Origin of the sequence: Paenibacillus sp. Marseille-Q4541, from assembly GCF_018310695.1 — a bacterium.
Classification (GTDB): domain Bacteria; phylum Bacillota; class Bacilli; order Paenibacillales; family Paenibacillaceae; genus Paenibacillus.
On record NZ_JAGXCY010000015.1, the window covers coordinates 1 to 57671 of the forward strand.

A 57671-nucleotide genomic window follows, 5' to 3' on the forward strand; every position below is an offset into this window, starting at 1 on the left:
TGTTCGCTCTACAGAATACAGAAAAAATTCCATATTTATATTCCTAAAACTCTTAGTATCTTCATCAATAATATTCATACCGTTTCGAACAGCTACTTTTTGAGAGGTCGGTAATCGGAATATGTTCTTGTCCACCGACATCGGCTCATGCACTTCTTCTTGCTATAACTCTAAAACATGCAAAAAAAGGATTGCTGATAATGAGCTATCCTTTCTTCACTATCATTTTCTATCATTAATATATGATTCAGTTTCTTTCATTAGTGTGGAACGAAAAGATCCGATTTGATCTCTCTCATTTTCCAAAACTTCAGCTACTCTTTTCGTTATATCTGAAAGAAACAACCGATCTTCTTTAGTGTTATAATTCTCTTCAGCGAATTTTCTTAAACTAAACTGTAATTCTAATAACAATCCAGCGTCCTTATCCACTTTATTTGCAAATCCCTTATTATTTGAATAATTCAGTGCTGTGTATATGCCTGTTATATGTTGTAAAGTACCGTATATCTCAGTTAATGTGGTAGATGATCCACTTATGGTTTTTTCTAACACCTTTAAATTATGAATCTGAATATCATACAAAGATTCCAGTTCTTCATTAAAACGATTTACTTTACCTTTTTCAACAGTGAACAGAGTAATAAATATCAATAATACAACCATGGAAATTGTTAATAGTTTTTTCATATTCCCTCACTATTTAGATGAAATTTTGTTTGTAGACGTAGAGTAAGCAGTTATAATATGTGTTCCATAATCCCGATAATAGGATAACTTAGTCACCATATCGATGTAGTGACCTGATTTATTTAAATATTGATTTTTTGTTGTCTTTTGAATCGAAGCTACACCAGCTTTATTTTGTATATAGCCTGGAAGTTCCATACGGTTGATTTCGTTTTTTGATACCCTCTTGTGGTGGATAACTGATCATATTCTTCCTCGTCAACAGTTTCATCATCAGGCTTAAAAGTCTCGACAACCCATAATTCTAATTTCCCATCTGATTCGGGCATTGTATTGGTTTCCATTACATTAACAATAGTCTTTGAGTCTAAATGCATGGTAGTTATTGAACTTTCTATTAATAACAATTCATTGGAATTAGTTGTTTTTGGGGTAAGATACAATGCAAAAGACGGTCCTTCTAAATCTTTGTTAACTCTGTTACACGGGGAGGTTTACTAGTACTACTAGATCTATATTTACTTGTACCGATTACATAAAAAAGCCGCTAAATAGCGACTTCAAAGGGACTATGTTCTTGTTTCCCAACAATTTATTACAGTCTTTATTTAGCCACTGCTTTCATCGGTCAATAACATATGTTGTCTAGAATAATCCAATCTTTCCGTAAATTAGTCATGATTTTTGACAATTATCCGATACGTCTAGCATATCGGATAATTCTTTAATAACCTATATTGTATTCGTACTCTGAATTAGCCAAATAAACAAAGGCATATAGTGCATAATCAGTACTTTTCGCAAATTGGATCCTTTCGACCCCATTTACTCCTTTTTTACAATAACTAATAAAACTAGTTGTTAAGTTTGAATTAACAACTAGTTCAATACCATTTTATTCATTTTTTTGTGCAACAATTATATAAACTGGTTGATTAGCTACTTTAGTTTGAGGATAAAAAATATCGACTATATCAAAGCCAGCATTAAGAACTTCTTCTTTCATATTTTTTGATGAAACTCTCGGACCAGTTGAGAACTCTGACTTCTCTATTTCAATACAAAGAAACACTCCTTTATTTTTTAAGACCCTATATATTTCACCTAATGCATGCGGAAGTGGTTTAACTTCGTGAAGTGATATTGAAGCAACAGCCTTATCAACTTTTTCGTTACCCAGTTGTATATCTTTGAAATCTGATACAAGAGTTTTAATGTTGGTAATTCCATTTTCCCCAGCTTTTGTTTCCAAGTACTTTAAAATATCTTCATCATAATCAAGTGCAATTACTTCATCTACATACTTAGAAATTGGAAGACTTATATAGCCACCTCCTGCTCCAAGATCTAATAATTTATCCTCTTTGTTAAGGGATACGAACCGAAATAGCTCATCGGCAGGAAATCGATTTATATTTTCTAAATTATTTATTTTTCTAATTAATTTTTGATTCATTTCAATGCCCTTCTTATTATAGATATTTAGACTCTATTTTAACTATAATTGAATTATTATTATTTGTAAACATTTTGATCCAAAGGTATTAAGATAGCATCCTTTTTTTAAATTATTGGGAATTAATTGGAACTATCATGTTATTTCATTAACAGGGGCGTTAGGGAAACTATAGTCAGCTTCAGTAAATTCATAATTTTCTACTTGACCTTCACTAGCGCAATATTACATTACAATAATTGTATCAAAATACGATTAATAGATTATTTTTCTGATATAAACAACTTTCTATCTCTTTTATGTAATAATATTCTGTTTATTACTAGTTTTAATCTACTTTTATTAGAAGTGATTTGTTAATATATATTAATTGATTTTAGATAATGGAGGATTTTTCTTGAAGAGAATAATATTGATTGGTGGCGGAGTCTTTCTAGGGTTGGTAATTCTTGTAATTGGTTTCATATTTTTTACGGTGTACTCTCTTAACATCCCAGCGAAAAGTGATCCAGAGCTTGTCACTTATAATGAGGAAAGAGTTAAAGAGTTTTTAATTGAGGAAAGAGGATATTTGGAGAGCGACATAGCTAGTATTGAAGTTGTCAAGATAAAAAAAACAACTGATAAAACAGCTTCAGGATATCTAACCTATGTTGAATTCTCGGATGAGATTAATAAAATGTATGCTTATCAATTGGGAGATGATGGTAAAGTCGAACAGCACGGAATTACTGGAGGCGCTTATAAGCATAAAGAATAAATAATAAGCTTATAAAAGATGCTACCAGTTAAGGGAACGTAAAATACGTGCATTGTATTTATTTATCATTTGTCTATTACTTTATACTCAAATGGATAATGCGCTTGATACAAAAGCACATTCGGTTATCCTCTCCATCTCTTTTCCAAAGTGCTTACTGACGAGCTTTTCTTATCCATTTTAAAATGGGATTACAGTTCCAGATGATATACTTCCGAGCACTGAAGCTGGTCTTTTGACCATACTTCAGTCTTTAGCGTTTTTGTGTCATTCAGAAGAGACCCACCACTTCCACCTTAGATATCCATCAAATCGGCAATAGGAACATGTTCTTGTCCATTACGGTAATCGGTACAGGTTCTGTCTTTGGCTTGGGACAAGAACCTGTACCGATAAAACAAAAAAATCCGCTAATAGCGACTTTCAAAGGGAACATGTTCTTGTTCCCCGACAACTGTCGGTATCGTGTCACCCGGTCAGTCCCTTTTCCTTCTTAACAGATTTTTTTTGCTTTTGAAATTAACTGGCTAAAATATTCCATGATTTTCAATTCAGTAACTGTCCTGTATTACAAAACAGTTACTACTTATTATCTGTCTCCATTCCCATCGGCATCATCATCCCATTGTCCATCCCCATCATCGTAATGCTACTCGCTTCCTCTTCTCCATCTGCCAAGTATACCTCCGTTGTGAATGTTGGGTCTGCATAAGGAAGGTTTGTGCTTCCACGGGCGAGAATATGCCGGTAATTCCCTGAATTACCTTCGAATCCATCATGGTCCCATGGCACCCAAGAACGTGCATTGCAATAATGGCAAACGTATGAGCGGCGGTACCGGTCCTGGCTGCGATTTGGATACGAGCGATGAAGTAGATGTGAATGGAAAAATAAAACATCACCAGGACTTAGCGGAACGGGTATAGCTGGAGGATAGTCTGCGACAACCTTAGAAAGAGTGTTCACACTGTCGTCCAAATGGCTCACATTCTGCACGCTATTCAAATCCTGGAATGCATCCACCGCATGTACATTTCCTCCGCCGACACCATCAGGAGGATAGATCGGTTCGTGGTTCGAACCGGGTACGACCCACAAGCAGCCATTTTCTTCATCAGCTTCCTCTAAGGCAATCCACGCTCCGATTAGCGTATCTGGATGTGTCTTAATATAGCATGCATCCTGATGCCAACCTTGACCGCCCTTTCCAGGAGGATTTAAGAAAAGCATAGACTGAAGAGCGTATACATCCGGCCCAACCAACGCTTCCGTAACATCGACTATTCGTGGGTTAAGCATCCCCCTCTCCGCGGCTGCATTTAAACGAGACACCATATGAAGTCTTGTAGCCTTTGCAAATTCCTCTTTGAGAGGATCCGCATTATCAGGTTCTGCCTGCTTATCTAATTGAAGACTATTAAGCCTTGATTGCTCTGCAAATTCATAAAGCTCGGCTATGTCTTCTTTTGACAATAGGTTTCGGACAATTAAGTAGCCTTCTTTGTGATAGTGGGAATATTGTTTCACACTTACTAAATAGCGGTTATCCCTTGCACGTGATTTAGGTACATAAAACTTACCCATAGACCCCATCCTCTCCGTAGATTGAAATACTTACCCGCTAATTGTAGCGTGTTAGATCAGATCGCTCCATAGTCTAAAACCGGTAAATCATGTGTTTATTTGACCAAGGAATTCACCAAAATATTTCGATTCATAGGATAGGGCGTATACGGTTCCAATACGGATACCGTGTGACGGAATAATGGATCCTGGCATCTCTTTATGTATTCCGATGCCGTTATTCCACGAAGCTTCTTATACATTTTAGAGAAATGGTGTTCATCACCGAACCCTACCGAATAGGCGATTTGTTTCACCGTGCCGGAGGCACTCATCATCAATTGCTCGGCACGCCTTAACCTTAACTCAAGCAGCATGCGCTTGGGGGAAATACCAGTAGAGGAGACAAACATCCTTGTGAAGTATTCGTGAGACCAGCCCGATATCGCTGCAATTTCTTCAATCTTTACGGGACCTGTCATATGCTCTTCCATATAGGCAATCGCGTGCTGAATAGGGACAGGTAGGGAGAAGGCTTCCCCTTCCGTAACTTGCGGGGAAAAGGATGATAGTTCTTCTAGGGAGGCGGAAACCAAAACGGCTAGCCTTCTCCGCCAATGCGCAGGCTGGTGATTCGCAATCCAAAGTATCTTCTCCATTAATCCGGTTACGAGCAAATGGCGTCTTGCCGGGAACATATGACCATCTCGGAGCAAGGTCCCATATCGCTCGTCCTCCTCCCGTAGGGAGTGATAATCAAAATGCACGAACAAATGTCGTACGTTTTTTTCTGGCGCGAACCGGTAGGTATGCCAGTTACCTGGGCGAGTAAATATGAAGCAAGGCTCGTTAAGAACAAATAGGCATCCATCTATCTCATATTCCGTTTGGGTACCATCGGGAAAGTAGACTAATTCGAAATCGTCAATTTGCCTGGGCCCGAGCACAAACCCAGCTTGAATGACGAAGTCTCCTGCATTATGTACATAAGGCCAGTGGTTAGACTCCTGTTCGCTCATGTTCTTCAACTACCTCTCTACCGAATCTATAATCATCATTCTAACAAAATTTTTATAGGCTCTTATAGCATAAGTGGAATCCTCGTGTTGGCATCAAACCGGGATTCCGTAGAAGGACATATTACTTCACTTTATTGTTCATCAGTTTTAGAACACCCTCATAATCTCCAAGTTTCTTGATTTCTTCTTTATAGGCATCCCATTGGTCGATGCTCTTTTCCCAGGTCATAAACTTGATCAACATTTCGTCAAAAAAAGGTTTTAATGGTGGTCATCGTTTGCGACTTCTGCGACTGTATGGGAATGTTCGGATCTTACATCTCCGGCAATCCATTTTAGTATAAGATCCGATGCGGCGGCTTGAAACTGCAAGGAGGTACCATGAGCGCATTTATCATTGCATCTCAGGCTGTCCGCAAAGGCGGGACCATCCAAGTCACTGGAGTATACGGCGGACGCTATAACGGTTTCCCGCTCGGCGACATCATGCAGCGCAACGTGAATATCCGTTCCGGACAAGCTCCGGTCATTCACTACATGCCGTATATGTACGAGTTGGTTACGTCGGGCAAAGTGGACCCTGGAGACATTGTTACGCACGTCATTCCACTCAGCGAGGCCAAGCCCGGCTATGAAGTGTTTGATACGAAAACGGATGATTGCATAAAAGTCGTTTTAAAGCCTTGAATATGGATGAATACATGGGAGGACAATCCGAATGAATTCCAATTACGCTTTGCATGACCAACTCCAAAACGATGCAAGCTCTGGTAACCGACCCTAAGCTCATGCAAATTTTGCAACAAGAAGTGCAATTATCACGACAGCAGCTTCAAGAACTCAGTGGAGTGCTGTCTAAATTGACCCTATAGGAGATAAAAACATGAACCCAATATTAGAACACATGACAGGGCTTCATATGCTGACTGATGATGTGATCGCAATGGATTTTTTGATGAACGCTAAGAGCGGAGTCAGAAACTACGCCATGGCCGTGACCGAATGTGCTAGTCCCGAAATCAAGCAAATTTTGATGAAACAGCTCGATGAGGCCATAGACTCTTATGAAAAGATAACAACCTACATGATGCAACATGGCCTATACCATCTCTACCATATTCCAGAGCAAATTCAGCTTGATCTGAAAAACATTCAGACTGCTATGAACATTCCATCTTGACATGGTATTTCGTCCCGGCAAAACGCGCAAAATTACAAAATCTTTTTTTGAATTGGCCCCTTTCACAAAACTGTGGAGGGGGCTTTTTGCTTCTCGGAAGCAAAAGTTTCCCGTCAAGTACACCATCGTCATCCGACCTCAAAAAGCCCGTAAAGTATTCCTCCGCAGACGTTTTCGGGGTCAGGTGAACTACCCCAAACCCATTCTGATGAGAGATAGCTGCCTTCGTTTAAGATTGTTATGAAAAGGTAGGAGCAGGGAATTCATCAATTCTCATACGTAATAAACTATATGGTTTTTCCCGCAGGTCTCTTCCATAATGAAATCTCGCCTGCCGATGTAATTGATTCACAATGACATATAAGTATTGATCGGGGCCAATCGAAAAAGTATCCGGCCATAAAATTCTCGGGTCATGTGCAATGGTTTCCATTACGCCATTCGGCAATATCTTCCGGATACTGTTGTTTTCATAGTCTCCCGCATAAACGGTTCCTTTTGCGCCGGTGATCATTCCATCAGACGCACCTTTTTCCCCCCAATACTGCACATATTCGGATAAATTTATGTCCTGTATCCTTCTGTCTCTTAGGGATTCTGTTGAGATTGAGAACAGTTGGCGGCTGGATAGCGGAGCATAAAATAAAACCTTTCCGTCAGGAGAAATTGCTAAACTATCGGAAGCCAATCTAAATGGGAAAGTCGAGCCGTCCGGGTTTCGATTCATCAAAATTCCGCCTTCTACTTTCGGTAAAAAATAGGGATCAGGTGAAGTTGATATTGCTCCATTTAACCGTCTAAACGCGTTCCCATTTTCTAAATCTACGACGATAATAGCCCCTGGCCCTCTGGAAGAAGAATCCGTTATATATGCATACCCTGCTCTTCCAACCCGAAAATCTATACGGACATCATTCAAATAAGTTGTTGGCAAGACCACATCTTCTGTAAAGCTATATACTCTCCTTATTGTATTCGTGCTTAAATCGACAGCAACTAATTTTGCCCCCCCTTGAATAGGCTCAGAAAAATTTGGTGCCCCTGTATCTAATACCCAAAGTGTTCCTCTTCCATCAGCAACGATACTTTGGACACTGACGAATGACATAGTAATATTACCGGCATTAACCAAATTAGTTTCTAAACTGGGATAAGGCTGCAATTCACGCTCAACAATTTCCGCCACAGTAAATTGAACGTCGTCTCCCCATTTCGGAAAGCAAACAAAAATACGACCGTTTTCGGAAACACTGACACCTGTAGGCATAGCCCCATAAAAAGCATGCACCAGTTCAAACTGCCCAAAATATTTTTCCGTAGGTAATATAGGTTGCATGATATCCTCCTCATCCACTTCGAACGGATATCAACTATATATGATGAAAATTTTTTATAAATGACTGGTTCGGTTTTTGTTGAATTTTTCAAATAAAATGAAACAAAACAACCCCAATCAAATCATTTGATTGGGGTTGTTTTGAATATGGTGCTGACTGATGGATACGCCATCTAGAAAACACTAACATTGCTTTTACGTAATTTCTTAAATACCGAGTATTCCTTATTGGACTTAATAAAACTTAATATCTTTTCGGCACATTCTGTTGGATTCATCTCTTCCGTATTTACTTCGAGGTCATATTCATCAAAGCAATATACTTTGCTAAACTGTGACGCTGCTAGTCCAATCAGTCTATCTCCTCTTGCTTGCTCTCTTCTTATGAGTTCTTCTTTCGAGCATATTACACCTATAAATAACGTAGGCTGATCGGAAAATTGAACAAGAAACTCATTAAACCTCTTGTCATTGTCGATTACGGTATCTACTATTACATTAAAACCAAATTCGGATAGCAATGTAATTGTCGAATGGTACACTGAGAATATGGAATCATCAAGTATTTGTGAGACAACTTGATGATCTATTTCTCTTGCAGGTTCATCTGGAAATTTATTATTAATAAAATCATTGTAATTATTAAAAAAATCATCAATCGATAAATGATAAAAAGGAATCTCTTTCTGATTTATCAGTTCAGTCGATATGGAGGTCTTTCCAGAACTTGAAGTTCCATTTAGAAAAACTAATATCCCTTGCCCTTGCTTCAATTGAATCATCCCTTCAAAAATAAAATTAAAAATAAAGGATTACTCTCCAAAGCTTGTTCCTGGAAACACGGTGTAGCGATCTAAATATTGGGTTGATTTCGGTACGATCATCACTGATTTAATTTTGTCATTTCCCTCAAATGTGAATTTCCATTGTTCTACTTTGACATTGTAATCATCTTCTGCGGTGACTCGTTGTACAATACGTACAGTTAAGGTATTTTCACTGCGGTCTACAGGTTCCATTTCGACAATGCTGGCCATATTGTAGGTTCCAGCAGGGAAACTTTCATTGTAAATATCTGTTTTGAATCCCGGTGCGTTTAATGCAAGTACATCTACCTTCCGTCGATCATCGTAGGCCATAATCCAATTAAATGCTAGATCACGCTGATTTACTTACGATACGCTGTGGTACATAGACAGATCCATTAATGATTTTCGGTGTTGCTTTGCTTTGAATGATATTGCCATGAACAAAGACTTAAGGAGCTACTGTTGCGGCATAAGCACCTGCGCTAAATACGGATGTGAGCAGGACTCCAACAAGTCCTATTTTGACAATACGTTTCATTCGTTCTCCTCCAAGCGTGTATTTAGATTTCAGTTCATATTAATAATAGGGCGAAAAGGAAGAATAATCAAAAAAACGATTCCTACAACACGCAGTAGGAATCGTTTTTTTGTCATTATCCAGTTACCGATTAGATACATGCCTAATCGGTAATGGGACTATGTTCTTGTCCTGCGACATGAATGCAGCAGGTTCATAATCTATTAATATGAAGATAAAGAATAATTATGGTTAAACTATCCTGCCCGTTAGCTTAAGTTAGATCAGCTCACGCTAATCCTTCTATATGTCCTCCTTCATGTATTGGTCTCTCCCCCTCCCCAAAAACCTTACCAAGTTTTTTGGTGGAATCTCTGAAAAAAATTGCCGTTACTTGTGACACGGTTCACCATAACGGACATAACGGCGAAATTTTTGTTTACAAAAAAATAAAAGCACTCCAAGTGAACCACTGACCAAAGCAAGAGCTATCAAGAAATCAATGCAGTAAAAAGACACTGATATTCTATTCATCAGTGTCTTTTTTGTTGATACTTTTCCACCAACATGTTGTAATTTATAGCAACTTAATTAGCTCTTCTAGCTCATCAACCAATACTTTTGCCAATTCAAAATTAGTATCTTTCAAAGCCAATTCTATTTTCATTTCAACTGATTTTTTCTTTTGTTCAGTTTCTAAATAGTCTCTATTAAAATGACTCGCATAAATCATCTGTCTAAATTCTTGCATACTCATTTTTCTAATCGTCTTATCGTCAATGATTAAAACATAATCCATACCATTTACAACGGAATAAAAATCATGAGAAATCATGAGAATCGCACCTTTAAAGTCTTGGGTGGCTTTCTCCAGTGCTATTTGTGTATAGGTGTCTAAATGGCTTGTCGGTTCATCAAGAAGCAATACGTTTGCTTTACTGGCAGAAACTTTAGCCAATTGAAGCATATTTTTTTCTCCACCCGATAAAGATTCTATCTTTTGATTAAGAATTTCTCCCTCAAAGCCATAGTTTGAAATATAAGATCTAATCTCATCATAAGTTTTAAACCCAGCATCGATGAATTCTTCTAGTATTGTATTAGAATCCTTTAGAATCTCGCCTTGATTCTGAGATAAATAAGCCACTTTAACATCATCATTTATTTCAATGGAATCATGATTATTGTTAAAGATATCTCGGAGTAAAGTTGTTTTCCCTGTGCCGTTTGGACCAATAATGGCTACTTTATCCGTAGATTTTATCTCAAACCTAACATTCTCTAAAAGCAGTTCATCAAAGGCAACACTATAATTATGGACTGTTACAACAATGCTATCTTCAATTTCATTCTCAATATCGAAACGGATATTCGGTTGCTTAATATCAACAAATGGTGCCTTAATTCTACGCGCTTCCAATCTCTCCTGAAATCTAACTCTAGCTTTTAACGCTCTACCTCTAGATGCTTCTGAATTAATAGTTGCGATCGCTCTAAGATTATCAATGATGTTATCGTATCTCTCAATTTCTTCTTGTTCAGCGACTGCAATTTCTTGCAACTCAATTTTTGTCTGAAGTAATGAGAAATTATACTCAATATATCGACCATCAAACTCTTGGATCTCCGTGTTTTCAAGGTGAATAATTTTGTTGAAACAATGATTCAAAAGATATCGGTTGTGCGTAACAACTAGCAGCATTCCCTTGTGGGAATTAATAAGCTTTTTAAGCGCATTTAGGTTTTCAAAATCCAAAAATACATCTGGTTCATCCATAATCATTAAGTCTGGACTATTAAGCATTTCCTTCATCACTTGAATAAGCTTGAATTCCCCGCCACTTAAGTCGGATACCCTAAGATCTTTTAGCTTCATTAGATTCGCTAGATTTAGTTTTTTATTAATGTTGCTTTCGAAATTATCCCCATCCATTGAATCAAATGCGTCTAAGGCGGATTGATACTTTTCTAGTAACGATTCAATATCCGATGATGTTTCCATTTCAGTACAAATAGAAGTTATTTCATTTTGTATCTTAATAAATTCTTCTCCTATATATTCAAAAACGGTTATTTCTTTCGTTTTGTCTACTTGTGAGAACTGACTTACATACCCAATGCTGCAAGTTGGGTCTATCTCTAACTTGCCATCGAACAAATATCTTTCGGGATCCATCAGTATATCTATCAGTGTACTTTTCCCACTGCCACTTGTTCCTATAAAAGCGCAATGTTGTGCCTCTTCAAACGTAAATGAAATGTTATTATATAGTTCCTTTTGTGGAAATGAGAAGGATAAGTTATCAACTTTTATCATAGTGTTACCTTTCTTTACAACTAAAATGGTGACTATTATTAAATGTATTATCAAACACAGACTTTTAGAGTAACACTGTTTACTACCAAGTTCAATCTATTTGTAGCCCTTACCCTCACTTCGAAATTCTAATACTTTCTTTAGAATGGTGGCTTGTTGGACGATTTTCAGAATCAACCATTGCTTACTATAATGAAGATCCATCAAAAACGACATTTACAGAGGATGACTGGACGTTAATCCAATCCCATGAAAATACATCAAACAAAATCATGACAATTGATCCACCCTACGCATATTATGGGACCAAGCATTGTGCCTTGGCACAATGCTATGATTTATGCCATGCTTCGCGACGATAGAGCTATGGCAGATTGGCAATGAACATTGCGTTGATGGAATCGACTGCAGCAAATGGAAAGCGTTATTTCCCCTCTGCTTTTAAATCAACATACACTGCTCTCTTAAATTTGATTAAAGAACAATTTACAAATGAGCAGATTAAAACCTTGTTAGGTGATGCTGCTCGAGAGTTCTTCAACACTCCCTGCATTAGCCAAACAAAAAATTCGCCCTATTTATGATACGGTTCCCCTCGATTGATCTTATACTACCCTGCCCGTTAGCTTAATGAAAAAGCGGACGATTATTCATTGATACATGCCTAATCGTTAATGGGACCATGTTCAATACAAACAATGCCCTTCCGGCTTCCTATTGGGAAGCGAAAGGGCTGCAAAGTTTACTCTAACGTTTTCTGAAACGTTGTTCACATTTTGGAACCGCCGTGTGCGGACCCGCATGTACGGTGATGTGAGAGGACGGGGATTAGCCGCCCCCTTCAATACCATATACAAGTTCAAGGTCAACTATATTCACGCCATCTCGGGATCGATCACACCTTCAAGCGCGGTTCTTATTTCACTCCCCTTTATAGGTTCATGTTCTTCAGACCGGAGATTTGCCCCCTATTGTGTACGTCCATTCTGGACACATAAAAACAGCTGACGAGAAAATTCTCGTCAGCTGTTTTTAAAGGATTATAAATTTACAAATTAATATTGAAAACAGCGATTTCAGGCGGGACCATAAAGCGAACCGGGATTCTAGATGTTCCAATTCCTGTATTTACGTAAAGCTGCATCCCATTATTTTTATTAATAGTATAAAATCCATCACTATATTTTTCAGCCATAGCTGTAGATATGTTTTTTATAAAAGGAATCTGAACCTGTCCTCCATGACTATGTCCAGCTAAAAGCAAATCAACAGAAGTATCCTTTAAAAGGTATGCTATATCTGGCTCATGCATGAGCACAATTTCGTAATCACAATCGTTCTCCATTTTAGTCAACATAAGATCTATATCTGGATTTCCAAGCAAAGCATCATCCAATCCTCCGATAAATAGCTTCTTTCCATTTGATACAGTTACATTCACACCACTGTTTTTTAATAATGTGAAGCCTGAATTAGTTAATACATCTTCATATATTCTATAAGCTCCACCACCGTAATCACGGTTTCCCCAGATTGCATATTTCCCGAACGTAGCTTTTAGCTTTGATAAACTTTCCGTTACTTCCTGTTTAGGTTGAAACACGGAAAAATTTTCAAATAAATCTCCTGTAAAAACAATAATATCAGGAGTTAATTTATTTACCTTTTCTACCAAACCATTTAGGTCTTCTATTGTATAAGTTTCACTTACTTGAATATCAGATATTTGGACTACTTTGACTGATTCACCTTTGTCTTCATTTAAATCATAGGAATTGATTACAGTCATTCTTGGCTCAATTTTAAAAGCATATCCTATTAGTAGGCAAATTAATACGATCAATAATAAAACTATTTTTACTAGCATTTTAAAACTCTTCATTCGTATTCAACTGCCCCTTTCAAATATATAATCGTTATTATAAAGGAGCTCTGTTACAGTAATGTGTACTGTTTATGATAGCCGAATTTTAAAAACGATTTCACCACACTAAAAAGATACTTAATAAACAAGAAGAACGAACACCATATCGATGCTCGTTCTTCTTGTTTATTAAGCTATCGTGTCCCGTTAGCTTAACTTCCGGAACCTATCAGTTCCTTTTTGATATTAGTTAAAAATTATATAAGAAAAGGTTGATTTTAGAATTTCGCTAAGGTCTTGTCCCTTCATTTCATACATCTCACCTTGGAACAAAGGTTCCATTGTGACCCCCTCAGAGAGTCGATATGCTTCTTCTCCTCCGTTGTACAAATCGAAGTCGCTTATGTTGAAAGGCTTCAGTGCCTCCCCGAGATGACTGCCCCATTCGTTAGGTATCTCAAACTGGATTCCTCTTTTCATTTCTACTCTCCTTTAGATTGTTAAATTATTCTGCCGTTAGCTTAATGAAGAGCATTGGAACTACATTGACAAGCCTCATAGAATCAGCTTTTAAAGTATTCATGTTCTTGTTGTTAGCAGTTTAGTAATTTAGCAATTGTTCTTCTATGCGGACATTAAATGTTAGGTGATTTACTAATTAATAAAAAAAGACGGAAGTAGGGTAGTAAATGATCGGGGGATCACAGTTGAATTTAATCAAGAATTCCGTCAATTATTATAATTGAATATTATGGAATATATGTAGATTTTAATAGAAGAAAATGATAATTGAGACAGTATTATGACCAACTAAAGAATCGGGCATTTAATCATCATTTGATTAGCCAGAGCGGCATCCACGGCCCCTGCAAACTAGAAATTCATCACCATTCAACCTGATCGAAACGCATGTTTTTGTAATAATAAACTTTGTCGTGTTCCGTAATTTCCCGTAGAACTTTACATGGATTTCCAACAGCTATGACATTAGCAGGAATATCCTTGGTGACTACGCTTCCTGCTCCGATCACGCTACCCTTTCCAATCTTAACACCTGGTATAATAATAGCACCACTTCCAATCCATGCTCCATCCTCTATGACCACTGGAAGGGCAAACATGCCACCTTCTTTGCGCTTTTCCGGGTGAACCGGATGATTGGTCACAGCAATCGTTACGTTTGGACCAAACATCACGTCATTACCAATCGTGACCTTATAGTCATCTACGACTGTTAGATTAAAGTTAATATATACATTGTTACCTACTGTAGTATTTGATCCGTAAGCCATACGAATTGGTGGTTCCATCCACACGTTTTCACCCATGCTTCCAAAAAGCTGTTTCATTAGAGCCTTACGACCTTCCAAATCATCAGGATGCAAGTGATTGATCTCATAACACAGTGTCTTACCACGCTGACGTGCGCGAGCTAATGTTGCAGCTTCCTCTGGATAATTAGCATCATGGTCGGTAAATAATTGACAGCTAGCCATTCGTTCTTGAATATTCATATACATTATTCTCCTTTATATTTAATTTTTAATTTTGAACAATTCGACTAAAACCATTATCCAGTTTGTGCAAAGCTCCTTGTAATATTATTTAGCCATTTGTATTGACGATACCGAATAAAAGCGGCTGGGAGCTTTACGATTTCATCTAAGCTGATGACCATGTAAAGCACAATGGGCGACACTTCCCAAACAAAGGCACACAAATAACCAAGAGGCAAAATAATGAACCACATCACAACCGTATCGCACCAAAAACCAAATTGGGAATCTCCGCCGGCAGTAAAAATACCTGCAATATTCGTAGAATTAATGGACTTTGCAATACAATAGAAAGCACTGATGAATAGCATACCTTCCAAGTAACTTTGCGCAGTAACATTCAAATTTACGAAAGAAAAAACCAGAGGTTTAATCAACAAAATTGTGCAACCAGCTATTATTCCAAATATCAGAGCGTATAGATTCATCCTGTTGCCAGTCTGCCTCGCTTTGTCAATCTCCCCCTTTCCTAGATATTTTCCAATCAGCACGGAGCCTCCGCTAGCTATGCCACCACATAGTACTATAGCTAAATTCTTTACTACCGATGCCACAGAATTAGCTGCAACCATATCTGCACTAACATGACCAATAATTGCTGCTGTTGCAGTCAAAGCACCGCCCCAAACAATATAATTGCCCTGAACAGGCATGGTATACTTTAAGAAGTCCTTTAGTAGATTACGTTGAATGGTATCACGCACCGGTAATCTGAAACGGATTGTTCCCTTAGTAACAGAATGAACAATGCAACAAGCCAGCTCAATAAAACGAGCCAATACTGTTGCAAGGGCCACCGCTGCGATCGCAAGTTCTGGCATGGATGGAAAAAAAACAAAGATACAGAGAGCATTAAATACAATGTTCAAAATTAGACAAAGGGAACTGATCCAAGCACTCAGTCGTGCATTTTCCATACTTCTGATAACACTGAGGTACATTTGTGAGATACCCATTGCAAGGTATGAAAACGAATTCATTTGTAAGAACTTAGAACCATATCCTATTAGTTCATCATCATTAGTAAAAAATTGCATAAGCATTGCCGGATACAAAAAGGAAACTAAAAAAAACATAACGGAAATGCATAGTGAGAACATACAGGCGATACTGAGAACGCGCTGTATTGTTTGCAGGTCCTTCTTTCCCCAATACTGGGCAGTCAGAATACCCGCTCCTGTTGACATGCCCATGTAAAACAAGGTCAACGCAAAAGTAATTTGTCCAGCGAGCGATACAGCCGACATTGCTGTTTGGCTAATCGTGCCAAGCATGACTACATCAGCCGATATGACCATTGCGGAAATGAGATTTTGTAATGCAATGGGGATGACCAGAGTCATTAACTCCCGATTAAAATTCCGATCCATAAGAGTCGTTAATTGAATGCGTTCTTTCACCTATATTCTTTCCTCCCCGTTAGTTTTCATATTATCAAGATAAGATAAATCTATTGTTCGCACCATTAAAATTGATTATAATTTTATAAAAATCGTATACATTTTCAGAGGTGTTCTCATTGAATATGAAGTTAGAAGTGTTTTCGGATTTATCAGAGCGGTTGAATTATAATTTTCCTGATTTACCGTTGTATGTCCGAAAAGGAAGCTTACATCAATTTAACAACTATGAAGCTGTAGCCCATTGGCATCCAGATGTGGAGTTCATTTTCGTATTGAAAGGATTCATGGAATATTCTGTTAATGGACATACGATCCACATTAATCAGGGAAATGGAATTTTTGTGAATAGCCACCGCTTACATTTTGGTTTTTCCCAAGATCAAACCGATTGTTTATTTATTGTTGTCGTGATTCACCCGGCTCTTCTTGATAAAAATTCATCTCTGTTACGAACATATTGGGAAGAAAAGTTCAGTGCAGAAATGGAGGATTTTGTTGTAATCACAGAACAAATTACATGGCAAAAGGAAATACTGATATCTCTTCAAGAAATTTATAAAGAGATGCACCACTGCGATCCGCCAAATCCACTACGTCTAGTTTCCCAAGCCTTATCTTTATGCGCGTGTATCGGAGACCATCTGCAGCAGAAATCTGGACATCCTGAAGCCGTACATTCGTGGACAAACGTTCAAAAGATGACTGACTTCATCCATAAGCACTATGATCTTAAAATAACACTTGACGAAATAGCATCGTCTGGAACTGTTTGCAGAAGTCGATGTTGTACATTATTTAACAAGTACATAGGTCAAACTCCCAACGCTTATCTAACCAGATATCGTATTCAAAAAAGTTGTGAAATGTTGAGAGAAACAAAGCGATCCATAGGCGAAATTGCGTTAGCATGTGGTTTCCAAAGCGCAAGTTATTATACATCCATATTCCGCAAGCAGATAGGACTAGTTCCGCTAGATTATCGAAAACAAATTACGAATAATAGCATAACTTAAGCTCTTTCTTTCCGAAAGATTTATAAATTCAAACTCTAGGAAAATAAGGGCTTAAAGTTTCCTATTCTATAATGCGGCAATCTGCCAATACTTCAGGTTTATATCGCATACTGTCTGATTTTGCGATTTTTCGAATTAGTCTGCACGGTACACCGGCAGCAAATGAATTCCAGCGCCAATTACACATCCGTCTCCAATCATAACTCCTCCGCCCCATCTTTCTTGATTCTGGCTGCGCTGTCGCCAAGTATCCAAATTCCTTGGCTACGCTCTCCGAACAATTTTCCCACCCGCTCACATTGTTGCATCGTACTCGGCTTGGCCGGTTACCCTCCTTTTACGAGTATGTACCGTTAATAATCGACAATATCTTTGTGAGTCGCTGTCCCTGAATTGGGTCCTTGGAAGTTCTCCGAATAGTTGCCAAACTGATGACGTTATAATTTTTATCTAATGGTGTGATCCATGCATCATCAGCTTCTGATTCGTAGCCTGCAATTCCAGCAACAAGCATGGCTGTATCAGTTGCAACTCGCCCTGCCTTCACAAGTGCATCCTCAATAGTAGTTAAATACATATCTAATCGGTATTCGAACCATCTTCTTGTCCATTACGGAAAACGGGGTCAGAACTTGTACAGATAAAACAAAAAAAGCCGATTTCCGGATTGGAATCGACCTCTTGAACTTATTAAAGTGTGACAATAATTGGACCATTTTTAGTAAGGATAATCGTATGTTCTATTTGAGCTACATAGCTTTTTTTTGTAGCAAAGGTCCAGCCGTCTTCTTTTTGGATTACTTCTTCTTCAAAGGTTGAGATAAATGGTTCAAATGCGATAACCATCCCTTCCTTTAATAACTCATCATCCGTTGTATCGTTGTAATTATATATGTGGTCGGGTGCTTCATGTATAGCACGCCCAACACCATGTCCTGTAAGGTTTTTGATGACCGTTAATTCATGCTGTTTTGCTGTTTGGAATACTGCTTTTCCAATTCCACTTTTTTTGGAGCCGGGTTTTGCCTTTTTAAGACCAGCTTCAAATGCTTGTTTGGCAACATCGCATATTTTGGTTAACACTTCTTCTCCATCGCCAACTACAAACGAGATGCCTGTATCAGCGAAATAACCGTTCTTTGAACCGGAAACATCTACATTTACGATATCCCCTTCACGAATAACCCGATCTCCCGGAATTCCATGTGCTACTTCTTCATTAACACTAATACAAGTATAGCCAGGGAAATTATATTCACCTTTTGGAGCTGAAACTGCGCCTTCTTTCTCAAAAAGCTCTTTGGCTATATCATCAAGCTCTTTTGTCGTTATGCCGGGAATTGTTCTTTGTACCAATTCATCTCGAATAGAGGCAACAATTTTTCCAATTTCCTTCAAACCATTAAAGTCTTCTTCTGTTTTTGCAATCATTTCGCTTACCTCACTATCTTTATCATCGATTCCACAATAAGTGTTATTTTCTCGTAAAACTCAAGTGATGTAAATTATTTGTACGTTTTCGAAGAGCTGAAACATCGTGAAACTCTTCTGATAATTCCAGATTTACACCTTTTAATTTTTGAATTTAAATAATCATTTTCTTTATGGCACAATAACATCCATTAAATAATCATATCCAAAGAGGCGAGTCTTAGCAACTTTTTTATAAACATTGCAACGTTAGTTGCAACCGATTACGTTGGTGGGTTGTCAGATTTTATTGTGGTAGTTCAACAAAGAGGATCTTATCTATTTATTTCATCAAAACATAATTAGTCAATGAGAACATCTCTATTTTGAATTAATGGCTTTCGCAGCACTCTTTTATCTGGTTTTACAAGAGCATAAAATCATCCTTTTGTGAATTCTTATAGATATTCATCTAATCGGTAATAGGAACAAGTTTTTGTCATCCGAAAGATATTGTTCAGCACTATTGTCTAAAGTTATCTCAACTATAGGTCTCCTCAAAATAGTATATATGTACTTAATCATTTCTTTGTATGAACCCATTCAAATATCAATTAACAAATAAATTTGGGACTATTCTCTGTGCTGCCTAATATTCAAATTGTTTATTCTATCTGGAATTCAATATTAAAAATCCCCTCTGGTATCTAACGTGTATGTCTAACTTACCAGATGACTTTTTTTCGTTGTCTACTATGAGGGGATAATACCATGAGTCTCATCATTATTTTTTCTTCTGCACATCGGATTCTTTGGGTTGGGTAAACAAGAAGATGAATCCCGCTAAGGAGATACCTACTAAAAATGCGATTCCCAGCGGAGTTTTTTCAGTTGGAGTTTCTGTTGACGTCACACCTGATCATCTGCCTTTCCTTCGTTTTCGTCTTACATAGGTGTTGAAATCAGCATTCAATCGGTTTACTTCCTTTATTTCAGTCTTATCTCCCCCGAACAATGGCCCTCCTACGACAATGCTGAACCGTCCGGATGTAAAATAGGTACCTTGAACATTTAGTAAATCCAGAATCAAAAATATAGCAATTACAAAATCTATGATGGTTATCGTTATATTTTCCGATTTGGAGCCCGATTTGCTTACAATCCGAAATCCCCCGGTTATTGGTCCCCCTATGGATACAGAGAAAGCACCGTCTGTTTGTATAAACACTCCTGTAATCGAAACTTGTCCATTGAGCAGTAGTGTTGCGGTAAGTAAGTTAATATTTCTAAGTATAATATTCAATTTTTTCTTGTTGGTTCGTTTCAAAATAACATCACCGCAGTCATCTCCTCGACGGTGTGAAGGAGTCTTATTGGTATATCATATGTACGAGAGAAAGTGTCTGATCTAAACTATATCCTCTTCTGAGGCCCAAATTTATTCTTCATAAAGGTGAAAAATAATTATATGATTGAACTGAAAAACTTTACAGCTATTCTTACATGATGATGTAGCCCTATAAACAATTCTTTGACCACCGGGCATATGAGCAATTATTGAGATCCTCTAGATTCAATCCTTAATGCTCTATTTTTTTCATAAAAGAAATTTTTAGACTTCTGAATTTCCTCCAGTAAGATTTCTTGTGTGATAGGGGTCCCACTAACAAAACGCAAATTTCGTACGCTATGCAAATTTCGACACATCCAGGATTTCTTAATATGCATAGTGGAACTGGTCAACTAGCTGCAATTGAAATCGCAAAACGCGGTACACATCGGATATCCGAAAAGAGGAGCTGACGCGAGGCTGGCCCCTCAACTATACGGTCCATTAGCTTATTGAAAAAGTAATAGATCGCATTGACCCAGCTGCTACTTAGCTGCCTACCCCGTCAACCAACCTGATATAAATGTTTTGATGACTGACCAAAAGGAAAAGGGAATATCGTTCTACTTGAAGACGACAGTTTAAAGCGGATGCTGCAATGAATAATAATAACCTTCATGCCATAGCGATAGCAGCAAGAAGGTTATTATGCAATGAAACGTTACTCAATGGTATACCTAGTTATTGTTTTACGGTACGATACAAAATCACCGCTGCCTCAGCACGGCTCAACGTGCTAGTTGGTGCTAGTTTGTTGCTCTTGCCGCCTACTACCCCTGCTTTTACAAGGATCGCGACACTGTCCAGAGCATAGTCCGCCACATCTGACTTATCACGGTATGAGCCCAAGTCCCTTTCGCCACTGAATTCTTTTCCGGCCGCATGCAAGGCCCGCGTTGTCATCACCATCATATCCTGACGGGTTATCGGATCATCAGGACGGAAAGTCTGATCTGAAAAACCATTAATAATGCCAAGCTGCTGTGCAGTTTGAATACCCTGCGAATAAACTGACTCTTGTCTCACGTCAGCGAATGTTGCTGTCTGCTGACCGCTGCCAACCAACCCTAGTGTTCTGACGAGTAAAGCGGCAAACTCTGCTCTGGTCACGAAAACGTCCGGTGAAAAACTGTTTTTATCTGCAGCCAGCATGATGCCGTTTGCCGCCAAAGCATCCACCGCTTCTTTTGCCCATGCAGGCGGAGTGCTATAGTCAGCATGGGAATCACCACCTCCGCCATTTATGGCATTCTCTTCATTAATGGTCGACTTGCCCTTCAGAGTGAGAATGCCATATACTAAAGTGTCTTGATAGGCATTGCCCGTCGTGTCGTTCCACGTCGCAATGCTTTCGCGTGCGCCTGCCTTGCCATCATTGATCTGCACGTCGAATCCAAGTTTGGTATCAATATCAGGCGTTACGGCTGTGAGCGGAATCTTCATTTCCACGATATAATTAGTTCCTGATACCTTAGTTTGCGTTTCTACATTGGCTCCGATGGATTCCGGATTGAATGAGGTCTCATTATCGTAGTTTATGCGATACTGTCCATCATCCTCTTGATAGAACGTAGTCTTGCCGTTATTCTGATCCAGGAACACTTCGACCGAGTCATGCTCCCATACATTTTCACTGGTTTTATCCAACTCATTGTCGCTTACCTGCACAAGGACATAAAGATTGTTTTCATCCCATAGCGCTTTGGCTATGCCGCTTGCACCCTGCCATGCCATTTGGTACCGGTTGACCTGAATAGCCGGAACCTGATTCCATATCGCATCCATCTGTCCGTCGATGACCGGCGTACCGTATAGAGCCTGTGAATATTTAGCCCCTGTTGTATCTGGAACATGTTCTTCCATGAATGTAGCTGGATCTGCGACAGCATAGTAAGCCGGTTTGGCCTGCAAGTGCTTATCAAACAATAACGGGTTGCTCGCTGCACGCCAGCTTGTGCCGTCATCCATACCCCAGAAGGTAACACGAGAGATATTATCGCTGTACTGTCGGTACAGGTCCATCAACTGCGCATATAAGTAACCTTGCGAGTTGGCCTCCTTATCGGTCATGACATAGTTGCTGCCAGCCTGAATATCTAGTTCTGTAACACTAACCTCCACGCCGGTATTAATGAATCTTTCCAGGGAAAGCTGCACATTGGTTGGATTCGTATTCAGTCCATAATGCCCTTGCATGCCGATTCCGTCGATCAGCTTTTTGCCCGGATGGTCTGCAGCATAATTGTCGTTCAATTCCTGAACCATGCTGGCAATGGCCGTCGCCTTGTTCTGGTTGTCTTCATTATAGTCATTGTAATAAAGCTTCACGTCCCATTCCGGGTGCTCATCCAGCACTTCTCGCGCAGCTTGGAATGCCTCTTCTACGAAATCCGGCCCGATCGCGTTGTACCACATCGACTTGCGCAGTGCATTTTTCCAGTCAGTCGGGTTAGAGGGATTGTCACTCATTGCTTCATTCACAACGTCCCAGGAAATGACACGGTTTCCGAAATGCTCTACCACAGTGCGAATATGTATCCTCATATTTTCCAAAGCTTCTGCGCGGGACAATGGCAAGACCGCTCCGCTGCCGTCCTTGGTGCTGTTCATCCAAGCCGGTGATTGCTGATGCCACACCAGCACATGCCCATGCATACTCATGTCTTCCGCCAGCACTTTGTTCACCATGGCATCGGCAGCAGCGAACGTAAACTGACCTTTTACCTTCTGCAGCGCATCCGGCTTCATCGCATTGCCCGCAGTTGCAACATTATGGTGCATGCTCAGTAATTGCAGCCTGCTTCCTTCGAGATCTTCTGCAGAAGTGGCATTACCAATGAGGAAGTCATCCTCATATATATCTTTGATCGGCAAAAGATCGGTTTGCACTTCTGGCGCAACCGTTCCTGTACTCGCAATACGAATGTCGTCCACATAGAAAGAAGCGTTTTTGCTGCTTGGCGCCTCGACATAGATCGTCGAATATCCATCTCCCAAGCTGTTATAGCGATACGTACCCTCCAGTTTGATCCAGCCATCTCCAGCATTTGCGGATGTTGATGCCAACGCATTATAGCTTGCAGCACTGCCTTGACCAATCTGTGTGGACAATTGCAATGTAGTGCTCGCGGGCTCAATGAGCTTGACCCATGCGCTAATCTCGTATTCCTTGTCCGCCTCAACAAGCTGCTCCACCCGAAGGGTTGGTCCATGCCAGGAATCGCTTCGCCCTTCTATTTTCAGCGACTTACTACCACCATCGGTATGATTGGCTTCATTGGTAACCGTGAGAACCTCCGTGCCTGCTCTGCCTGTAAATCCACCAGTAAGGCCATCCTCAAAGCCTAGCTCAAGCTTTACCGCTTCTTCCGCCTGTATTGTGGATGTCATCCAAGCCGGTAGAATCATCGCCACCGCAAGCAGACTTGTCAAAAATGCTTTTACTCCTTTTCGACGCATACATTTGCACTCCTTTACGATTTTAATAAAACGTCTTTTGGCACACAGACCATGATGAGCGTCCGTATAAGCAGTTTTGTGTCTACCCCTATGTCTTCCATGAGGCGAACCGAATTAAGCAAAGATGTTCTGTTCTTTTAGATCAGGATGCACGGTCGGCACAGTCCGCTCGCTTGAGGTATAAAAAGGTTGTACACCACATTGAAGCGCTTACATAAAAGAGAATATAAAAGCATACCTTACCACTCTGGCCTTGGAAAACCGTCTCAGCGCCCCTGAGACAAACAACCATTCAAGGGCACATCAGAGGCTTTATAGACGAGACCGTCATCCAGGCAGTTCCTTCAACCTCGTTACTTCTCTGGATAGGGATCAATCATACGAATGGTGCCGTCTGAATTGTACGTCAGCTCGGCGAATTTTACGCAGCGTTTGTAGTCGATGCCTCCAGAAAGGGAACAATCATGATAAAACAGGTACCACTTTTCCCGAAATTGAACAATGGAATGATGCGTTGTCCAACCAATGACCGGTGGTAAAATTGTGCCCTGGAACGTGTAGGGTCCCACTGGGCTGTCGCTGGTAGCATACACCAGCTTGTGCGTCGTTCCCGTGGAATAAGATAGATAATATTTACCTTTATACTTGTGCATCCATGGCCCTTCGAAATATCTGCAATCTTCATTGCCTGCAGTCAGCGGATTTCCTTTCTGGTCCACGATGAGAATCTCCATCGCCTTAGAAGCCAATGAGAGCATATCCTCGCTCAGCTTCGCGATTCTAGGACCGAGCGCCGGCTCATCCGGAGCAGGGCCTTCTGCATGTTCCACATAACTACCTGTCTGCCACTTCTCTAATTGTCCACCCCACAGCCCGCCAAATAGCATGTAGGCCTGTTCATCCTCGTCAATGAAGACAGCAGGATCAATGCTGAAGCTTCCTTGAATGTACTGATCCTCCGGCTTGAACGGACCCGACGGGGAGGGAGATGTAGCCACGCCGATGCGGAAAATCCCTTCATTGTCCCTCGCAGGGAAAAATAGGTAATACATGCCATTTTTGAATGCGGCATCCGGCGCCCACATCTGACGCGACGCCCATGGCACATCCCTCACATGCAGTGCTTCCCCATGATCCGTCACGGTTGTATCCGGGTTAGCCATGGATAGAACGTGGTAATCCTCCATTTTGTACTGATCACCATTGTCATTCACTGGGCCGTCGTGATCCAGATCATGAGAAGGATAAATATAGATGCGATCCTCGAACACATGCGCTGATGGATCGGCAGTGAAAATATGAGTAACTAAAGGTTGATGCATGTTAGTTAATTTGGACATCCCAATGACTCCTTCCATAAGATATACAATCGAGCCCATCTCTACGATATGTTCAACAACGGATTCATGATGCTTCATCAGTTCATGCTTCACTTGGGCGTAACTAATTGAGCAACACGCTGATAGGCTTCCTTGGGGCGCTGCAACTCATCGAACAAGAATGGCCAGTTTTTCCGTCCTCGGACAGGGAAATCATCCAGCCAAGTATAATCATCAGCTGCTCCCCAGAATGTCACAGCGCTGATGTGTTCACGATAATTGAGAAGCAGACGGAAAATGGATTCGTATCTCTCGTCTTGCAATTCTAACATTTCCTTCGTGGGACGAACCAAATCCTTACGCCTGTCTTCAAAGCGGAATACCGACACATCCAGTTCGGTAAGTTGAATTTGCAGGCCCAGCTGCGCATACCGCTCAATCGCGGAACGCATTTCGTCCAGAGACGGATCGTACAAGTTCCAGTGCGCCTGCAAACCGACGCCATGAATCGGTATGCCTTGATCCAGCAGCGAACGAACGAGCCGATAGATACGCTCCCGCTTATGCGGATTGGACTCGTTGTAGTCATTATAGAACAAGAGCGCCTGCGGATCTGCTTCATGAGCGAATTCGAACGCTTTAGCAATAAAAGACTCTCCAGCGATATCCATCCATTTGGAAGGTCGCAGAAATGAGTTATCATCGTTCTCATCATCCGATATGACTTCATTAACGACATCCCAGCAATAGACGACGTCCTTATATCTGCCAACGACAGTCTGAATGTGCGAGCGAAGCCGTGCAAACAATACCTCCTTCTCCGCCAGACCGCCTTTTTCATTCTCGAAAAGCCAATCCGGTGTCTGGTTATGCCAGACTAGTGTATGGCCGCGCAGTGCCATGCCTTGCTCTCTGGCAAATGCAGCTATGACGTCTGCGTCCTCGAACGTGTACTGATCCTCCTGCGGATGCAAGCTGGAGAATTTCATTTCATTTTCTGCCGTTATGCTGTTGTAGTGATATGCAAGCAATGAACGCTGGCTTTCGATCGTTCTCGGATTCACTGCTGCTCCAATATGGAAAGCATCCTTATATAATGCCTTCAATGGGGCCTCTGCTCGCAAAAGGTCCATGATTTCCCTCCTCTATATTGCTGAACACCGTCAAACTTGTAGCTTCTGCCGCTAGTGCCGGCAATCTAAATCCCATACTCGGACCAGCAGAAGCTTGCAGGCGCGCGGCTTGTCCGTTGCCGGTGGCATAATATAGCCCGACTACCGCTCCGGTGAAGCACATTTTATGCACAAAATCCTCCGGAGATATTGCACCCGCCGAGCCTGAACCCAAGCTTAACCAGTTCTGTCCATCCTAAGAACAAGCCAATTTGTATTCCTTCTCTGTCGCTTCAATCTGGAGCAATAGCTTCTATTCCTTCACACTCCCTACATTAAGTCCAACGACAAAGTATTTTTGCATGAACGGGTAAACTAGCAGAATCGGTACCGAGGCGACGATCGTAATCGCTGCCCGTATAGAAATCGGCGTCACCTGTGTAGCATGCTCCATCCCCACACCGTTAGCAACCGAAGGATTACTGTTAGCATTCATGCTGGAGGACAATAGTTTCATCAATTCATACTGCAGTGTGCTCAGTTCTTGACGAGAAGACGTGTACAGAAAAGCATCAAACCAAGTGTTCCACGCACCTACTGCAACGAATAGCGCAATGGTCGCAAGAACGGGTGTGCACAGCGGAAAAATGACTTTCCAGAAAATTTTGAAATCTCCCGCACCATCGATTTTCGCTGATTCGATCAAGGCCTCAGGAATGGTATAAATATAGGTACGAATAACGATGAGGTTAAATGCACTGATAAGTGATGGTAGGATATATACCCAGAACGAATTTATTAAATGGAGTTCCTTCATCAGGAAATATCCTGGAATAAGCCCTGCGTTGAAATACATCGTGAGCACAAAAATAGTGGTAATCAGCTTGCGGAAAACATATTCTCGCCGGCTCAGCGTATAGGCCAGCATGGTAGTCAAGAAAATATTCAGCACGGTAGAAAGAACAGTACGTGCAACGGAAATCAAAAACGCGTTATAAATCGTGCCTGAAGCAAATACGGCTTTGTAATTCTGCATAGTGAACTCGCGAGGCCACAAATATAATCCCCCACGGATGGTGTCATTCCCTGCATTAAACGAAACCACAATGGTATTGAGAAAAGGGTACAACGTCACAGTGACCAGGAAAATCATAAATATCGTATTGAAGGTATTAAACAGGATTGGTTCGATGTTTCCGATTCCCGAACGGCGTACAGAAACTCCCGCTGTTTTTCCTGAACCAGACAATGGTGTTTTTTTCATCATTATAACAGCCTCTCTTCCCCAAGCCGCTTAGCGGTCCAATTCGCAATGAGCAACATGGTAATGCTGACTACGGTCTTGAATATCCCACCTGCAGTAGCGAGCGAATAGTTGCCCTGTGCAATCCCATATTTGAGCACGAAGATATCAATCGTTTCCGACCAATCAACAACCAAGCCGTTGCCAAGCAAATACTGAACCTCGAAACCCGCATCCAGAATATGTCCGATCGACATAATCAGCAGGATGACAATGGTAGGCTTGATTCCCGGCAAAGTGATATTCCACATTTTTTGGTAGCGATTAGCTCCATCAATATCGGATGCCTCATACAACGCCGGATCAATAGAGGACATGGCTGCCAAATAAATTATTGTGTTCCACCCCACTTCCTTCCATATATGGGAGCTTGCTACTATCCCCCAAAAATACTTGCCTTCAGTCAGCCACAGAATAGGCTGATCTATAAAATTCAGTGTCATCAAAATTTCGTTGACAATGCCATCGGAAGCAAGCGATGTGGCCACGATGCCGGTAACGATAATCCATGATAAAAAGTGGGGCAGATAGGAAATCGTCTGCACCGTTCGCTTCCACACCACCTTCTTGATTTCATTAAGAAGAAGAGCCAAAATAATAGCGGTTACAAAGCCTAATATTAGGTTGATGATACTCATGGCGAGCGTATTGCGAAGCACACGCATAAAGTTGTCATCAGTGAACAAAAATTGAAAATGTTTGAATCCGACCCAAGTTTGATCCGAGAAGCTTCTTGCAGGCTTATAATCCTGAAAAGCCATCGTCCAACCCCAGACAGGCACATAAGCAAAAGTGATAATATACACAAGCAGAGGAACAGACATCCATATGAGCTGTCTCTGTTCTTTAATGATCTCCCAGGATATCCGCTTGTTTTTCCGTTTTTTCTTTGGGCTGAGCGGCTTGGTGCCCACTACAATTTCCTCCATAATATCAAGCTCCCTATCCATCTTTATTATGAAAAGAAAAACGTCAGTCGACGTATTTTCTAAGATGACAGACCGACGTCCAGTAATATATTTCAGAAAAACAGGAAGGATAGTTTCCTTCCTGTTGGCAATTGTTCTATTTCACAGACCAGTTATCAATTCTCCACTGCAATACTTCATTGATGCGATCTTCATAAGCCTTAACGTCCAGTTTTTGAATCTCAGAAACATATTCGTTCCAAACTCCATCAAATCCAGATGTATTAGCCAGGATAGCTTTAGGTAAATATTTAGTAGACAGTTCATTCATCTTTGTACTTGCTATCTTGGCTGGGGATCCTTCTACCAGATCGACAGACCATGCAGGGTAATAAACCGGATTTTCTGGTGGATCACTGAAGAAATCCACATAGCTGTTGAATCCATAAGCATCCAGAATTTCCTTGTCAAACGGCTTCAAACTGGCTTGATATTCCTCCGGCTGGTTGCTTGCCGAAGTTGCATTCCCATCACTGAAGTATCCTTCCATCTTCGGTGCAGTTGCATAGAAAGCATCTGCTTTATTAGTAAGCTTCCAGGCTGCATCCGATGCATTGTCACGCTGTTCTTGCGTTTTCATGAAACGTCCTTCGTCATTGACGTAATAGTCCTCATCCTCAATACCCCAAGTAAGTGTTTTTTGCCAATCTTCTTCAATTAGCTTGTCAAGCACTTTGATAATCTTTACAGGATCTTTGGCACTTACGGTAATGCCAAAACCATTGTTCAGATTCAGCGCTGCGCGGTCACGATAGTAGTCTTTCGTGTTGGTGTCATATACAAGCGGAAATCCTACATAAGTTCGTTCGATTTTATCTTGCGTTCTCAAGGAATCCTCCGCGCTGCCGAAGTTCCAGTGCTGATCGAACATACCGAGTACTGCGCCACTGGACAATTTAGCCATGTACTGATCATAGTTTTGTGCAAATGCTTCCTTGTCAAGCAAACCTTGGGCATTGATTTCATTGAGCTTCTGATAATACGTTTTGGCATAATCCTTGTCCGCAAAAATTTCCGCCTTGCCATCATTTACAACCACACCACCATCATTCGGATGACCGATCAAATGTTGCGGTGCGTTCAGCAAACCCCAGTTTTTCCAGTCATAGTTCAGCACCTCAAAACCGATGGTTGGCTTCCCGTCAATGGTTGGATACTTTTCCTTGTATTTCGCGATCAAGTCAAAATATTCGTCCAGCGTTTTTAGTTTCGGATAACCAAATTCTTTCAATACGGCTTTTTGAATCCAGAAAGCGGGGCCGCTGTAATAGGTGTCGGACACTTCACCGTTGTATGCACCGTAGTTGGGTAGATAGTAGATATGTCCATCATTAGGATCTTTCATCTGATTCCAGTACTTCTCATAATGCTTCTTCAGATTAGGTGCGTGTTCCTCAATCAGGTCTTCCAGCGGAATCACCGAACCGGCTGCCGTCAGCTTGGTATCCGCAGAGATCAGGTCAGGATAATCTCCACCGGCAATCATGACGCCGAGCTTCTGGTTTTTGTCACCGGCCAGAAATTCGAATTTGAAAGTAACACCAAGTTCATCTTTGATTTTTTTGTAGATTTTGTTGTCTGCAGTTGGTTGCTGTCCGGCTTCATTCAGGAATACTGAGATTTCTATCGGACTGTCAGACCCAACCTCGCCGCCCTTACTGTTTGCATCGCCGCTGTCTGGATCACTTGCACTGCCGCCTGAGCAGCCTGCTAACGCAACGCTCAGCGATAACAACAGTGTTGCTCCCATACGGAAAAACGGTTTTTTTCTATCCCCCATAAAGCACCTCCGAATTATTATCTCGCAATGTTGAAAGCCTTTACATTTTGTAATTTCATTATAAATTTAACTCCCATTGCAAACTATATTCGAATTATAGGTCTTTCCGAGAAAAGCTCAGGTTTTCTTTTAATAACCTATACGCAGTGCTTTCTTCTTTGAGGGTACTTGATTAGACGTTTTTCTTATATTCATTAGGAGACATGTCCATACGTTTCTCAAACTGCTTTAAAAAATGATGGTAACTGGAGTATCCAACCTTTTCCGAGACATCGCTATTTTTATACTGATTCATTTGAAGTAGCCGACAAGCCTCCTCAATCCGCAAATTATGAAGCAGTTCATTGAAGCCGATTCGATTTTTTCGTATCAGCAGTTGTCCCAAGTAGGCTGGATGCAGAAAGAACCGTTCCGCCAGCATCTTAATGGTCAATCCCTCCCGGAAATGCACATGAATATAATCGTTGATATCCTGTACGATACCGTGCGCTTCGTAGGTGTTATCCTTGAGCAAAAGTTCGAAGCAGACTCGGCCGCACGCTTGCAGCATATCGATCAAATCATCAAAGGTCAGAAGGGCTTCATCCAGATTCGGGATTTCGAACAGACGGTTTGAATCTCCTGAATTCTCCGTCAATTGAGCCCCCATATACGCCCGAATTTCATGAAGAAGATAAATTACGAATTTCCGAGCTTCATCCGGGTGAACCCGGGTCTGCCGAAAGGATTGCTCAATAAACTCAACAACGGACCGATAGATGGCGTGATCAATGAGCTGGAATGCCCCCAGTATGCGCTCCGACAGCTCTATCTGGTTGTAAAGCCTTTGAAAAGCGTGGTCCTTGAGCGCGTCATAGTCCATAATGCCGTTCCTTTCCGCATCATAAAAGGCATGCAGTAGCGCTTTCTCTGCTGTTATTCGGGAATTGCTAATGCGAGTAAGGGAGGATTCGGCTGAGCCAATCGCCATAAATGCATGAAAGCCCGCCAGATGGCGAGCCAGTGCCTCCAATCGCTTTCTTACAGTTTCTCTCGTTTCCTGACGGGCAGAGGCAACATCGCCAAATACGATGGATACAAGATCATTTCGTAACCGAATCATATAAATGGCATTCCATCCGTACAGTAACTCAGCAGCAAGGCTGCTCCATCGGCCGTACTCATCCCTAGACACCTGAACCAGGCATACATTCCAGTCATCAGCTGACCGGGAAAGGGATTCCAATAAATGAGCAGCTTCTACGGATAGCACTTTACCCATCAGCGCCTCTTTCATCGTTAAAATTTCTTGCTCTCTCTGTGCAATCTGCCCAATATAATGCTGTTCTTGCTCCTTGATCAGTTCCTGAGCCATCCTGCTAATCTCGGACACCGCCTGTTCCTCATCTAGTGGTTTGAGCAGATAACGGGAAACTCTGAATTTAAGTGCCTTTCGCGCATATTTGAAATCGCTGTACCCAGTGAGAATAATAAATTTGGTTGACCAGTTGCCCCTACGACGACATTCCTCAATCATCTCCAGTCCATCCATAACCGGCATATGTATATCGACCATGACAAGATCCGGATCCAGCTCATCTATTCGTTTCAACCCTTCCGCACCGTTTCTGCAGGCCCCACACACTTCGAAACCAAGACTTTCCCATGGTATCCATAACTGCAAGCCTTCGAGCGCCAAGGGTTCATCATCAATCAACAGCACTTTAAACGCCATTGTCCCTACCTCCTTTTTCAGCCTGGCGTTCCAGCAGATGCAATGGAATTTCGAAGGACACCTCAGTCCCTTCTCCCATTCTACTCACCAGGCTAAAATTCACTTTATCGTCATAATATAATTCGAGACGTCGATATACGTTGCGCAGGCCAATATTGCTTCCTCCGCTCTCCTCCTTGCTTCGCATATGGTACAGAACCTCTTGAAGCCGCTCCTTTTCCATGCCCTTACCATTATCGGATACAACTACGCGAAGGTGATCGCTCGTGACTTCAGCTCGAATATTCACAATGCCACGCCCCTCAATAGCCTGTATGCCATGTTTGCAGGCGTTCTCTGCCAATTGCTGGATACTCATTTTTGGTATTTTATATTGCCCCGCCTCATCTTTGATGTCAATGTAATATTCAAACTTGTCCCGAAAACGGAATTTCTCTATCCCCAAGTACATTACTGTAAAACTCATTTCCTCTTCCAAGGTGACTAAATCTTCCTTCCAATTCAATAGTCGGCGAAGGAGCTTGGACAGGTCCTTAATGATATCCTTGACATCTACATAATTGTTCTTAGTGCTGACCACAAGCAGAGCATTCAGGGTATTAAATAAAAAATGGGGATTCATTTGGCTTTGCAATAAATTAAGCTCGGCGCGAATCCGTTCGGCTTCCTGACTCCGCTGCTGAATTTCCAGCTTGTACACATTGTTGATCAATGAGTGGATCTGAGCGGTCATCATATTGAAATTGCGGATCAAATGACCAATCTCATCTTGCCCACCGTCAATGTTGATCAGATGGAATTTCTCGTTCCCCACCTTCTGCATGTGTCTGGACAAGCGCTTCACCCGATAATTGTAGGATCGCAGCATGACATAGATGAAAATCGATGTGATCAGAGTAATGATCCCGGCTAACATACCGAAATAAAGCTGCATGGATAGCATTGCTTGTTTGACACGCGTTTCCTGGGGGACGCCGATCAGCTTCCAGCCTTTCACATAACTTGCATTGCCAATCGGGACGATATGTAGGTCTTTGTCTGCCGCCTTGCTCATATCGAACAACGCATAATTGCTGCTCACCTCGCCTTGATACTTGTCATCCGCTGACACGATGATTTGATCTTGGGAATTAACCAGATACAGATCCAATGAACTCTTTTCTCTGGCGATCACGTCATAAAATCGATTGAGGTAAAAATCAATACGCACCAGCTTCTGGTAAGAGCTGTCCGCATTGTAATAGTCCATTTTTTCAATCACGCTAAAATACGAAGAGGTCGCAGCCTGATCATTGGCTGCCTGATCACGATATGCAAGTACACTCAGAGATTTCCCCGCCGCTTGCCACTGCTTGAACCAGGTGCTGGAGCGCATCAAACTGTCCAGATAATAATAATCCCCTCCAGACACAATGGTTGGATTGTCGGTGTAGATGCCGATTCGCTGAATCTGGTTGTTCACAGGAATATAAGAGGTCACACGATGGCGAAGCTGTTCATCAAAGGTGCTGTAGAAATCCAATTGGCCGTCGTACACCCGATCCATGGATTCGGACAATAGCTTGTCTGTGATCAAGGCATGACTGACAGCAATGCCGCCGTCAATCATGGTATGGATGTCCTTTCTCGCCCGCTCCAGCGATATTTGCAAATTTTGCTCCTCCCGTTCCTTGATTAGCACGGACATACGATCCATGAACAAATAATTGCTCGCTATTATGGGAAGCAAAATCCCTATAACATATATCAGCATAAACTTGTAGTTCAAAGGAATATCGTTCACGATGCTACGAAATCGGAATTTTCTAAACATTTTTGCTATCTCCATCCTTCATTCGTTACTTTTTAAGTCGGATTCATTGTTGTTTTCTGTATGCAGAAGGAGCCATGCCTGTCATTCGCTTGAACTGACTTACAAAATAGTCGGCATTGTGATACCCTGAATTCACTGCTACATCTGCAATGCTGAAACGGCTTTGGCGCAATAGCCGCTTCGCCTCTTCAATCCGTTTATCATTCAAATACTCCCGAAATGCCTTGCCGGTCTGCTGCTTGAATGCTTGCCCCAAATAATTGGCATTCATATGAAATTTCTGTGCAAGCTCCTGAAGCTGCAACTTCCCCCGGAACTCCTGATTGACATACTGCACTACTCGAAAAATCGTGTTGCATTCCTTTTCTTTTCGCTGTTCCTGCAACGACTTCAAAGCTTGGAGGCTTAAATTGAGTGCATATTCCCGAAACGCAGGATATGAGTCAATTCTGGTAATGCCGCCTGACATATTTTGAACATGAAGCATAAAGCTGTTCACATCCCCATCCAACTCCCTCAGTTGCTTAAGAACACCCATCTCAAGGGCAAGCAATTGAACCCTGACGTATTCAATATTCGACACAGGCAGTCCTGAGTCTGGTTTAGTAAGCAGCGCTTGCACCTTTATTTCCAACCCGTCCTGTTCGCCGAACAGAATTGTTTTCATCAGGTTCGTCAAAGCTTTTTGATTCACACCCGACAGGCCATCATTCTGTGGCAAATCCTGATGATGGACGATACCTCCCTCTTTATGATAACGCTTCCATTTTAGCGCGGATAACGCTTTTTCATACGCTGACCTCATAGCTCCTACTCCGCCTGAATGATGTCCGAATGCTACAATAATTGACGTATGAGCAAAGTACATCTCAAACAGACTTCTCCCCAATGTTTCAAGCAGTTTAAGAGAATCCTCTATTTCAGCGGCGAATACGCCAATCCTTCCTTCGGCATCCGTAAAGGGTTCGGACCAATGGGCCCCAGCAAGACCGTGCATCCGAGCTTGCAGATCCTCTTTGCCGGTATCTGTTTCAATCAGAAGGCAGGCTATGTTCTCGTGACCTTCCATTTGCAGCATTCCTTCCACTTCCGCTTCCATTTCACTGCTGTCTTCGCCCTGAAGCAATCGGTTGAACAAACAATTTACATATAAGGCACGCTTTCGTTGACGCAATTCTTCTGAAGCAAGCTCTTCCTGAATTTCACGGCCCATTTGTTCCAATACGGTTTCAATCTCAATTTCATCTATTGGTTTGAGCAAATAATCATCGACACGCTGTTCCAACGCTGTTTTCGCATATTCGAAGCTATCGTATCCACTTAATATGACGAATCGCGGTGGTTTAGCGAGCACTTGCATCGAACGGTCAATCAGTTCAAGGCCACTCAAGGAAGGCATCTGAATATCTGTAAACACCAGAACCGGTTGAAGGCTCTCAATCATGGACCACGCGGCATTGCCGTTCTCAGCCTCTCCGCAGATTCGAAAACCGTATTTTCCCCAGTTGACCATGGTTCGCAAGCCCTCTAGTACCCACGGCTCATCATCTACCAATAAAACATCCATCATTCATGTTTTCCCCTTCCCATTGAATTTTCTCTTAGAATAGATACTTATTGAAGATAACTGCCCTGTTAACTTAAAGAAAAAACAGCCGGTCGTTTGAGTGGCTGTTTGCTTGTTCTTATGTAATATCGTTTCTCGTTAGTTGAATAAACGTTTTTGCCTCGCTACTTAATTATCTTACCATCCTTATCATAATATTTATATTTAAATGCATAGGTTTCATCCTTTGATTTAGGTAAGGCGACCCAAGTAACAGACTTCTGGTTAACGTTAAACTCCTGTTGTACCACTACTTGTTCGTTTACACGTAACTGCATTTTAGCAATATTATTAGCTTCATTTGTTACAATCATAAAGTACAAAGATTCAGCTTCATTATTCGACTCTTGAATTAGGTAAGAAGCAAATGGTTGATTTGGACTTTTTTCTATATGTCTCCATTCATAATTCCCCTTATGATTTTTAATAAATTGAATATACGCAGGATTATTATTAGATAAAAAGCCAACCATCCTTACATCATAAAAATCTTGTATCTTTAATATCTCGATCGATTCATTTTCGTAACCCTTAATAGAAGTTATAACTTTTTTTATGGATTCTTCATCATTTCCATACAGTTTTTTTGACCTGTCTATAGAAAAAATGCTAACAATGCAATCAAGATTACGATAATTGAAATATAACAATGCTGTTTTTCTTTAGCAACATAAACCTCTCCTCTTCTGGAACAGATCTATATTAATTTAATTTTATCAGAAATAGCTAAACTATTCTGCCCGTTGGCTTAATACAGAATTAGAGATATTCAGATCAATAGGACATACATGTACACGTATAAAAATCTTACTCCAAATGGTGCTAATTTTAGGGCTATTCAACTGTACACTATCGACAACCATTATTCCAGCGTAACATCAATGAGGCAGAATAGAGCTATAGAACTCTATTCTGCCTCATTGATTCAATCTGCTTAGTTTTCAACCTCGATTGGATATAAATCATTTAAGCTATCCATATCTTTGCTTCCAAGTATTGTCTCTTTTCCATTAGTAGAGATGTAGCCATACTGGGACTGCCCTGAATGTGCTGAGATGTTATAGAAAAATAACCGGTCATTGGTTTTAGGGCGTTGTCCTACTTCACTGGATATGCCAGTGTTGGGTAGAAACGAAATTATATTTTTACTTCCGCCCATTTTTCCACTCCATGTAAGCCAAGTTGCATTTGATTTAACCTCGTAATAATTGATAATTCCGTTTTCTATCGTAAAAAATGAGTCTGATTGTCCTTCAGGGAAAAGTAACTGAAAGGATCCGGCACTGCTTCCTCCTGGAGTAAGTTCTTTTAGAGTAGAAATTTTCGGAATATTAATCGAAGCAACGCGGGCTGTTGTTAAGTCCGTTGAACCCAAATCTGCTTTTGTCTTGTCATTTATCTTTGCTATATGAACAGTTTTTGTAGTGGAATTCCAAGCTACATCACTATTGAAATTTTCAGCGATAAAACGAATAGGAACCATTACTCGATTATTTTTAATTAGTGGTGATCCTGGTTCATTTTGATTACTTACACGAAACGTCATTTGCTGAGTAGGGTCAGCAACTACAAGTGTTTTAGTTTTGTTGTTCCAACTTTTTATGATAATTCCTTCGATCTGTTCAATACTTCTCAACGGAACATAAGTCGTGCCTTTCTGAATAAAAGGAGCACTGTCTGTTTTAGCTGTATTGCCATTAATAACTAGTGATATAGGTGTGGCTGCTTGTACCGTTGACGCTACAAAAAATAAAGCAATGAAAGAAAGAAGAAATGATTTCCATTTCAAATGGATTAACCTCCTTGGTAATTGTATTATTCACTGCATTTAGTATAGAGACGCAAGATTAATGTACAAAGTTTCTTCATTTATAGTAAATTTGGTTTGAATCGCGGTATTAAATTCACCTAGTTCGTAACAGGACTTCTCCGAATCTAATGAAATAATAAGGCGAGACTATTCATTTTTCGTAAATTGATGAGAGAACCGGACCCAGTTGTTGCCGGCGCGTTTCTGTATTATTCAACTATCCTGCCCGTTAGCTTAATGAATAATGGTCGGAAATGATTAGATACTTTTCTAATCGGTAAACGGAACATGTTCTTGCCCCTCGACAAAAATGTAAAAAAAGCCCGATTCATTATCAGGGCTAAATACACTCTCGTATCGGTTACTTTTTTATATATTCAACCATTTTCTTATGCAACTCCACCTCAGAACATTGAACGATCCCATTAAAATCCTGAGGGTCACGGATCAATTTGTTTAAAGCATCTATTCCATATTGCTGAACAACAAATTCCACGAACATATACGAGAACTGAAAACCCTTCATCGTCTCGAAATCCCAGGTATCATTATCTAATTGTTCAAAAGATGGGATCGCCAAATTGTGAATAGCCTCATATATTTCTCTTTGCCTGAAGTTTTGCTCCAGTACATGATTGTAGGACTAGGTGGCTATTGGATTTATCATGCGATAAAAAAGCAGCCTAGCGCTTGCCAGCTGCTCTCCTGAGTTAGATAGAACTAACGTTTCCCGTTCGAGCAAATGTTTGACCATGAAAAAGAAAAAAACGCCCATACCGTTGTGGACGCTCTCCTATGATTCCGGCGTTCTGGCAAAGTATCTTCACCATAAACACCTCGTTTGGACCTCAAATTGCTATAGTAGTTCAGCCATGTAATCGCTCTTGTCCAATTCGAATTTTAGATACAACGGGTGCCGATGAGAAACTCAGGTATGTTGCATGGAGTTGTGCCTAATCAGGGCTAAAAACTACTTCTTTGTTCAGAATCATATTTGTTTAGTCAAGAACTATTTTTACTGTACCTATCTGATAAGGCTGGATGACCATCTTTAATATTGTATGTTCAACTCTTAGCTCTTCTTCACGTGCTACCTTTTGTTCATTGCTATCTGTCCAATAGGCATGCTTGATTTGTCCTGGGCAGACCAAAGTGATTGTGTCTATTTCCCCTTCCATCTCGTAGAATCGCACGATGAAAGTTCGGTCTCCTTCTTCTGCTCCTTTTATACAAGAAACCACAGATGACTGAGACTCAAATGTTACAAAGGTATGTCTTGGATTCAGTTTTCCTTGTTGTCTTAACCCTGTAACTACTGTCATAGAGTGGTTATATTTTTGGACATAGTCATGTAGCTCTTTAGAATTGCTGGATTGCATCACCCCTAATCCAAATTCGAGATGATTGATTCCATACTCTGGACATGGATCCGGATCATACGAGCCTCTCAGTAAGGTAAGAGTAAGACTGTTGTCTACGCCTCTAAATCCATAACCTACTTTGGACATGAGCATCACACCTGCTGATCCTTCCTTACCTTCTCCATAGATATAGTTATTCCCTGGAAGATCAATGTCCAGTGGTTGACGCATAACTTTGCCAAAAGGAACATCATAATGATACGTATCACATGAATTACGAAGCGGCATATAGAATTGCAGCTGAGGTACGCCTCTTCCAACACGTCCCACCTCTTGCCAATCACATTCCACCTTAAACTCCAGATGACTACTACCTCTATCTAATGAAACTCTAACTTTAAGCTTTGAATTTCTAAAACTTAACTCATAAGCAATATGGCTTCTTAATGTACCTGTTTCACTTGTGATTTCGAGATTTTGATGAATCCATTGGATGTTTTTATAGCGTCCAACAAACCAGGAAGACATACCCGTCCCCTCATCTGTAATCTCTTTATGGTCTGCCTCATCAACTAATCTAAATACCCCTGATTTTCTCGTAGTATCTATCATTTCTTTCCCTGTGACTTTATCAATCATGGAGTCAATCGATCCGTCTAAGCTATTAAATACAACTTTAATCTTCTCATTTTCAAGCGTGTAGCATGGTTCATTTTGGATACGTTTTTCATGCCAATAACTTACTTTAACGTGATCAAGAGCTTGTTCCGTTAATATGTATGTTGCATAGCCACATGCGGGAACATCCACTTCTAATGCCACTTTTAAATAATTGTGTCCCCAATAGTGATTAAAATCTTTTTCTAAAACCTGGTATGTTATGACTTCGCCTTTTTCATTGGTAAACAGCATACGCTCGTGGTCATAGGGCCATTCCCAAATCATCAATTCAATGACTTCTTGGCGGGCCTGCATCGTTGGATTAAACACATGATAAACTCGGTTCTTGCCTGTGCCGTTTTCATACTGTGCAGATCCTGCACCTGCACCGTAAGCCAAGCCAAGCTCATCCTCCTCCTCACTTACGACAAGGTCCGCCGTATGGATCTGCTGAGCTATCTTTTGAAGGGCAATTTTTTGGCTAGTGTTTGCTGTCGCTGCAACCTCTTGATAAAGGCCTAAAGCATAATCTCTTGTGGCATCTACCCCTGAACCTGTTAAGATATCATGGAATTGATTAAATAAAACGTCTCTCCAAGCATTTTCAAAACTTTGCTTTGGATAACGCGCCCCTTGGGTTAAAGCTGCCCATGTACTAAAGAGCTCTGCTTCGTACAAACTATTTTCAGAAGCTTTATTTCCTTTTTTAATACGGCTTTGAGAACTATAGCAACCATCACAGATGAAATTCTGTTCTTGATATTCAATAGGCAGTTGATCTTTATAATTTTCAACGATTGCAAAGTATTCTCTATAGGTTGAAAATCTCACTTTAGGATAGATTGGCCACTTGGATACATCTTTAATTCTTTCGATATCCCTTCTTGTTGGTCCGCCCCCATGGTCTCCAACCCCATAGACTTTTAATACATAAGGAATATGAGTTTGATCCGCTAATTCTGGTACACAAAGACACATGTCGGATTGAATCGATGCATTATAAAATTGTGGTTCCCAGTTGACGATGATTTCAGCTCCTGAAGGACTTCTCCATCTATACAGTGTGGGACCTTCTTTGCGCCCTCTACAATGGTAGTAATACTTCACGCCGGCTCTTGTAAGAATCTCCGGGGTATTGATGCTATGTCCAAATGTATCTGGCTCGAAATCAATATTGTATGAATCTAAAGGCTGATTAAACAGTTGAGATAAGTATTTTTTCGTATATAACAATTGTCTCGTTTGACTCTCTCCACTTGGCATATTTTTATCTGCCTCAACCCAAGTAGATGCTGTAACCTCCCACCTGCCTTCTGTCACTCTCTGTTTAATCTCTTCTAACATTTCCGTATCATAGGTTTCTACAATTTCATAGAGCGAACCTTGATCTTGTGAAAACGTAAAGTCTTCATACTCTCTCATGATTTGTAACATCGTTCTAAATGTATCCAAAGTAACACCAACGGTTTCATCCCAGCCCCACTGCCAATTCATATCAATATGTGCATGAGACACACATAGCATTTCAAACTGCTTGGCTTCTTTTTGAAGCGGCATGAGCTTTTGCTCCATCTCTCGGACTAAATCATTGGTGATCGCCCCGTGTACGTCAAACCCCTCTACCAAATCCTTCTCTACTGATTCAATAAGATCATCAAATGCACCCTCTCTTCTTGCCGACAAAAGGGTGGCATACTTCATTTGTGTCATAACACGGTCTTCTTGATACGTCAGCTTTTTATTTTTTAATCGATAGGTTAATTTCTCTAGCATAGCTTGTTCCTCCTATGATGTTATTCTAAATTTCGAATGGGCTGTCTTGATTTTATGAGCAGTTACACTTTGGGGGTTTCGTAGAATATAGTGTACAATAGCTTGATTGAAGAGTCTTTAAGCCTACTGGACATTCGATTGAGAAATAACGACATAGAGAGGGACACTGATGGAGAAAATCATAAGTTATCTGACTGCTAAAAATTTCACCATTAGCCTTAGTGGACTTCAGATCAAAGTGCTGGATGCCGCCGTTTTGGATGCTGGACCGCATTGGGAAAAAGAAGCTCACTTTCATACATACTTTGAATTTCATATGATTAAATCGGGGAAAGGCACAGTTTCGATCGAAGGGTCAACCCTTCCTTTTCAAGAAGGAGATTTTTATATCACGGGACCTTATGTAACACATCAGCAGGTATCTGATCCTGAAGATCCATTGGTGGAGTACTGTTTGCAATGTAAAATTCGTTTATCGGATACACCGGATTCCACTTACTTTCTTTCATCCGAAGATACAGAATTTTTCATCAATGTTCTCTCCGCTACCTACCCTCGCACTTTCCAAGATAACTATGGAGCTATGGGGTTATTTGATTCTATAATTAAAGAAACGTCGCTTAAGCTTCCGGGGTTTTCCTTGCAAATTCAACCACTATTATTCCTGTTAGTGATAAGTTTGTTTCGTTCAGTAATCACCACACTCGATCAGTCTCATGTATCAAATCCGCAAAGTGATGTGCGTGTGTCCCGTATTATTAATTTTATAGAAAACAACTATCACCTTTCTCCTACGATAGATGATTTGTCTAAGCTGATCTTCCTTAGCCCTAAACAGATTAATCGGATTATGAAAAAACATTTTGACTGCACCTTTCATGAAAAACTATTACTTTACAAGGTCTTGCAAGCTAAACACTTGCTGAGTCATTCTACTCTGAGCATTGAAGCTATTGCCGCTGCTTGCGGTTTTTCTAGCCACTACTATATGTATCAAGTCTTTAAACGCTTTGATCTCCCTCCTCCAGCTCGTTTTAGAATAACTCCAAGTAATTAGAACAGAACAGCCCAAAAAGACCACAATGTATGTGGTCTTTAAGTGTTTATACTTTCTGAATTAATATTAGCTTCTATCATTTCCAGAGTCATTATTTGAGGAAGAGTCATCATAAGGGTCGTGATCATGGTAATGATGGTCATGATCATGATGTTCGTGATAATGTACCGGAGTAGGTGGCGGTGTTTGCTTCTTGGCTCGCTTCCGCTCCCTACGCTCCCATTCCCTCCTATCATTCTTAATCCGAATTCTTTCAAACTGTTGAAAACGTCGAATTTCTGCTCTCTGCTTTTCGAATGCTTGCATACGTGGCGAATTCATAGACTTTTTATGCCATTTAACAAGATAAGAAACAATAAAGTAAACTGGTAACAAAAATACAATAAACATTATTATACCTATACTCAAAGCCATAACTATCTCCAATGTAGATGTTGAGGTACCCTCTGTCTGACTGCTCTCTGCTGGTAATGAGGACACCCCGATTAAAAGTAAGACAAAACTTGCAATCAAAACAATAAAACTATTTCTTCTTCCTTTTACACGCAGGAACTTTATACTTCCCTTGATCATCCCAGTAAGAGCTAAAGACATTCCTAGTAAAGATAGAAAAATCAAAATTACTGCAAAGTTCTCCATGAAAATCCTCCACACTTGAAGTGATATATTATTTATAAATTACTACTTTGTGGTACAGAGAAAATATCGGCATATTTTAGTTTAAAGTGAAGATACGTAGAACTAATAGCAGCAGCTATGTGAATGTGATTCGACTTGCGCTATTCTTGAAATTATTTATGTATTCTCTCGGAACCATTATTAATAGAGCATTCCACAATTCTTCACCAGCTTCTTCATATTTATCGTAATCTAAGGGCATCAAGGAATTATAGCTAGTTTGAAGCTAGTGTTCGTAGAGCTTAGTTGAAAAGGATTAGCTCAAAATATACAAAACAACCCTATCCTAACTATGGCTAGGGTTGTTTTTATTTTAATGCCTCACTCTAAAGTCAGTTCCTCTTTTTTATTGTTCCATTCAATTGTTAGAAGTATAGGCCCATTACTAATAACATTATCTGTAACTACTTGGGCTTTAATTAAATTTCTTGATCCCAAATCTTCAAAATTACCATCTGCTTTTAGACCCGTATCAGTATTGAATAGAAATGAAATATTCTCGACGCTCACTTCATCACCTATATATCTTATTGTAAATACTCCATCACCTTGAAAAGTAGCATTCCAATTTTCACTTTGACCATTCCAGATTTTGGTATCTTCGCTACATCCAATAATAGAGAATACACTTAATAGAACAATCAGTAAAGGTTTTATCATATTATTCATAATTCACCTCCGAATCACCAAATCAAGAGTGAATTAACTTCTTTAGTTATAAAGTATAACAAGTGTAGATTGAAATCACAGAAAAAGGTAATTTGGTTCAGGGAATTTTTTAGATTCATTTTCAGCCAAATTTGATTTTGTTCAACTTAGAATAACGCTTTTTAACACTATTAATACCTCTTCCAATTTTCAAAGTCATATATCAGCACCTTTCCGTCAGTAGATACGGCTACTCTACTTATTCGGTCTTCTTGCAGCGTTTCTTCCACTTCATGTAAACACTCCTCCATGTTATTCCAAGCTTCTTTAAAACCTTTAAGTAATAGATTTGCAACGTCATTAATCTTTTCCTTGTCTTCGCTACAAAGGTTTATTATCTGCTCACCTCTTATAAGACCATTAGTGTTATTATACAGATCAATATACATTTATTGTAATTCAATGAAATAGATAAACTAACCTGCCCGTTAGCTTAATGAAAAAAGCAGCCGATCGCATTGACCAGCTGCTACTTGTGTTATTCAACTACTGTTTCCCGTTAGTTCAATGCCAATCCCATTCCTAGTAATGGTGATTATTAGGCCCCGTTAGAGCCTCGCGAACGTGATGTAATCGACTTGGACAGGCTCTGACGATTCGATCCGAAGTGCTCGGTTGATCTGTCCCCGGTGATATTGCCCATGTAAGAGGACCTGTAACAGGATGTCCCGGACGGACGTTCGGAACGGAACCCCGCTCTGGTTCGTATAGTCGATCATCTCGTCCAACTCGGATTCCTCGAACCCTTCGATATAGACGCGATATTGCTGGGCGTTTTCTTCGAACATTGTCCGGATCGCCGTCAGGTCTTCCGCTTCCTCCCACAAAGAATATTGCGCGCTGCCCTTGCCCTGCAATCGGGAAAGCCAGACTCGTTCCGCTACCGCGACGTGCCGAACCAGCTTCAGAAGGTCCTTGTTCTTCGTCTCACTCTCCTCGAGCGCGTCCAAGATGCGTCCGTCCGCCCAGTACAGGTGGTCCATCATGCACTTGATCGTCTTCATTTCGGTTTCCCCCTCTTCGTCTCATCGATTACTTGAACTTACTGTTATCCGTTAGTTTAATTAAGGTAGCAGACCAATCTGAGCGGCTGCCTTCAACTAACGTTTCTCGTTAGTTCAATCAGAAATAACTAGTAATAAAAGAAATATAAAGCAGAAATAAGTAAACTTAACGTTGCAATAATAGTTCTAATCCAAGTGAATTTTTTACTTATTCCTGCTTTTTTTTCTAAGTAACTGATATAACTAGTAGTTAATACAAAACCAAAAAGTGTAATTGCGTATCCTATAACATCATATTCTTTAACCAGATACCTCATTGTAACTAAAGCAATAAGTATGTTTCCAATTGTACCCAAAATCATATTGAAGTACAAAGCTTGTTTATTCTCTTTCAAAACCATCTCTCCCTCTAAAAAAATCCTCCCATTCATTTGTTCAATTAACCTGCCCGTTAGCTTAAAGAAAAAGCAACCGGTCGTTTGAGCGGCTGCTTACTTGTTATTATTGAACTGACGTTACCGGCTAGTTGAATGCCTCAATAGAATTAAATGCAAACATTATTTCTGCTTCACAAACCAATTCATTGTTTACCATTGCGATGCCTGTTCTTTTGACAATCTGTCCCTTGGTTCGGGTCACTTCGAATTCAAGATGGAGTTGATCCCCAGGTTTTACTTGCTTTTTGAACCGACAATTATCAATACCAGTCAGTAACCCTATCTTATGGTTATTGCTCTCTACGTTGGACATAGCGATACCACCCACCTGTGCCAGTGCTTCTACAATCAAGACTCCAGGCATGACAGGATAACCGGGAAAGTGACCAAGGAAATATGGTTCATTGAAAGTCACATTTTTGATTCCAACGGCTTTCTTTCCCTCAACAATTTCTAAGATTCTATCGACCAAAAGAAAGGGAAATCTATGGGGAATAAGCTCTTTAATTTGATTAATATCAAGCATGGATTTCCTCCTCTAGTATTGGCCTATAACCATTCTAACGTCATTTGGAGAAATCAGCCATTATTATACTATCCTGCCCGTTAGCTTCATGAAATAGCTGTTGAAAAATAATTAGATATTGGTCTAACCGGTAATAGGACCATCTTCTTGTCCTTTATTGCAAAGGGTACAAGTTCTTGTCCTCCGACAAAATAATGAAGTGAAATTCACATCCAAGATATCTTAATAAGCATAATTGTATGTTAAATCCTAAACGATTATGTTCTCTACGAAGTTGTCACATGAAAAACAAACTATGCTAGTTGATTGGTTGAAGAGAAATACAACTGGAGATAATTTAATACGTGCAGGAGTTCCCACAGGGTGGGAAGTTGGTGATAAAACTGGCGGGGGAGGTTACAGAACACGCAATGACATTGAAATTATTTGGCCTTCTAACAGAGAACCAATCGTTCTTGCAATACTATCCAGTCGCGATAAACAGGATGCAACTTATAATGATCAACTCATTGCACAGGCAACAAAGGTAGTAATGAATGTTTTTAATTCTACTCCAAACAACAAGTAATGGAAATAAATTATTTAAGAGTACCAGTTTCTTTTTTTATAACCGATTTCCTTAGCGTACGAAATTCGCGTTTTGTAGGTGGGACCCCAATACACTTCAGCTTTTGAAGCAATTGGATTGCTCATTGTAAACATCGCATTTCACTGAGGCATAAATTCCGATCAGTTGAAAAGACGGCACCATTCATACTGGTTTGCCGTCTCTTCTTGTTTATTGAGATATCGTTTTCCGATAGTTCTATGCTTTAGGTAATTTTTATAATACACTTTCAAAGTTCTAAAATATCGCTTCGGTATTCAATTCCTAGTTCTTCAAGCAAATTATTCAAACCAAACCACAAGTTTTCACAAAGTAGATAAAGTTCTTCCTTGTCAGACAGCTCACCACTTATTACTTTTTTTGCTAACTCAGCATATCCTTCTGGCTTGATTGGTTTTTCTATGGATTCTTCCAGTGTCACGGATCTACTAGTGTAATATTGTTTATTCAACAATCCAATCAATTTTGCAATTTGCCATGTGAAATCAAAAACTGCACGAGGCAGATAAGAGAGGTTATTGGAAATTCGGGCATTTCGAATCTTGCCCATAGTTTCGTACGGTTCCCAAACCATAAATTCTGCTATTACTTCTCTAAATGCTTCTTCGGGTACTGAGAGTGAAACCTCTTTCGCCTTATTAAATATTCCATTTGGATCATACAAGGAGGTAATATGTATGAAACTACCCATTTTAATCGCCCATCCATCGTCCACCGTGCTTGCTTGATCTAACCATTCTGATTTCTGCTTTGTAGAAATCTCTAATTTAAACGGATGACAAATTAATTCACGGCTAGGCATACTCGATCCATCTCTACTAATTACGTGCAATTCTATATCTGAATAAGGCCCCTCTTTTTCTTGAGCAACTGAACCATAGATACCGATTGCCTCAATGTCCTCATCGTATTTATCTAGTAACTTGTTCTTTATCTCATTTATAAAATCCAATTTTTCTTTGCGACTAGTTTCAGCTGGAAAAGGCAACATGTCAGTCCTCCTTTTATCGTGATTCCCTTTATTCTATCATCCCTTAAACTAATCTGCCCGTTAGCTTAATAAGCAAGAAATTATAAATTAGATATAAGTCTAATCGGTAATAGGACCATGTTCTTGTCCTCAGCTTGTGACAAGAACTTGATCCCTAAAATAAAAAAGCTACCATATAGGCGACTTCTAATGAGATTATGTTTTTGTCGTCTTACAGACTACGAATAAGTTCTAAATTCATGGTTTACCAATTCAGACTCTTAGTAAGCCACGGAAACCCCTGGCACCATAGTAAGAATCTGCTCCATTGTGGTACACAAAGACAGTGTCGTAGCGACGATCACAAAAGATAGCACCACCGAGTTGTCTAATATTGTCAGGAGTTTTCACCCAGCTCGATGTTTTGGTATCGAAATTCCCAAGTCTTTGTAGCTCCTGGTATTGTCCTTCAGTCAAAATCTCAATCCCCATGTCAGCGGCCATATCCATAGCGCTGTTTTGCGGTTTGTGTTGTTTCCTTGACTCCAACGCTTTCCGATCGTAACAAACACTTCTGCGGCCTTTAGGACTTTCTGCTGAACAATCATAAAAAATGTATTCGCCCGCCTCTTTATCATAAAAAATAACATCCGGTTCCCCACCGGTTCTTTCCATTTCATAAAGCGACCACAGTTTTCCAGCATTAAGTTCCAGTTTTGCTTTTACTGCCGCCCATTCAATTCCTTCATGGCGATCTATGTTTTTCTCAAAACGGGTTTTCAATGTTCCGAGTATTTCTTCACGTTGTTCGGGTGACAACTCCTGATTTTCAATATTCATACTAATCCTCCTCATATCATGGAAACTAATGGGTTAATTTTCGCCTGTAATAATTTTATAGTCGACCAAATAATAATAAGCAGCCCCGGCGGTATTGTTCTTGAATAAAGTTCCACATCGTCTTCTTTTGACCCTACATTACATAAGTAAAGTTCTAGTGTGACTGCATTGTCAATAGTATTTGGTGTAATTTGGCTATTTTGAAGATACAGACCGCTTGTAGAAAGATTTTCAACGTTCCTCTTTGCTTCAGCACCGGTAATTGATATTGTAAAATATCCCTCATAAAAGGAGTTCTATTATTCTCCGTTAACGGAGGTCTCCCGTCGATCTACGGTCTCTTCAGGAATCTGCTTGGACATGCTTGGTACGTGTCGCGGCTGATATTCGATAAGATCTGAGGAATAAACAGAAACGGCGATTCGACCGCCGCTGCTGTAAGCCCGAATCAGGATCGGCTGATTATAGACATTCTGGAACACAAAATCCGGTCCGCCCCAGCTGACGGTTGCATCCCGCCCAGTCAAAACGTAAGGCACGTTCCGGCTGTGGGAATACCGCTTCACGATCTGTAGCCCTGCTCTGTCAATCGCATTGAACAAAGTGGAGGATACTTGGCATATGCCGCCTCCCACTCCCTCGGAAAGCTCGCCCCTGACGATGACGCCCGCTCGTTTATAGCCTTTATCGACAGTTCTCATGCCGACAACCTCGTTGAATGAAAATGACTCTCCGGGAAAAACCACTGCGCTGTCAATTGCCTTGGCGGCCAAGTCAATGTTGTGCGACCGGTTTGTGTTATTAGAATTAAAATAAGTAACGTAATACCCGATCGGCTTCGTTCGGATCGAAGACAGCACTTCAGCATCTACTTTGGGATATAGCTTGTAAGTCGGCACCTCGATCGTCGCCGCTCCTTTTCCATAGTAATAGTCGTAGAATAATATCATCATTTTCCGCCGATCTAAGCGATATCCGTTGCGACCCTCCACAATCTGGCCATCCGGCGCGATTCGCGCGTTTTCTGCCTTTTTCATGCTTATTCGATCTAGTTGATCCGCCCACTGGTCGTAGGTATCCATGTTCAGGAGCGGAAACACCCCAAGATTATATTCGCTTCGATCAATCGTACTCAGCGAGTTTCCATCTTGGGTGACCGTCAGCAGATCCGCCGGGTTCGCCTGCATCATGAGTAGTCCAAACAGACCCATGATCGATAACCATTTCAAATTGCATTCGCCTCCTTCCCCAAAAGATTCCATATTCCATATTTGTCCTTCTGGTATTATGGTAACCTTTTAAAAAAATCATGCATATGCAACAGAGACGGCCGTTCTCGCGTTTGTACGCTAAAACTCGGTTTTAACAGCTGCTCTTGCTTCTATTCAATTATCATCTTTTCTCATAATAGACTATAAAGAAATCGAACTTAATTCCTTAAACAAAAAAAGCCGCTAAATTAGCGACTTTTTTTGGAGTATGTTCTTGTCCCCATTGGACCAAGAAATGAAATGTTTATACTCATTAATAACTATCTGACTTTTATAATTATTTTTCCTTTAGCCCTTCCCGACTCTGAATATTCTATTGCCTTCTGAGCATCTTTAAAAGAAAAAACCCTGTCAATTACAGGCTTGATTTTACCAGACTCAATAAAGTTGGTTATGATACGTAATTGATCTCCACTTGGCTTCATAAACAAAAATGTATATTGAACATTATGTTTTTTTTCAAGTGCAGTTAGTTTATTACTTGCTATTGAAAACAGCATTGTTTTAAAAAAACCTGAGCCATATTCTTTAGCAAAATGAGCATTCGGTAATCCCGATATTGAAACAATTTTTCCTCCGGGTTTTATTACTTCGAATGATTTTTCAAGTATCTTGTCCCCAAGTGTATCAAATACAGCGTCATAATTTTTCAATCGATCTTCAAATTTTTCTATCTTGTAATTAATAATTTCATCTGCACCAAGAGATTTTACTAAATTCGTACTAGTTTCACTGGTAGTTGTTGCAACAGTCGCACCCATTAATTTTGCCAATTGAATAGCAAAGGTGCCAACACCACCAGCCCCAGCTTGAATCAAAATCTTTTGTCCTTTTTGTAATTGCATTATTTCATGTAAGGCTTGATATGAGGTTAACCCAACCAGTGGAATTGAAGCTGCTTCCTCAAAACTCAAATTTTTAGGTTTTAAGGCGATGTCATTTTCATGAATTGAGATATATTCCGCAAACGTACCAATGTTACTCTTCCGTGGACGTGCATATATTTCATCCCCAACCTTAAAACGAGTTACTTTTGCTCCAACCTTAGCCACGACACCAGAAAAGTCATTACCAAGGATAAGAGGCATTTTATATTTAACTAACATTTTCACTTTCCCATCGCGTATCTTAAAATCAATGGGATTTACACTAGCTGCATGAATTTCTGCGAGCACCTCATATTCATTAATTTCAGGAATGGGCATGTCTGCTAAGCGCATTGGGACACTCCCATACCTATCAATAACCATTGCTTTCAATTCCTATGCCTCCTAAAAATGTATGTTCATAACCCGTGGTTTTACCTATACGCAATTCTGTTGGATATGAATCAACTCTCTAAGCACTTCTCTTTTAGAGTTTTAAAATGGGATTAGTAACTAAAGTTTCACACATTGTTGCCTTATAAAGAACGATTTTATTGTGGTTAGTTGGTCAGATATTTTTAGTGAATTTTATAATACAATTTCCCGGTTTTTATCCAACTTCTATTGGATCAGGTTTTGTTTGGAACATCCCAATAGTCTGTCATGTATTCTTCAATATGTTCTGTCAAACTTTTAATTAAATGAATGGTACTTTGGGTTGGATCTAAAAAGTAATAATTCATTGTTCCTTGACGAGTAAGATTCACTACTTTCGCGTCTTTTAGGATCTTTAAATGATGAGAAACAGCTGGACGAGAGAGATGTGTTTTCTTTGTTATTTCTCCTACTCTCATGCCTTCACAACCAGCACTTATTAATGTAATGATAATGGATTGCCTTGTTTTATCCCCAATTGCAGCCAACACTTCCTGACATTCCTCAAATTCTTGAGCTAATATATCCAGATTTAGAGTATTCTTCATCAATATGACTCCTTGGTTCAAATGTTTAAACCTTTAAGCAGATGCATCATAACATATTATTTTTGCAAATGAGCATTGAGAAAGAAAATCGAGACCATTGAATTTATAAAACAGGTTCCGATATTAACATAAGTTTTCCAGTGCATAGTAATCTTAGACTTGTAGATTGTATATTGTGTATCGATTATACGGAGAATGACTTAACAGCTAGTGAGACTTAATAATTTGCAATGTGAAAAGCTGACGGTGTGCAACCATCGATATTTACAAAATTACTAAACCAACGGTTTGTAAAGAAGAGTGGATATGTACTTGTTCCAGAATCAAGGGAAGGAAGATTATATGTCATCATTGGAATTCCCCTTCCCCTCCAGTTCAGAACAGTTTATGTCATTGGACAATTTCAGCGGCTAACGGTACAAATTCTTGTCCTCGACTCGGGAGAAGAACTTGTACCGTAAAACAAAAAAAGTCGCTATAATAGCGACTTTCAATAGGACTATGTGCTTGTCCTCGACTTTTATATATGTATTTCATTTGATTTATGCTCCCACCACTATTGTTTTATCTGAATTTCAAGATCATATCGCTTCTGTTGTCCCTCTTTTTTAAGGCCAACGAGTGTTAGAACTTATTAGAACAACTTTTCCTTTGGGTAGACCTGATCCACCGTAAATAGTTACTATATAAGGGCCTGAAGGAACAAGTGGCATACTATCATTATTTACAAGTTCTACTGTTTCACCTGGTTCAACGATTGCATTAAAAATAACCGTTTTCTTACTTTGGTGCATTAATTCGACTCTAAAAGAGTGTGCTCCTGTATTTTTTGCATCAAGTTTAATATGTGGATATCCAATTGTTACAAAATAATCTTCTACAGGGTCCACTTTATCACGCTTTAAATCCCAATTTAGTATATCTTTGAGTGAATAAGGACTAATTTCAATGAGTTCATTTCCTTCTTCGGATTTTACATTGACATTATTCGCTAAAACAACACTCGAAACTCCAGTAATAAGTGAAATAGACAATGCAGTTGCACCAATAATCTTCATAACTTTGTTTTTCATTCATTAAACCTTCCTCTCAATGAACATGCAAAAGAATCATAACATGACAAAATACATACGACAAAATTTGTCATTATAATATATATCGACATTCATCGACATTCATGGATGTAGAAGGAAAGAACTATCGTTTAAAAGAACCTGACGAATGGATAGTAAGGATCTTTGGATAGATTGTTATTTAATAAAACTGCTAAATCTGCGCGAGCAAACTCTGTTTTAATTCTGAGATAGGCGTTTCGTAATTAAACCATATGTAGTTCATGTAATCCTCCTTCAAATCAATAAACTACCTTAACATTAAAATTACACTATATCATTGAACTAATATGCCCGTTAGCTTAAAGAAAAAGCAGTCGGTCGTTTGAGCGGCTGCTTACTTGTTCTTCATGATAAACTTTCGTTCTCCGTTAGTTTAGTCCCAACGAAGTTTCCATTAATCCAATTCAAAGTTGATAATTGTTATCTAAAAATCGTTTAATGTCGTCATTAATTCTTATTAATATTTCTTCAGATGGAAAATGCCCCATATCATATGTTATTGTTTCTATGTTTGAAATGATTTCCTTTGCAGTTAAAATAACCCTACTTTCTGGAAAGAAAATATCCTCTTTTCCCGCTAAAACCAGTGTTGGAGCGTGATAGCTAAATAATTCATTCTTTTCGGTTAGCTTAGGCATATCCTGCTCTAGCTTCACATGCTTAAATATCTCTCCAATGATATTTTTATCAATTTCTTTCATGGAATTTGAAGACATTGAATCTGCAATATTTTGTAATTGTTTTTGTGATGAGTTCATTTGAAAGAGTAGCATTGGAACTAAGATTTTTTGTATCATTTTGATTTTAGAACCTAATTTCAACCCAGATGGTGATACCAATACAGAACACGCAATTTTCTCTGGCAAGAACGTTGCCAACCTTAAAATTATACCCCCACCATAAGACGGTCCGATAAAGGCACTTTTCTGAATCTTATAATGTTCCATCAGATCAGACACCCATAATGGAAAGCTTGCATCTTTACCAGATACTCTTGTTTCAGCACTATAACCAGGATGTCCTATTGTGTCAGGGGCATATATTCGATAATCTTTAATTAATGTGGAAAACCAAGACAACGTCATCGGATTTATGCAATTGCCTCCCTGAAATATAAAAATGGGCTTTCCTTTGCTCGGACCCGCAACTAACATATGAGTTTTACCAAAACGCGTTTCTACGTATTCTCTTTGAAATTCGAAATTAATAGACTCTAAGTAGGATTCGTAAAGGTCTTGAATTTTTTTCTTGCCTTTTTCAGTTTTATAAATAGTATAGTTACCCATCTTCACACCTCACGTAGTATCAAAACATAAATAATTCAATAATCCTGCCCGTTAGCTTAATGAATCATTATTCGATCGGTTCCTTTTGAGAACAATCTATAAATAAAATACATCAGGGCAAACAGGACTCCCAGAAAGACCACCTATGTCTTGTTTAATCTTTTCCCTCTGACCGGTGCAACGCCTCGACCAGTTCTACAAAGTGACACCCGCGCTCTTCAAAGTTACGGTACTGGTCAAACGCTGTGCATGCAGGACTCAGCAGCACAGTGTCGCCCGGTGCGGCCAGCTTGTGCGCCTGCGCAACTGCCTCGGCCAGGCCTTCGCAGTGGATAATAGGCGGACAGCCCGTCACTCTACGTGCCGCAGCCTCGATTTGAGTGGCCGCTTCGCCGATCAACAGCATCACCTTAACATGATCAGGTAGTAGCCTAGCCATCTCGTCAAACGGTACTTTCTTATCTCGCCCGCCGGCGATCAGCAACACTCGGCCCTCATGAGCGTGCAGCGTGGCGACGGTGCGGGCGGGGCTGGAACCGATTGAATTGTTGTAATAATGGACACCGCTCACAGTTGCCACCCACTGGTTTCGGTGCTCCACGCCCACAAAGTTGCGAACCGTCTCCAGTATTGCCGCATCCGACACGGTCCCCTGTACAGCACTCATGGCAGCCATAACGTTTTCTACGTTGTACCAACCCGGCAAACGAATGTCACTGATAGGTAGCAGACCATCGATTACCCCATCGTGGACAGTATGCCCGCCGAAATACTTGGTCCGCCCCCGTCCGCGCAGTGCAGCAGTTGCCGGATTATCTCCGTTTAAGACGGCAAAATCGTCAGCAGTCTGAAAATCCAACAGGCGACGCTTGGCGGCGGTATATTCATCCATGTCGCGGTGCCAGTCGAGGTGATTAGGCGAGAGGTTGGTTATCACCGCTACATGGGGAGAGCGTGTCATGTCCATCAGCTGAAAACTGGACAGCTCAACCGCGCACGCATCCAGTGGTGACATTACACCCACGCGCGTCAGCAGTGGCGTGCCAATGTTGCCGCCCAGATGTACTGTACGCCCCCCGTCAGCCAGCATTTCTGCAATCAGCGACGTGGTGGTGGTCTTACCATCCGAGCCGGTAACGCCGAAAATGGGACATGGACACAGTGCGAAGAACTCCTCCATCTCACTGGTCACACGGCTGCCGCCCGCGCGGGCTGAGTCCAGCGCCGGATGGTCTGGGCGCATGCCCGGAGTACGGAATACGATGTCTCCCCCAACGCGATCCAGGTAATTCTCCCCTAGGTGCAACCTAATCCCCAGATCATCCCACTCCTTTCGGGGCAGGGCCTGGTTGCGATCGCGCACTGTGACGCGTGCCCCGACCGAGAACAGCATGCGGATCAGGGGTGCGTTACTGACGCCGGCGCCGATGACAGTCACGTCCCTACCGGCCATTGATTGGATGTAGGTATTAAAAGCAGGATTCATAAGCACCTCCGCTTAGAAAATGTCATTAAATGAAATAAACCACAAATTGGAATTAACCTTCCGGTTAGCTTAATATCCAGTTCGTCCAATAACCTCAAGTTTTTGATCGTAAGACCTTTCCACGTCTTACCTCATCAACCATTAAGAAATAGTGCCCGCCTTGCTAACTGTGTAATCGACTATTAATCGATCTCTTATTGGAATGCCTTTAGCTATTATTGGGGGGGGATCAAAGGAAGTATAAAATTCCTAGGTGTTAAAGGAAGGAAATTAGCTGTTATATTTTTATTGGAGGGCCCTTACTGCATAGATAAGAGTCAGACTGCTCTACAGACGCCGGTACCCCAACATCTACCATTATTACAAAGGATAATAATGAGCAGCCAAAAGAAATGCTAAAGAATGTTCTGACGATGAAAATAGTTAAGAAAAAACCAGTGAAGAAGTATTAGAAAATGAGGAGAAATAATAAAAACGGAATCAACTATTGAATAATCTTGCCTTTGCTTGCTTTGTCTCTTCCGGAGTTCGATGTGCGTGAACCACTTCGTTTACATCGAATTTATTGCCGTCCAGATCATAAAAAACAAAGTTGATGCCACAGCTCCCGCGATCCTCAAGCTTCTCGATTATAACGCCATTAGCACGCAGGTGGTCATGAAGTTCTTCAATCCGCCTAACTTCGAAAGTAATTCGAAACATCTCATACCCGGACTCATTTGGAAATTGATTGTTGAATTCACCCTTTGTTTCGACCAAGTGAAGCCACTGTCCATCGGACAACTTTAAAATGACTTGCGCTTCAGCGGAGTTATATGGTACTGCGTACTCCAATCCGAAGTTCCGTTCCCACCAATCAGCCGATTTTACAGGATTGCGTACTGGTACATATACCGAGCATACCGTCTTCAATGTATTTCCTTCAAATGGTTTATACATTAAATTACCTCCATAAATTATGTTCCTTTCACAATAAATTAACGTTTAATTTATGCAGAACCCAATAACTCTAGTCTTTCAATACATCAAATCTTTTCTTTGATTAATAGTGTCTTAATTCGCTCTTCTTCTTCCTCTTTATTGTGGTATTCATAAAAGCCCACTCTGTTTCCCCATGGGTCACTAAATGTCCCCCATTTCACTGGCACTTCATCTCGTGAATGTATTTCAAAGTTTTCAATGTTCAATTCTTTTATCATTCTATTCTTCTCCCGAATGATATCTTCAACTGCTAAACGAAGTGGTCCACTCCCCATGGTTGTATCTCCTTCAGCTACTTGCAGCCAGAATCCAGGTATAATTTCCCATTCTACAAATCCTTCATGGGGGACAAAATCAGGTACCCTATCGAGAAGAGTTTCGTACCACTTTTGTCCTTCACTAAAATCAGCAACACGAACTTGATAAGTCAATTCAAAAAACATATTTACCTCCAACGTACTTTCTCTTATGTTTAAATGAATATAATATAACTTAAACCATTATAGAACGCATGTTCTATAATGTAAATATATTCAAATTATTTATTGCGCTATCCTTCACGCTAGTTTAGTACCTAGCCAATCAAAATTAGATATCCATCAAATCAGCAATCGTACCAACTTCTTATCCTCGACCTGGACAAGAAATTGTAACAATTAGGACGTTATTTCGTTGTTAAACGTATTTGAATTGGTCACGATATACTGTTCGTTGATTATTGGATCGCCGCTAACTTTTATATTAAACAAGGAATTGTAGCCCATTCCCTTCCTTGGAGAGTAACTTGCCATTTTGTTAACCGTTAGATATACTAACCACCTCATCACATTCGCAAAATTTTTAGTCGTTATTTGTGGTAGACTGCTGCTTAACGGAAATATCAGTGAAAAAATATACGTTTATATAAAAATTTTTCTTGCTCAATAATCCCAAGCCTGCTACTATGAAGAAGCATGATTTTGGAAAGCGAATATTCAACTCCTATTTAGGATCTTTCCAAGCAGATAATCTTTGACCACTTCCTTAAGGAAGTCAAGGCCATACGGACAGCCGGGTCAAATGCCGATTGGCAACTTTCGTTGCCTTATTGATTGAGTTAAAAGCTCAAATTTTATAAGTTGGTTACTTTACAACCAGTGCATATGCACACAACTTGTGAAACGGTCAATAAGAGTGGTAAAAGTAATTATTTGCTATATAGACTCTGATCCTAACATCGTATATTTGAATATTAAGAGCCTTTCCATGAAACGATGAGTTTTATGATTGACTGACGATCACGCAAGTGGTTTGTCCCGTCATGTTTATTGGAACTTTCTTATTATTTGACTATATGGAAGCAAGTGTGATGCGCATGGTGCGTGTTTCGCTTGCTTTTTTTGTTGCCGTTTTACATAAAAAAAATTAATTTGGAATAGGAGATTGAAAAATGGGAAAAGCACTAATCATTGGCGCCGGCGGCGTAGCTTCTGTATCAATTCACAAATGCGTTCAAAACAGCGAGGTATTCGAAGAAATCTGCATCGCTAGCCGTACGAAGTCCAAATGCGATGAGCTAAAAGCAAAATTGGACGGTGGCAAAACCAAAATTACGACCGCACAGGTCGATGCAGACAACGTAGACGAGTTGATTGCTCTGATTAACGAAGTCAAACCGGATATCGTCATGAACCTGGCTCTGCCTTACCAAGATTTGACGATCATGGATGCTTGCCTGGCCACCAAAACGAACTACATGGATACAGCTAACTATGAGCCGGAAGATACGGCGAAATTCGAATACAAATGGCAATGGGATTACCGCGAACGTTTTGAAAAAGCTGGAATCACAGCTCTTTTGGGAAGCGGATTTGACCCAGGCGTAACGGGTGTATTTTCCGCCTATGCGCTGAAAC

The 57671-nt window shown here is 40.4% G+C and carries 54 protein-coding genes and 3 pseudogenes (1 of these 57 running past the window's edge); 10 read left to right on the forward strand and 47 right to left on the reverse strand.

Going from position 1 to position 57671, the window contains the following annotated elements; translation table 11 throughout:
* Positions 1–222: 222 nt before the first annotated feature.
* From KFT32_RS15540 to KFT32_RS15550, 3 genes are all read right to left on the reverse strand, one after another.
* Entirely contained in the window at positions 223–690 is a 468-nt protein-coding gene (locus KFT32_RS15540; RefSeq protein ID WP_211748146.1) for a hypothetical protein, read from the reverse strand.
* 158 nt (positions 691–848) lie between these two features.
* Positions 849–1019, reverse strand: coding sequence for a hypothetical protein (locus KFT32_RS15545; RefSeq protein WP_211748147.1), 171 nt, complete (start codon positions 1017–1019; stop codon positions 849–851).
* A gap of 566 nt (positions 1020–1585) precedes the next feature.
* The gene (locus KFT32_RS15550) at positions 1586–2146 is read right to left on the reverse strand and encodes a class I SAM-dependent methyltransferase (RefSeq protein WP_211748148.1); all 561 of its coding nucleotides are present in this window, start codon (positions 2144–2146) and stop codon (positions 1586–1588) included.
* A 397-nt stretch (positions 2147–2543) separates the two neighbouring features.
* Here KFT32_RS15550 and KFT32_RS15555 point away from each other — a divergent pair, with 397 nt between their 5' ends.
* Positions 2544–2906, forward strand: coding sequence for a DUF3139 domain-containing protein (locus KFT32_RS15555; RefSeq protein ID WP_211748149.1), 363 nt, complete (start codon positions 2544–2546; stop codon positions 2904–2906).
* A 307-nt stretch (positions 2907–3213) separates the two neighbouring features.
* Here the strand turns inward: KFT32_RS15555 and KFT32_RS15560 are convergent, their stop codons facing one another.
* The 3 genes from KFT32_RS15560 to KFT32_RS15570 all read right to left on the reverse strand — a co-directional run bounded on the left by KFT32_RS15560 (position 3214) and on the right by KFT32_RS15570 (position 5488).
* Positions 3214–3378, reverse strand: coding sequence for a hypothetical protein (locus KFT32_RS15560; protein WP_211748150.1), 165 nt, complete (start codon positions 3376–3378; stop codon positions 3214–3216).
* 110 nt (positions 3379–3488) lie between these two features.
* On the reverse strand, positions 3489–4490 hold the full coding sequence (locus tag KFT32_RS15565) for a phytanoyl-CoA dioxygenase family protein (RefSeq protein ID WP_211748151.1): 1002 nt from the start codon (positions 4488–4490) through the stop codon (positions 3489–3491).
* A 95-nt stretch (positions 4491–4585) separates the two neighbouring features.
* Positions 4586–5488 (reverse strand): helix-turn-helix transcriptional regulator, encoded by a 903-nt coding sequence (locus tag KFT32_RS15570; RefSeq protein ID WP_211748152.1) that lies wholly within the window; start codon positions 5486–5488, stop codon positions 4586–4588.
* Positions 5489–5845: 357 nt separating this feature from the next.
* Here KFT32_RS15570 and KFT32_RS15575 point away from each other — a divergent pair.
* The 3 genes and pseudogenes from KFT32_RS15575 to KFT32_RS15580 form a co-directional block, all read left to right on the forward strand.
* Positions 5846–6175 (forward strand): annotated as a pseudogene (locus KFT32_RS15575) (glutathione-dependent formaldehyde dehydrogenase); the annotation flags it as partial.
* Between the two features lie 35 nt (positions 6176–6210).
* Positions 6211–6360 carry a hypothetical protein gene (locus KFT32_RS27240; RefSeq protein ID WP_349304917.1) on the forward strand — a complete coding sequence of 50 codons (150 nt, stop codon included), beginning with the start codon at positions 6211–6213 and terminating at the stop codon, positions 6358–6360.
* An 11-nt stretch (positions 6361–6371) separates the two neighbouring features.
* Complete coding sequence (locus tag KFT32_RS15580; protein ID WP_211748153.1) at positions 6372–6668, forward strand: spore coat protein; 297 nt, start codon at positions 6372–6374, stop codon at positions 6666–6668.
* A 238-nt stretch (positions 6669–6906) separates the two neighbouring features.
* Here the strand turns inward: KFT32_RS15580 and KFT32_RS15585 are convergent, their stop codons facing one another.
* From KFT32_RS15585 to KFT32_RS15600, 4 genes are all read right to left on the reverse strand, one after another.
* Complete coding sequence (locus KFT32_RS15585) at positions 6907–8004, reverse strand: L-dopachrome tautomerase-related protein (RefSeq protein ID WP_211748154.1); 1098 nt, start codon at positions 8002–8004, stop codon at positions 6907–6909.
* A gap of 173 nt (positions 8005–8177) precedes the next feature.
* Positions 8178–8777, reverse strand: a complete 600-nt coding sequence (locus KFT32_RS15590; protein ID WP_249435918.1) for a chloramphenicol phosphotransferase CPT family protein — start codon at positions 8775–8777, stop codon at positions 8178–8180.
* Positions 8778–8816: 39 nt separating this feature from the next.
* Positions 8817–9143, reverse strand: a complete 327-nt coding sequence (locus KFT32_RS15595; protein WP_211748156.1) for a hypothetical protein — start codon at positions 9141–9143, stop codon at positions 8817–8819.
* 764 nt (positions 9144–9907) lie between these two features.
* A complete protein-coding gene (locus KFT32_RS15600; protein ID WP_211748157.1) occupies positions 9908–11647 on the reverse strand; it encodes an ABC-F family ATP-binding cassette domain-containing protein in 1740 nt (579 codons plus the stop codon).
* Between the two features lie 374 nt (positions 11648–12021).
* Here KFT32_RS15600 and KFT32_RS15605 point away from each other — a divergent pair, with 374 nt between their 5' ends.
* The gene (locus KFT32_RS15605; RefSeq protein WP_211748158.1) at positions 12022–12231 is read left to right on the forward strand and encodes a hypothetical protein; all 210 of its coding nucleotides are present in this window, start codon (positions 12022–12024) and stop codon (positions 12229–12231) included.
* 464 nt (positions 12232–12695) lie between these two features.
* Here KFT32_RS15605 and KFT32_RS15610 read toward each other — a convergent pair whose 3' ends face one another.
* The 4 genes from KFT32_RS15610 to KFT32_RS15625 form a co-directional block, all read right to left on the reverse strand.
* Entirely contained in the window at positions 12696–13529 is an 834-nt protein-coding gene (locus KFT32_RS15610) for a metallophosphoesterase (RefSeq protein ID WP_211748159.1), read from the reverse strand.
* Positions 13530–13757: 228 nt separating this feature from the next.
* Positions 13758–13991, reverse strand: a complete 234-nt coding sequence (locus KFT32_RS15615) for a DUF2691 family protein (RefSeq protein ID WP_211748160.1) — start codon at positions 13989–13991, stop codon at positions 13758–13760.
* Between the two features lie 404 nt (positions 13992–14395).
* Positions 14396–15025, reverse strand: a complete 630-nt coding sequence (locus KFT32_RS15620; RefSeq protein WP_211748161.1) for a sugar O-acetyltransferase — start codon at positions 15023–15025, stop codon at positions 14396–14398.
* Between the two features lie 56 nt (positions 15026–15081).
* Positions 15082–16467, reverse strand: a complete 1386-nt coding sequence (locus KFT32_RS15625) for an MATE family efflux transporter (protein ID WP_349304915.1) — start codon at positions 16465–16467, stop codon at positions 15082–15084.
* A 125-nt stretch (positions 16468–16592) separates the two neighbouring features.
* Between KFT32_RS15625 and KFT32_RS15630 the strand changes: the two genes are divergently transcribed.
* Positions 16593–17483, forward strand: a complete 891-nt coding sequence (locus KFT32_RS15630) for a helix-turn-helix transcriptional regulator (protein ID WP_211748162.1) — start codon at positions 16593–16595, stop codon at positions 17481–17483.
* A gap of 212 nt (positions 17484–17695) precedes the next feature.
* Here the strand turns inward: KFT32_RS15630 and KFT32_RS27245 are convergent.
* The 18 genes and pseudogenes from KFT32_RS27245 to KFT32_RS15720 form a co-directional block, all read right to left on the reverse strand.
* Positions 17696–17794 (reverse strand): annotated as a pseudogene (locus KFT32_RS27245) (hydrolase); the annotation flags it as partial.
* 26 nt (positions 17795–17820) lie between these two features.
* Positions 17821–18030 (reverse strand): hypothetical protein, encoded by a 210-nt coding sequence (locus tag KFT32_RS15640; RefSeq protein WP_211748163.1) that lies wholly within the window; start codon positions 18028–18030, stop codon positions 17821–17823.
* Positions 18031–18173: 143 nt separating this feature from the next.
* Positions 18174–18914 carry a type I methionyl aminopeptidase gene (gene map, locus KFT32_RS15645; RefSeq protein ID WP_211748164.1) on the reverse strand — a complete coding sequence of 247 codons (741 nt, stop codon included), beginning with the start codon at positions 18912–18914 and terminating at the stop codon, positions 18174–18176.
* Between the two features lie 898 nt (positions 18915–19812).
* Positions 19813–20220 (reverse strand): hypothetical protein, encoded by a 408-nt coding sequence (locus KFT32_RS15650; protein ID WP_211748165.1) that lies wholly within the window; start codon positions 20218–20220, stop codon positions 19813–19815.
* A 744-nt stretch (positions 20221–20964) separates the two neighbouring features.
* The gene (locus tag KFT32_RS15655; RefSeq protein WP_211748166.1) at positions 20965–23742 is read right to left on the reverse strand and encodes an endo-1,4-beta-xylanase; all 2778 of its coding nucleotides are present in this window, start codon (positions 23740–23742) and stop codon (positions 20965–20967) included.
* A gap of 353 nt (positions 23743–24095) precedes the next feature.
* A complete protein-coding gene (locus tag KFT32_RS15660; protein ID WP_211748235.1) occupies positions 24096–25082 on the reverse strand; it encodes a glycoside hydrolase family 43 protein in 987 nt (328 codons plus the stop codon).
* 89 nt (positions 25083–25171) lie between these two features.
* Positions 25172–26194: an endo-1,4-beta-xylanase gene (locus tag KFT32_RS15665; protein ID WP_211748167.1), complete on the reverse strand. Its 1023-nt coding sequence runs from the start codon at positions 26192–26194 to the stop codon at positions 25172–25174.
* Positions 26151–26366 carry a hypothetical protein gene (locus KFT32_RS15670; protein WP_211748168.1) on the reverse strand — a complete coding sequence of 72 codons (216 nt, stop codon included), beginning with the start codon at positions 26364–26366 and terminating at the stop codon, positions 26151–26153. Before KFT32_RS15670 ends, KFT32_RS15665 begins: the two co-directional genes overlap by 44 nt.
* 120 nt (positions 26367–26486) lie before the next feature.
* Positions 26487–27440, reverse strand: coding sequence for a carbohydrate ABC transporter permease (locus KFT32_RS15675; protein ID WP_211748169.1), 954 nt, complete (start codon positions 27438–27440; stop codon positions 26487–26489).
* On the reverse strand, positions 27440–28405 hold the full coding sequence (locus tag KFT32_RS15680) for an ABC transporter permease (protein ID WP_211748170.1): 966 nt from the start codon (positions 28403–28405) through the stop codon (positions 27440–27442). Before KFT32_RS15680 ends, KFT32_RS15675 begins: the two co-directional genes overlap by 1 nt.
* 136 nt (positions 28406–28541) lie before the next feature.
* Positions 28542–30224 (reverse strand): ABC transporter substrate-binding protein, encoded by a 1683-nt coding sequence (locus KFT32_RS15685; protein WP_211748171.1) that lies wholly within the window; start codon positions 30222–30224, stop codon positions 28542–28544.
* 172 nt (positions 30225–30396) lie between these two features.
* Entirely contained in the window at positions 30397–31938 is a 1542-nt protein-coding gene (locus tag KFT32_RS15690; protein ID WP_211748172.1) for a response regulator, read from the reverse strand.
* A complete protein-coding gene (locus tag KFT32_RS15695; RefSeq protein WP_211748173.1) occupies positions 31928–33751 on the reverse strand; it encodes a sensor histidine kinase in 1824 nt (607 codons plus the stop codon). Before KFT32_RS15695 ends, KFT32_RS15690 begins: the two co-directional genes overlap by 11 nt.
* 43 nt (positions 33752–33794) lie before the next feature.
* The gene (locus tag KFT32_RS15700; RefSeq protein ID WP_211748174.1) at positions 33795–35321 is read right to left on the reverse strand and encodes a response regulator transcription factor; all 1527 of its coding nucleotides are present in this window, start codon (positions 35319–35321) and stop codon (positions 33795–33797) included.
* Positions 35322–35482: 161 nt separating this feature from the next.
* Complete coding sequence (locus tag KFT32_RS15705) at positions 35483–36007, reverse strand: hypothetical protein (RefSeq protein ID WP_211748175.1); 525 nt, start codon at positions 36005–36007, stop codon at positions 35483–35485.
* Between the two features lie 284 nt (positions 36008–36291).
* Positions 36292–37146, reverse strand: coding sequence for a copper amine oxidase N-terminal domain-containing protein (locus tag KFT32_RS15710; protein WP_211748176.1), 855 nt, complete (start codon positions 37144–37146; stop codon positions 36292–36294).
* Positions 37147–37528: 382 nt separating this feature from the next.
* Complete coding sequence (locus KFT32_RS15715; protein ID WP_211748177.1) at positions 37529–37747, reverse strand: hypothetical protein; 219 nt, start codon at positions 37745–37747, stop codon at positions 37529–37531.
* A 418-nt stretch (positions 37748–38165) separates the two neighbouring features.
* Positions 38166–40961 (reverse strand): glycoside hydrolase family 38 N-terminal domain-containing protein, encoded by a 2796-nt coding sequence (locus tag KFT32_RS15720; protein ID WP_211748178.1) that lies wholly within the window; start codon positions 40959–40961, stop codon positions 38166–38168.
* A 169-nt stretch (positions 40962–41130) separates the two neighbouring features.
* On the opposite strand from KFT32_RS15720, the gene KFT32_RS15725 reads away from it, so the two are divergent.
* Entirely contained in the window at positions 41131–42018 is an 888-nt protein-coding gene (locus KFT32_RS15725; protein ID WP_211748179.1) for an AraC family transcriptional regulator, read from the forward strand.
* Between the two features lie 66 nt (positions 42019–42084).
* Here the strand turns inward: KFT32_RS15725 and KFT32_RS15730 are convergent, their stop codons facing one another.
* The 5 genes from KFT32_RS15730 to fabZ all read right to left on the reverse strand — a co-directional run bounded on the left by KFT32_RS15730 (position 42085) and on the right by fabZ (position 45371).
* Positions 42085–42657, reverse strand: a complete 573-nt coding sequence (locus tag KFT32_RS15730; RefSeq protein WP_211748180.1) for a hypothetical protein — start codon at positions 42655–42657, stop codon at positions 42085–42087.
* A 360-nt stretch (positions 42658–43017) separates the two neighbouring features.
* Positions 43018–43365 carry a hypothetical protein gene (locus KFT32_RS15735; RefSeq protein WP_211748181.1) on the reverse strand — a complete coding sequence of 116 codons (348 nt, stop codon included), beginning with the start codon at positions 43363–43365 and terminating at the stop codon, positions 43018–43020.
* Between the two features lie 587 nt (positions 43366–43952).
* Complete coding sequence (locus tag KFT32_RS15740; protein ID WP_211748182.1) at positions 43953–44408, reverse strand: DinB family protein; 456 nt, start codon at positions 44406–44408, stop codon at positions 43953–43955.
* Between the two features lie 128 nt (positions 44409–44536).
* A complete protein-coding gene (locus tag KFT32_RS15745; RefSeq protein WP_211748183.1) occupies positions 44537–44803 on the reverse strand; it encodes a hypothetical protein in 267 nt (88 codons plus the stop codon).
* Positions 44804–44930: 127 nt separating this feature from the next.
* Positions 44931–45371: a 3-hydroxyacyl-ACP dehydratase FabZ gene (gene fabZ, locus KFT32_RS15750; protein ID WP_211748184.1), complete on the reverse strand. Its 441-nt coding sequence runs from the start codon at positions 45369–45371 to the stop codon at positions 44931–44933.
* A 268-nt stretch (positions 45372–45639) separates the two neighbouring features.
* Here fabZ and KFT32_RS15755 point away from each other — a divergent pair.
* Positions 45640–45939, forward strand: a pseudogene (locus KFT32_RS15755) (serine hydrolase); the annotation flags it as partial.
* Positions 45940–46207: 268 nt separating this feature from the next.
* On the opposite strand, the gene KFT32_RS15760 reads toward KFT32_RS15755, so the two are convergent.
* The 5 genes from KFT32_RS15760 to KFT32_RS15780 form a co-directional block, all read right to left on the reverse strand.
* Positions 46208–46969: a kanamycin nucleotidyltransferase C-terminal domain-containing protein gene (locus KFT32_RS15760; protein ID WP_211748186.1), complete on the reverse strand. Its 762-nt coding sequence runs from the start codon at positions 46967–46969 to the stop codon at positions 46208–46210.
* A gap of 252 nt (positions 46970–47221) precedes the next feature.
* Complete coding sequence (locus KFT32_RS15765) at positions 47222–47788, reverse strand: DUF4256 domain-containing protein (RefSeq protein ID WP_211748187.1); 567 nt, start codon at positions 47786–47788, stop codon at positions 47222–47224.
* A 299-nt stretch (positions 47789–48087) separates the two neighbouring features.
* Positions 48088–49017, reverse strand: coding sequence for a VanW family protein (locus KFT32_RS15770; protein ID WP_481856344.1), 930 nt, complete (start codon positions 49015–49017; stop codon positions 48088–48090).
* Between the two features lie 302 nt (positions 49018–49319).
* Positions 49320–50318 (reverse strand): NADP-dependent oxidoreductase, encoded by a 999-nt coding sequence (locus KFT32_RS15775; RefSeq protein ID WP_211748188.1) that lies wholly within the window; start codon positions 50316–50318, stop codon positions 49320–49322.
* Positions 50319–50554: 236 nt separating this feature from the next.
* Positions 50555–50908 (reverse strand): ArsR/SmtB family transcription factor, encoded by a 354-nt coding sequence (locus KFT32_RS15780; protein WP_211748189.1) that lies wholly within the window; start codon positions 50906–50908, stop codon positions 50555–50557.
* Between the two features lie 248 nt (positions 50909–51156).
* On the opposite strand from KFT32_RS15780, the gene KFT32_RS15785 reads away from it, so the two are divergent.
* Complete coding sequence (locus tag KFT32_RS15785) at positions 51157–51369, forward strand: hypothetical protein (protein ID WP_211748190.1); 213 nt, start codon at positions 51157–51159, stop codon at positions 51367–51369.
* A 147-nt stretch (positions 51370–51516) separates the two neighbouring features.
* On the opposite strand, the gene KFT32_RS15790 is transcribed toward KFT32_RS15785, so the two are convergent.
* The 5 genes from KFT32_RS15790 to KFT32_RS15810 form a co-directional block, all read right to left on the reverse strand.
* A complete protein-coding gene (locus KFT32_RS15790) occupies positions 51517–51981 on the reverse strand; it encodes a hypothetical protein (RefSeq protein WP_211748191.1) in 465 nt (154 codons plus the stop codon).
* Positions 51982–52427: 446 nt separating this feature from the next.
* A complete protein-coding gene (locus KFT32_RS15795) occupies positions 52428–53309 on the reverse strand; it encodes an alpha/beta fold hydrolase (RefSeq protein WP_211748192.1) in 882 nt (293 codons plus the stop codon).
* A gap of 154 nt (positions 53310–53463) precedes the next feature.
* The gene (gene murD, locus KFT32_RS15800; protein ID WP_211748193.1) at positions 53464–54795 is read right to left on the reverse strand and encodes a UDP-N-acetylmuramoyl-L-alanine--D-glutamate ligase; all 1332 of its coding nucleotides are present in this window, start codon (positions 54793–54795) and stop codon (positions 53464–53466) included.
* 480 nt (positions 54796–55275) lie between these two features.
* Positions 55276–55734, reverse strand: a complete 459-nt coding sequence (locus tag KFT32_RS15805; RefSeq protein ID WP_211748194.1) for a VOC family protein — start codon at positions 55732–55734, stop codon at positions 55276–55278.
* 86 nt (positions 55735–55820) lie between these two features.
* On the reverse strand, positions 55821–56219 hold the full coding sequence (locus tag KFT32_RS15810) for a VOC family protein (protein ID WP_211748195.1): 399 nt from the start codon (positions 56217–56219) through the stop codon (positions 55821–55823).
* Positions 56220–57205: 986 nt separating this feature from the next.
* Here KFT32_RS15810 and KFT32_RS15815 point away from each other — a divergent pair.
* Positions 57206–57671, forward strand: partial view of a saccharopine dehydrogenase family protein gene (locus KFT32_RS15815; RefSeq protein ID WP_211748196.1) — the 5' end (the start) only. Its footprint extends 773 nt past the window's final position; 466 of the gene's 1239 nt are visible here — the first part of the coding sequence; its start codon is at positions 57206–57208; its stop codon lies beyond the right edge, outside the window.

Coding starts and splice junctions, on each gene's coding strand:
- fabZ (WP_211748184.1), bottom strand. CDS start 45,371: ATGCTTGATATTAATCAAATTAAAGAGCTTATTCCCCATAGATTTCCC.
- KFT32_RS15660 (WP_211748235.1), bottom strand. CDS start 25,082: ATGTCCAAATTAACTAACATGCATCAACCTTTAGTTACTCATATTTTC.
- KFT32_RS15600 (WP_211748157.1), bottom strand. CDS start 11,647: ATGATAAAAGTTGATAACTTATCCTTCTCATTTCCACAAAAGGAACTA.
- KFT32_RS15790 (WP_211748191.1), bottom strand. CDS start 51,981: ATGAAAAACAAAGTTATGAAGATTATTGGTGCAACTGCATTGTCTATT.
- KFT32_RS15580 (WP_211748153.1), top strand. CDS start 6,372: ATGAACCCAATATTAGAACACATGACAGGGCTTCATATGCTGACTGAT.
- KFT32_RS15680 (WP_211748170.1), bottom strand. CDS start 28,405: ATGGAGGAAATTGTAGTGGGCACCAAGCCGCTCAGCCCAAAGAAAAAA.
- KFT32_RS15655 (WP_211748166.1), bottom strand. CDS start 23,742: ATGCGTCGAAAAGGAGTAAAAGCATTTTTGACAAGTCTGCTTGCGGTG.
- KFT32_RS15620 (WP_211748161.1), bottom strand. CDS start 15,025: ATGAATATTCAAGAACGAATGGCTAGCTGTCAATTATTTACCGACCAT.
- KFT32_RS15630 (WP_211748162.1), top strand. CDS start 16,593: ATGAAGTTAGAAGTGTTTTCGGATTTATCAGAGCGGTTGAATTATAAT.
- KFT32_RS15540 (WP_211748146.1), bottom strand. CDS start 690: ATGAAAAAACTATTAACAATTTCCATGGTTGTATTATTGATATTTATT.
- KFT32_RS15585 (WP_211748154.1), bottom strand. CDS start 8,004: ATGCAACCTATATTACCTACGGAAAAATATTTTGGGCAGTTTGAACTG.
- KFT32_RS15550 (WP_211748148.1), bottom strand. CDS start 2,146: ATGAATCAAAAATTAATTAGAAAAATAAATAATTTAGAAAATATAAAT.
- KFT32_RS15760 (WP_211748186.1), bottom strand. CDS start 46,969: ATGTTGCCTTTTCCAGCTGAAACTAGTCGCAAAGAAAAATTGGATTTT.
- KFT32_RS15700 (WP_211748174.1), bottom strand. CDS start 35,321: ATGATGGATGTTTTATTGGTAGATGATGAGCCGTGGGTACTAGAGGGC.
- murD (WP_211748193.1), bottom strand. CDS start 54,795: ATGAATCCTGCTTTTAATACCTACATCCAATCAATGGCCGGTAGGGAC.
- KFT32_RS15610 (WP_211748159.1), bottom strand. CDS start 13,529: ATGAAGAGTTTTAAAATGCTAGTAAAAATAGTTTTATTATTGATCGTA.
- KFT32_RS15615 (WP_211748160.1), bottom strand. CDS start 13,991: ATGAAAAGAGGAATCCAGTTTGAGATACCTAACGAATGGGGCAGTCAT.
- KFT32_RS15675 (WP_211748169.1), bottom strand. CDS start 27,440: ATGATGAAAAAAACACCATTGTCTGGTTCAGGAAAAACAGCGGGAGTT.
- KFT32_RS15735 (WP_211748181.1), bottom strand. CDS start 43,365: ATGAATAATATGATAAAACCTTTACTGATTGTTCTATTAAGTGTATTC.
- KFT32_RS15805 (WP_211748194.1), bottom strand. CDS start 55,734: ATGTATAAACCATTTGAAGGAAATACATTGAAGACGGTATGCTCGGTA.
- KFT32_RS15565 (WP_211748151.1), bottom strand. CDS start 4,490: ATGGGTAAGTTTTATGTACCTAAATCACGTGCAAGGGATAACCGCTAT.
- KFT32_RS15730 (WP_211748180.1), bottom strand. CDS start 42,657: ATGGAGAACTTTGCAGTAATTTTGATTTTTCTATCTTTACTAGGAATG.
- KFT32_RS15545 (WP_211748147.1), bottom strand. CDS start 1,019: ATGCCCGAATCAGATGGGAAATTAGAATTATGGGTTGTCGAGACTTTT.
- KFT32_RS15595 (WP_211748156.1), bottom strand. CDS start 9,143: ATGGCCTACGATGATCGACGGAAGGTAGATGTACTTGCATTAAACGCA.
- KFT32_RS15740 (WP_211748182.1), bottom strand. CDS start 44,408: ATGAAGACGATCAAGTGCATGATGGACCACCTGTACTGGGCGGACGGA.
- KFT32_RS15685 (WP_211748171.1), bottom strand. CDS start 30,224: ATGGGGGATAGAAAAAAACCGTTTTTCCGTATGGGAGCAACACTGTTG.
- KFT32_RS15795 (WP_211748192.1), bottom strand. CDS start 53,309: ATGGGTAACTATACTATTTATAAAACTGAAAAAGGCAAGAAAAAAATT.
- KFT32_RS15695 (WP_211748173.1), bottom strand. CDS start 33,751: ATGTTTAGAAAATTCCGATTTCGTAGCATCGTGAACGATATTCCTTTG.
- KFT32_RS15690 (WP_211748172.1), bottom strand. CDS start 31,938: ATGGCGTTTAAAGTGCTGTTGATTGATGATGAACCCTTGGCGCTCGAA.
- KFT32_RS15725 (WP_211748179.1), top strand. CDS start 41,131: ATGGAGAAAATCATAAGTTATCTGACTGCTAAAAATTTCACCATTAGC.
- KFT32_RS15780 (WP_211748189.1), bottom strand. CDS start 50,908: ATGAAGAATACTCTAAATCTGGATATATTAGCTCAAGAATTTGAGGAA.
- KFT32_RS15570 (WP_211748152.1), bottom strand. CDS start 5,488: ATGAGCGAACAGGAGTCTAACCACTGGCCTTATGTACATAATGCAGGA.
- KFT32_RS15765 (WP_211748187.1), bottom strand. CDS start 47,788: ATGAATATTGAAAATCAGGAGTTGTCACCCGAACAACGTGAAGAAATA.
- KFT32_RS15665 (WP_211748167.1), bottom strand. CDS start 26,194: ATGGACCTTTTGCGAGCAGAGGCCCCATTGAAGGCATTATATAAGGAT.
- KFT32_RS15810 (WP_211748195.1), bottom strand. CDS start 56,219: ATGTTTTTTGAATTGACTTATCAAGTTCGTGTTGCTGATTTTAGTGAA.
- map (WP_211748164.1), bottom strand. CDS start 18,914: ATGATTGCAAAAACAGAAGAAGACTTTAATGGTTTGAAGGAAATTGGA.
- KFT32_RS15720 (WP_211748178.1), bottom strand. CDS start 40,961: ATGCTAGAGAAATTAACCTATCGATTAAAAAATAAAAAGCTGACGTAT.